The 51308-nt window shown below is 52.1% G+C and carries 43 protein-coding genes, 1 tRNA gene and 2 pseudogenes; 9 read left to right on the top strand and 37 right to left on the bottom strand.

Annotation, left to right across the window (positions count from 1 at the left end):
- Positions 1 to 311: pseudogene (locus B1757_RS09530) on the bottom strand (transporter); the annotation flags it as partial.
- A gap of 375 nt (positions 312 to 686) precedes the next feature.
- Here B1757_RS09530 and B1757_RS09525 point away from each other — a divergent pair.
- The gene (locus B1757_RS09525) at positions 687 to 1358 is read left to right on the top strand and encodes a hypothetical protein (protein WP_101538088.1); all 672 of its coding nucleotides are present in this window, start codon (positions 687 to 689) and stop codon (positions 1356 to 1358) included.
- Between the two features lie 17 nt (positions 1359 to 1375).
- On the opposite strand, the gene B1757_RS09520 is transcribed toward B1757_RS09525, so the two are convergent.
- From B1757_RS09520 to B1757_RS09405, 24 genes are all read right to left on the bottom strand, one after another.
- Complete coding sequence (locus B1757_RS09520) at positions 1376 to 2806, bottom strand: glycosyltransferase family 2 protein (protein ID WP_253253797.1); 1431 nt, start codon at positions 2804 to 2806, stop codon at positions 1376 to 1378.
- Positions 2796 to 3968: a HEAT repeat domain-containing protein gene (locus tag B1757_RS09515; protein ID WP_101538087.1), complete on the bottom strand. Its 1173-nt coding sequence runs from the start codon at positions 3966 to 3968 to the stop codon at positions 2796 to 2798. The genes B1757_RS09520 and B1757_RS09515 overlap by 11 nt, the downstream gene beginning before the upstream one ends.
- Before the next feature lie 2 nt (positions 3969 to 3970).
- On the bottom strand, positions 3971 to 5608 hold the full coding sequence (locus B1757_RS09510; RefSeq protein ID WP_101538086.1) for a tetratricopeptide repeat protein: 1638 nt from the start codon (positions 5606 to 5608) through the stop codon (positions 3971 to 3973).
- 483 nt (positions 5609 to 6091) lie between these two features.
- A tRNA-Ser gene (locus B1757_RS09505) sits at positions 6092 to 6183 on the bottom strand.
- Positions 6184 to 6302: 119 nt separating this feature from the next.
- Positions 6303 to 7253 carry a protein translocase subunit SecF gene (gene secF, locus B1757_RS09500; protein WP_101538085.1) on the bottom strand — a complete coding sequence of 317 codons (951 nt, stop codon included), beginning with the start codon at positions 7251 to 7253 and terminating at the stop codon, positions 6303 to 6305.
- A gap of 9 nt (positions 7254 to 7262) precedes the next feature.
- Positions 7263 to 9047: a protein translocase subunit SecD gene (gene secD, locus B1757_RS09495; RefSeq protein WP_101538084.1), complete on the bottom strand. Its 1785-nt coding sequence runs from the start codon at positions 9045 to 9047 to the stop codon at positions 7263 to 7265.
- A 9-nt stretch (positions 9048 to 9056) separates the two neighbouring features.
- On the bottom strand, positions 9057 to 9392 hold the full coding sequence (yajC, locus tag B1757_RS09490; RefSeq protein WP_101538083.1) for a preprotein translocase subunit YajC: 336 nt from the start codon (positions 9390 to 9392) through the stop codon (positions 9057 to 9059).
- A 48-nt stretch (positions 9393 to 9440) separates the two neighbouring features.
- Positions 9441 to 10550 (bottom strand): tRNA guanosine(34) transglycosylase Tgt, encoded by a 1110-nt coding sequence (gene tgt / locus B1757_RS09485; protein WP_101538082.1) that lies wholly within the window; start codon positions 10548 to 10550, stop codon positions 9441 to 9443.
- Positions 10551 to 10554: 4 nt separating this feature from the next.
- Positions 10555 to 11592 carry a tRNA preQ1(34) S-adenosylmethionine ribosyltransferase-isomerase QueA gene (gene queA, locus B1757_RS09480; protein WP_101538081.1) on the bottom strand — a complete coding sequence of 346 codons (1038 nt, stop codon included), beginning with the start codon at positions 11590 to 11592 and terminating at the stop codon, positions 10555 to 10557.
- Between the two features lie 11 nt (positions 11593 to 11603).
- Complete coding sequence (locus B1757_RS09475) at positions 11604 to 12929, bottom strand: hemolysin family protein (protein ID WP_101538080.1); 1326 nt, start codon at positions 12927 to 12929, stop codon at positions 11604 to 11606.
- A gap of 41 nt (positions 12930 to 12970) precedes the next feature.
- Complete coding sequence (locus B1757_RS09470; RefSeq protein WP_101538079.1) at positions 12971 to 13564, bottom strand: CBS domain-containing protein; 594 nt, start codon at positions 13562 to 13564, stop codon at positions 12971 to 12973.
- Positions 13565 to 13626: 62 nt separating this feature from the next.
- Positions 13627 to 14838 carry an O-succinylhomoserine sulfhydrylase gene (locus B1757_RS09465; protein WP_101538078.1) on the bottom strand — a complete coding sequence of 404 codons (1212 nt, stop codon included), beginning with the start codon at positions 14836 to 14838 and terminating at the stop codon, positions 13627 to 13629.
- A complete protein-coding gene (gene purF, locus B1757_RS09460) occupies positions 14835 to 16280 on the bottom strand; it encodes an amidophosphoribosyltransferase (protein WP_101538077.1) in 1446 nt (481 codons plus the stop codon). Before purF ends, B1757_RS09465 begins: the two co-directional genes overlap by 4 nt.
- Positions 16270 to 16767, bottom strand: coding sequence for a CvpA family protein (locus tag B1757_RS09455; RefSeq protein ID WP_101538076.1), 498 nt, complete (start codon positions 16765 to 16767; stop codon positions 16270 to 16272). Before B1757_RS09455 ends, purF begins: the two co-directional genes overlap by 11 nt.
- The gene (locus B1757_RS09450; RefSeq protein ID WP_253253796.1) at positions 16764 to 18050 is read right to left on the bottom strand and encodes a bifunctional folylpolyglutamate synthase/dihydrofolate synthase; all 1287 of its coding nucleotides are present in this window, start codon (positions 18048 to 18050) and stop codon (positions 16764 to 16766) included. The genes B1757_RS09455 and B1757_RS09450 overlap by 4 nt, the downstream gene beginning before the upstream one ends.
- A 32-nt stretch (positions 18051 to 18082) precedes the next feature.
- Positions 18083 to 18967 carry an acetyl-CoA carboxylase, carboxyltransferase subunit beta gene (accD, locus tag B1757_RS09445; protein WP_101538075.1) on the bottom strand — a complete coding sequence of 295 codons (885 nt, stop codon included), beginning with the start codon at positions 18965 to 18967 and terminating at the stop codon, positions 18083 to 18085.
- Positions 18964 to 19779: a tryptophan synthase subunit alpha gene (gene trpA / locus B1757_RS09440; protein ID WP_101538074.1), complete on the bottom strand. Its 816-nt coding sequence runs from the start codon at positions 19777 to 19779 to the stop codon at positions 18964 to 18966. The genes accD and trpA overlap by 4 nt, the downstream gene beginning before the upstream one ends.
- Complete coding sequence (gene trpB / locus B1757_RS09435; protein ID WP_101538073.1) at positions 19776 to 20975, bottom strand: tryptophan synthase subunit beta; 1200 nt, start codon at positions 20973 to 20975, stop codon at positions 19776 to 19778. The genes trpA and trpB overlap by 4 nt, the downstream gene beginning before the upstream one ends.
- A 9-nt stretch (positions 20976 to 20984) precedes the next feature.
- Positions 20985 to 21596: a phosphoribosylanthranilate isomerase gene (locus tag B1757_RS09430; protein WP_101538072.1), complete on the bottom strand. Its 612-nt coding sequence runs from the start codon at positions 21594 to 21596 to the stop codon at positions 20985 to 20987.
- A gap of 94 nt (positions 21597 to 21690) precedes the next feature.
- Positions 21691 to 22518, bottom strand: coding sequence for a tRNA pseudouridine(38-40) synthase TruA (gene truA / locus B1757_RS09425; RefSeq protein ID WP_101538071.1), 828 nt, complete (start codon positions 22516 to 22518; stop codon positions 21691 to 21693).
- A 2-nt stretch (positions 22519 to 22520) separates the two neighbouring features.
- Positions 22521 to 24965 carry a motility hub landmark protein FimV gene (locus B1757_RS09420; RefSeq protein ID WP_101538070.1) on the bottom strand — a complete coding sequence of 815 codons (2445 nt, stop codon included), beginning with the start codon at positions 24963 to 24965 and terminating at the stop codon, positions 22521 to 22523.
- A 65-nt stretch (positions 24966 to 25030) separates the two neighbouring features.
- Positions 25031 to 26053 carry an aspartate-semialdehyde dehydrogenase gene (locus B1757_RS09415; RefSeq protein WP_101538069.1) on the bottom strand — a complete coding sequence of 341 codons (1023 nt, stop codon included), beginning with the start codon at positions 26051 to 26053 and terminating at the stop codon, positions 25031 to 25033.
- 11 nt (positions 26054 to 26064) lie between these two features.
- The gene (gene leuB, locus B1757_RS09410; protein ID WP_101538068.1) at positions 26065 to 27135 is read right to left on the bottom strand and encodes a 3-isopropylmalate dehydrogenase; all 1071 of its coding nucleotides are present in this window, start codon (positions 27133 to 27135) and stop codon (positions 26065 to 26067) included.
- Complete coding sequence (locus B1757_RS09405; RefSeq protein ID WP_101538067.1) at positions 27132 to 27689, bottom strand: hypothetical protein; 558 nt, start codon at positions 27687 to 27689, stop codon at positions 27132 to 27134. The genes leuB and B1757_RS09405 overlap by 4 nt, the downstream gene beginning before the upstream one ends.
- 78 nt (positions 27690 to 27767) lie before the next feature.
- Between B1757_RS09405 and mobA the strand changes: the two genes are divergently transcribed.
- From mobA to moeA, 3 genes are read left to right on the top strand one after another with little or no spacing between them, the layout of a single operon-like run.
- The gene (gene mobA, locus B1757_RS09400; RefSeq protein ID WP_101538091.1) at positions 27768 to 28346 is read left to right on the top strand and encodes a molybdenum cofactor guanylyltransferase MobA; all 579 of its coding nucleotides are present in this window, start codon (positions 27768 to 27770) and stop codon (positions 28344 to 28346) included.
- On the top strand, positions 28343 to 28837 hold the full coding sequence (gene mobB / locus B1757_RS09395; RefSeq protein WP_101538066.1) for a molybdopterin-guanine dinucleotide biosynthesis protein B: 495 nt from the start codon (positions 28343 to 28345) through the stop codon (positions 28835 to 28837). Before mobA ends, mobB begins: the two co-directional genes overlap by 4 nt.
- A complete protein-coding gene (moeA, locus tag B1757_RS09390; RefSeq protein ID WP_101538065.1) occupies positions 28838 to 30076 on the top strand; it encodes a molybdopterin molybdotransferase MoeA in 1239 nt (412 codons plus the stop codon).
- A 49-nt stretch (positions 30077 to 30125) separates the two neighbouring features.
- Here the strand turns inward: moeA and B1757_RS09385 are convergent, their stop codons facing one another.
- Positions 30126 to 30767, bottom strand: a complete 642-nt coding sequence (locus B1757_RS09385; RefSeq protein ID WP_253253794.1) for a phospholipase D family nuclease — start codon at positions 30765 to 30767, stop codon at positions 30126 to 30128.
- A 150-nt stretch (positions 30768 to 30917) separates the two neighbouring features.
- Here B1757_RS09385 and B1757_RS09380 point away from each other — a divergent pair, with 150 nt between their 5' ends.
- The 5 genes from B1757_RS09380 (at position 30918) to B1757_RS09360 (ending at position 33697) form a co-directional block, all read left to right on the top strand.
- Entirely contained in the window at positions 30918 to 31658 is a 741-nt protein-coding gene (locus tag B1757_RS09380; RefSeq protein ID WP_101538064.1) for a HugZ family pyridoxamine 5'-phosphate oxidase, read from the top strand.
- A 110-nt stretch (positions 31659 to 31768) separates the two neighbouring features.
- The gene (locus tag B1757_RS09375) at positions 31769 to 32575 is read left to right on the top strand and encodes a copper resistance protein NlpE N-terminal domain-containing protein (protein WP_101538063.1); all 807 of its coding nucleotides are present in this window, start codon (positions 31769 to 31771) and stop codon (positions 32573 to 32575) included.
- Between the two features lie 290 nt (positions 32576 to 32865).
- Positions 32866 to 33120 (top strand): FitA-like ribbon-helix-helix domain-containing protein, encoded by a 255-nt coding sequence (locus tag B1757_RS09370; protein WP_101538062.1) that lies wholly within the window; start codon positions 32866 to 32868, stop codon positions 33118 to 33120.
- Positions 33121 to 33540, top strand: a complete 420-nt coding sequence (locus B1757_RS09365) for a type II toxin-antitoxin system VapC family toxin (RefSeq protein ID WP_101538061.1) — start codon at positions 33121 to 33123, stop codon at positions 33538 to 33540.
- A gap of 13 nt (positions 33541 to 33553) precedes the next feature.
- A complete protein-coding gene (locus B1757_RS09360; protein ID WP_253253793.1) occupies positions 33554 to 33697 on the top strand; it encodes a hypothetical protein in 144 nt (47 codons plus the stop codon).
- Positions 33698 to 34037: 340 nt separating this feature from the next.
- On the opposite strand, the gene B1757_RS09355 is transcribed toward B1757_RS09360, so the two are convergent.
- From B1757_RS09355 to B1757_RS09305, 11 genes and pseudogenes are all read right to left on the bottom strand, one after another.
- Positions 34038 to 34286: a CopG family antitoxin gene (locus tag B1757_RS09355; protein WP_101538060.1), complete on the bottom strand. Its 249-nt coding sequence runs from the start codon at positions 34284 to 34286 to the stop codon at positions 34038 to 34040.
- The gene (locus B1757_RS09350) at positions 34270 to 34551 is read right to left on the bottom strand and encodes a BrnT family toxin (RefSeq protein ID WP_101538059.1); all 282 of its coding nucleotides are present in this window, start codon (positions 34549 to 34551) and stop codon (positions 34270 to 34272) included. Before B1757_RS09350 ends, B1757_RS09355 begins: the two co-directional genes overlap by 17 nt.
- Before the next feature lie 185 nt (positions 34552 to 34736).
- Positions 34737 to 37193 carry a TOTE conflict system archaeo-eukaryotic primase domain-containing protein gene (locus B1757_RS09345; protein ID WP_101538058.1) on the bottom strand — a complete coding sequence of 819 codons (2457 nt, stop codon included), beginning with the start codon at positions 37191 to 37193 and terminating at the stop codon, positions 34737 to 34739.
- Positions 37174 to 37716 carry a hypothetical protein gene (locus tag B1757_RS15790; RefSeq protein WP_226860441.1) on the bottom strand — a complete coding sequence of 181 codons (543 nt, stop codon included), beginning with the start codon at positions 37714 to 37716 and terminating at the stop codon, positions 37174 to 37176. The genes B1757_RS09345 and B1757_RS15790 overlap by 20 nt, the downstream gene beginning before the upstream one ends.
- 185 nt (positions 37717 to 37901) lie before the next feature.
- Entirely contained in the window at positions 37902 to 41180 is a 3279-nt protein-coding gene (locus tag B1757_RS09335) for an AAA family ATPase (protein WP_101538056.1), read from the bottom strand.
- 11 nt (positions 41181 to 41191) lie between these two features.
- Positions 41192 to 42436: an exonuclease SbcCD subunit D C-terminal domain-containing protein gene (locus B1757_RS09330; RefSeq protein ID WP_101538055.1), complete on the bottom strand. Its 1245-nt coding sequence runs from the start codon at positions 42434 to 42436 to the stop codon at positions 41192 to 41194.
- The gene (locus tag B1757_RS09325) at positions 42433 to 44538 is read right to left on the bottom strand and encodes an AAA family ATPase (RefSeq protein ID WP_101538054.1); all 2106 of its coding nucleotides are present in this window, start codon (positions 44536 to 44538) and stop codon (positions 42433 to 42435) included. Before B1757_RS09325 ends, B1757_RS09330 begins: the two co-directional genes overlap by 4 nt.
- Complete coding sequence (brxL, locus tag B1757_RS09320; RefSeq protein WP_101538053.1) at positions 44528 to 46594, bottom strand: BREX system Lon protease-like protein BrxL; 2067 nt, start codon at positions 46592 to 46594, stop codon at positions 44528 to 44530. The genes B1757_RS09325 and brxL overlap by 11 nt, the downstream gene beginning before the upstream one ends.
- A gap of 14 nt (positions 46595 to 46608) precedes the next feature.
- Complete coding sequence (pglZ, locus tag B1757_RS09315; protein ID WP_172437662.1) at positions 46609 to 49104, bottom strand: BREX-1 system phosphatase PglZ type A; 2496 nt, start codon at positions 49102 to 49104, stop codon at positions 46609 to 46611.
- Positions 49091 to 50182 carry a PDDEXK nuclease domain-containing protein gene (locus B1757_RS09310; RefSeq protein ID WP_101538051.1) on the bottom strand — a complete coding sequence of 364 codons (1092 nt, stop codon included), beginning with the start codon at positions 50180 to 50182 and terminating at the stop codon, positions 49091 to 49093. Before B1757_RS09310 ends, pglZ begins: the two co-directional genes overlap by 14 nt.
- A 6-nt stretch (positions 50183 to 50188) precedes the next feature.
- Positions 50189 to 51308, bottom strand: a pseudogene (locus tag B1757_RS09305) (BREX-1 system adenine-specific DNA-methyltransferase PglX); the annotation flags it as partial.

Genomic DNA, 51308 nt, shown 5'->3' with positions numbered 1-51308 from the left:
GGGTAATATGCAGATTCAGTAAAAGTAAAAATACTTGACTTCACCTTTGAAACACTGATATTCCCAAGAAAAATAGCACCAAGAGCAAGAAACCCGTTGAGATTGATGGTGTTCTGATCTGAATACGCGTAGGAAACACTAGATTGTAAAGTGAGTTTAGGATAGAAAAAGTCCGAATTTTGTTGCAATATAGCTTTTTTGCTAGCAGACTCAGGAGGAGCTTTCATTATAGAATCTCCTGCATAGGCTTCGGCAGCAGGCAATATCGGCATACAGGCTATAAAAAAACAGATAATACGGCGACCACGCATAAATCGTCACTCCCTTGCTTATTTGAGATCCGCACAAACGGCTAATTGACAGCAGAGCCCACTGCGCTACATTCATATGGATAGTAACCCAAGGACAGACGAATGACCAGACCGACATGCATACACAACAAAATCCGAGAAGTATAAAACAACGAATCCAGAGAACATAAAGCATAACTACCGATATAGAATAACTCTAGAGGTAAACAAATTACAATGGACCGCAGAAGCTTTTTTAAATACAGCGTTTATACTTATTTAACGCCAAGAATGAAAAATAGGCGCCCGGATCTGACCACGGAAGATCGATTTAAAATGTTGTCAAAAAGTTTATGGATCTGGTGTACCCCAAAAACCAGATTGACGGACCTCTCCATGTTCGCGTTGAAGTTTGGCTTTAACCCCATATATCTTTCATTACCGGACGATATAGACTTGTATAGAACAAGAATGACAATCCTCCAAATGAAACGAGCTGGACAAACAGTTTATCTCGCTGGAGGATCTCCACAATGGATACATCAGGATGCTGCGGAGAATCAATTTGAAAATCTGATAGAAAAATCCAACCTCATTCATATGAGCGGCATAGCATTAGACATAGAACCACAAGCTACAACCGCGTGGAATAGCATTGATAAAATTTCAATAGCGAATAAATATAACGAGCTGATGCAAAAAATAGAGAAAATTTCAACATCAAAGAATATTCCATTAGTGGCCACAGCCATACCTGAATACAAAAACATCAAAATGAAAAATGGGTTGACCTTGCTTGAGTCCATTAGTGAAAAGGTTCAATTTTTAGTACTTATGGCATACAAAAGATCACTTACTGGTGTAAATCATAGCACGTGGGAATCGATTAAAGAGCTAGAAAAAAAGGCTGTCCCATTTTGGTTTGGGGTAAATATTTATAATAATGAAAAAAATTATCCTGATATAATGGAATCATCAGTAATGTTAAATGAAGCATTAAAACATAATAAAGGATTTATGGGAATTGCTTTTAATGACTATAGTTCAATAAGAAAGTATTTATCTTGAATAAAACATCCTCGCACTTAAATTTCATCTTCCGCTGATACAACAGTTTCAGCTATTGGTTTACGTTTAGGATGACCCCACTTACTTCGCCAGGCAAACAATGTTCCAATAGCTCTTTCAAAATCAACCACCTGTCTATATCCAAGAAATTCAATGGCACTAGTAAGTGCAACCTTAAAAATATCACCATTGGACTCATAGCGCTTACTAATTAAATTATCGAAAACTACGGCAGATACATTTAAAAGTGCGCCCCAGAAAACAGCCAAAACAAGAAAAAGAATAAGAAAATCAAGACTTATCCAGCCAAATAAAAAGAAAATAATAACACTGAAGTAACCAGTCAACTCAATAAATGGACCAAGCAACTCGATAAACAAGAAATAGGGGTAGGCAATAAAAGCAACTGCACCATAATGCGGATTGAGAAACATACCCCGACTGTACCAAAGTGCTGATACCAACCCTCTCTGCCAACGATTACGTTGCAAAAGAATGGACCTGAAATCAGAGGGAACCTGTGTCCAGCAAACTGGCTCCGGATCAAATGCCACATGATATTCAAGTTTATTTTTTACACAATAACGATGCAGACGAACAACAAGATCCATATCTTCACCAACAGTTCGCCGGTAACCACCTATAGAATGAATTAAATCTTTCCTAAAAACACCAAATGCACCTGATATAATCAACAAACTATGCATACGATCCCAAACAACACGACCCGCTAGAAATCCTCTCAGATACTCAGCAATTTGAATTCTCTCGATAATAGAACCAGGAGCTTTGACACGTGTGACCGAACCATTGACCACCTCACAGCCATTTAGAACCCTAACAGACCCGCCAGATGCTACAAGATTTTTATCATACAAAAAATGATTTGCCATACGCATCAAGGAATCTGATTCCAACAAAGAGTCTGCATCCATAGCACAGAATAAAGGGTATTGAGAAACATCAAGACCTGCATTTAAGGCATCAGCCTTTCCACCATTGACTTTATCAACAACATAAATGTTTGAAAAAAACTTAGAAGCATATAACACATTTATTTTTTTGTAATTTAGACGCTTCTGAATTGGCCGCTCGATGGCAAACAAAGAAAAATGATCTTTCAATATTTGCAATGTATCATCAGTAGAACCATCATTGACGATAACAATTTCAAATTCTGGATAAGAACATTTCTGGGCGGAAAGAATGGTTTCAATTATATTGATAGATTCATTATATGCCGGAATAATAATAGAAATAGGACGCGAATTTGATGTCTGTAGTAGGTTTTCTAAATCTTGATCATCCAGTCTATTAAAAGCAATTTTCCGAAGCTGATTAAAGGCATAGATAATAATGCCACTGTAAACCAATGCCAACAACAGGAAGTATATTAGGATAACATATTGATACACAATTAAATAGTAAGCCCAATCCCTAAGCATCATTTACTTCCTCATTTAACACATAATGACAAACAGATTTTCTGTAAGGATCTAATTCACTGTTATTATCGTTATTTTTATTCGTACTAGAGGCAACAATTTTTTCTAATTGAACCCTGGAGCCAATCTGCATAAGAGCACGTGCAGCATTCAACCTTACGTAATAAGCTTTGTCGCCAAGAAGTTCAGTAAGTTCTTCATTTAACGCTGTCAAATGGAGTAATCCTGCCGAAACACAAGATGTAGCACGCACTTTCCAATCATTATCTTTAAAGCCAGACTTCAGCGATTGCGTTGCTTGATTGGAAACACTGTCTAATCCTCCAAACGCCCGCAAACAAGATATCTTGATAATGCTTGCATCTTTACTTGTACTATTACAAGCTTTACTGTAAATATTGGCTAGCTGCACAGCCATCGAATCAAGACCTAATTTTCCAATTGTAGAAATTATTGATGTATATATTGAAGATTCGTGTTCATATTTTATCATTAATTTTAAAAAAATTTGAACAAGAGCATCATCACCATGAACGGCTTCCACAGCTTTGGCAGCTTGTACTATAAGACCTTCTTGCAGACCTCTGGCAAGTTTTCCATTCTTGTTTATATAATACACCAATTTGTTAATATCATTTTCATCTACGCTCAGTTTAGCAGCAGAAAGAAGGCAGGCAGCAATTAACTTTCCATCGTCATTCTTCTCTGCCTCTTTTTCTGCTGATTCAAAGAAAAAATCTTTTAACCCTGCTAGTCCAATACGATTTAGTTGAAGATAAGCGTGCAATCTCTGATCAGAATTTCTTTTCTTTGCTTTTTCTAGGTAAAATGGTATTGCATCTGATGATGAAACAATGGCTATTAACTTATCTTTAACTTCTTTAGAACTTTTAAGATAAAGCTCTCTATAGGCTGAAATCATACCATCCCTGTCAATTTTTGACAACGATGCAACCTCCCCGACCGCAACTGAAAAAGTATTATTTAGGAAAATATTCCTAAATTTTACAGTACTGTTACGCAGTGCTTTAGCGTGTTTTTCTGTTTTTGTTTTTGAAATCCAAAGAACCAACAAAATCATTAAAAAAAGGATTACTATAACTACAATAGCCCAGACTAAAATTTCTTTAATTTGTGTACCATTAGAGAAAACAAGTGTATTCATATTTACCACCAATAGCGCACGTAACCAAGCCCACCGACTCGATTATATAATGCTTTCCTATACTCTAAGAAGCCTTGTACTCCGACTTCTATGTGCGGAACCACTCTATAACTATCACCCACCAATAGATTTATACTTGGTGTATTTAGAATCCCAAGATTTACACCTAGATTTTCTCCTGCCATACCCCAGGAAATATTACCGTAAAGTCTATTTTTCGTATTAAAATTCCACTCTGGTGATAGCATAATACTATACGCAGTAGTTTTTGGAACATAATACAGAGTTAGCCCCAATGATACTGGTTCGACAAAATAATATCTCGCACCCAACGAAAGAACTGTTGCAGATAATGCTGTAAACTCTAATTGTCTTATGCCGCCATAGATATTGATATTTTTTATTGATTTAGACAATCCTGCTAAAAATCCATAGTGCGCAAGAAAATTATTTTCAGGGCTATATTCCCCGCCAACATAAGCATCATACCCATTTTTTAATTCAAAATAATATATTCCTTCAATCCTTGTTGCATCTTGATGGAATCTATTCCAACGACTTACTGATAAATACAATGCGCTTTTCTTAAAAGTCTTGTTAACGGCGATACCGACCTCATTATCGACGGGATAATTTTTCGTACTCGCGGCCGCCCCTCCATAAGTCATAATATAATTTGTGTAATAATGTGAAAGATTTTCTCCTAGGATATGAAACACCTTTGATTTACTTTTAACCGGTAATGCATTATAGAATTCTAGGGCTTGTTGATCATGATATTCTGTTAATAAGGCATTCATATAATCCAATGATATGTCAGCATCTTGTGGATATTTTTTTATTAAGTATGCATATATATCCATCGCCTTTTTTTCTTTTTTTCCCTGCATATAAGCTTTTGCCAGAATTAGTCCAATATTTTTATCTGGATTTTCACTGCGCTCAAAATATGGCGAGGCAATATCTACTGCCCTGATCCAATGACCTTCTTTGACTAACAATGAAGCTTGCGAAGCCACCATTTGCATTTCGATATTTTTCTTTTCTTTTATTAATGAATTATCTTCAGGATATTTTTTAATGAGTTCTTCATATATCTGAATAGACTTTTGATAATGTCCTAATCTGAATTCAGATTGTGCTACTATCATCCCCGAGCGGTAACTATCAACGCCCTGGTAAAATAAATTTTGACCTATATTAATTGATTTTTCATACTCTTTTTTTTCAAAAAAACTCTCTAGCTCTTTTATTTTTTTATAGTTTCCATACTTTAATATTAAAGACTCTATTTCCGAGTTTCCAGGGTACTTCTTTGATAGCTCTTGAAGTACCCCTATCGCCATTTCTAACTGCTGGTTTGCAAGTAACGCTCGCGAATAAAGTAAACCTGCAGCATAGGAATTTTGGTTTCTCTGGTACTTTTCCTTTGCTTCGGCTAAAGCTTCTTTATTTTTATGTTCATACAACATTGTATTTATTTTTTGTTTTATATTTCCATTTTCATTTGATTCAACATGGCCAGATGCAGAAATCGGTACCAGAGAGATCACAAGCATGGCTACACCAACAAGCATACGAACTTTAACCGATTCTATATATATCAAAAAAGAACCTATCGCCGGTTTTTTCGTAGCCATCAAGACTTCCTTTACTTATATTCTTCACAAAGAGATTGAATGTTTTCCATGTTTACATCTTTATAATTTACATTTGCGCATTATTTCATCTATAGCACAAATCGTGCCTATTTTTTTGTTGCACCATATCAGATAGTTAGCCTATCACAACTTATCCTATCAATTTTTTTGTACTAGATTTTATACTATAATACTCACCATGATAGACAAGTGCAATTGTAATCAATAGGTTACATATTGATCAATCTGTATTATAATTATTACATCTTGATTAACCAGTGTCTTCTTGAGCTATATTACTCTTTGATTTTTATAACCTATTCATTTTTTACTGCTTTTTATTTGAATATATGCTTACATCTCCGTTGTACTTATCCAGCGATGCCAACAATGATTCTGCTATGTTTATTTATGGTAGGCCGCAGGATAGCGGTCATAAGCTCGGTTCTATAAATTCTTTACCCCAAGCGATATTTTGTGTGGTGGCGGAGAGGGTGGGATTCGAACCCACGTGGGGCTATTAACCCCCATCCGATTTCGAGTCGGCGCCGTTATGGCCACTTCGGTACCTCTCCGTGGAGGCATACATTAAGCTTTCATGAGGGCTTCGGCAAGCCCTGTTTCTCATCAAAGCGTCCTGAAAATTCGCTTATACTAACAACTTCAACTCTGCTGTCAGGAATAATCCTGATCCTTACAAACGGGCGCCATCATTACGATCCTTGGAGCTAATGAACTGGCGTTTGAGCACATGTTCACGCTTCAGCCCCAACCACAGGGCAATGGGACTGGCGACAAATATGGAGGAGTAGGTGCCGACCACTACGCCAATGACCAGGGCTGTGGCGAAACCATGAATGACCGGTCCGCCAAACAAAAACAGGGAGAGCGCCACCATGAAGGTGATAAAGCTGGTGATGACGGTCCTGGACAGGGTTTCATTGATGGCTACATTGAAAATTCCCGCCACATCCCCGCTGCGTGAGGCGCGAAGATCTTCACGCATACGGTCAAACACCACCACGGTGTCGTTGAGCGAGTAACCCATAATGACCAGCAAGGCGGCGATAACCGTCAAAGAAAACTCTTCCTGACTGATGGCAAAAAAACCCACCACCAGAATAGGATCATGGAGCATGGCCAGCACCCCACCTACCGCAAAGCGCCATTCAAAGCGAAAACCTACATAAATCAGAATCCCCAGCGTCACAATAATCAAGGCCATGATACCCTTGTTGCGGAGCTCTTTGCCGACTTCCGGGCCCACATACTCAGTGCGCCGGAGCTGTACGTCAGGATAGGCGGCCTGGTTTTTCTGAAACACCTGCAAAATACGGGTGCCAACTGCACTACTCTCCCCCGGTTGCGTCCGTAAACGAATCAGCAGGTCATGATCCCCACCAAAGGTTTGTACGACTACATTGTGAAAACCAGCCTTGGTTAGAGTACCTCGCACTGCGCCCAGATCCGGAGTTTTGCTGAAAGCCAGCTCCACCAGCGTGCCACCCGTAAAATCGATGCTGTAATTGAGCCCACGCACCAGAAAAACCGCTACGGAGGCCACAATCAGCAGCGCCGATACACCGAGAAAGATCCAGCGTCTCGACATGAAATCCACATGGGTCCGTGCTTTAAATAATTCCATGGCTTGGCCTCAAATATAGAGCTTTTGAATGCGTCGCTTGCCGAGGACGCGTTCGATAATCCCGCGACTCATCATGGTCGCAGTAAACATGGAGGTGATCACGCCAATGGTCAGCACCAGTGCAAAGCCCTTGATGGCCCCAGTACCAAACTGAAAGAGCACCAGGGCAGCAATCAACACCGTAATATTCGAGTCCACAATAGTCGCAAAGGCTTTTTTGAATCCTGCATCAATGGCGGCCCGGACACTCATACCATGACGCAACTCCTCACGAATGCGTTCAAATACCAGCACATTGGCATCCACCGCCAAACCGATTTTCAACACAATCCCGGCAATACCCGGTAAGGTCAGGGTCCCGCCCATCAAGGACAGCACTGCTAGAATGGCAAGAATATTGACCAGAATAGCCATATCTGCGATCAAGCCAAAGGCCCGATAGTAAATAGTCATGAAAGCAACCACAAAAATCATCCCAAACAGCACCGCCATGACCCCGTCATGAATGGAATCCTGACCCAGGGTGGGACCTACCGTGCGTTCCTCGGAAATATGTACCGGCGCAGGTAATGCGCCTGCCCGCAGCTCGATGGCAGCATTACTGGCGGCCTTGAGATTGGCGAAGCCGGTAATCTGGGCTCTGCCGCCGGTGATGGCTTCGCGAATGACGGGCGCCGTCACCACTTTGTTATCCAGCAGAATCGCCATGCGCTTACCGACATTTTTACTGGTCAGATCACCAAAAATCCGGGTGCCGGCATTGTTAAAGCTGACGTTAATGATGGATTCGCCATTATTGTTATCCACCCCGGCGCTGGCATTACTCAAATAGCGGCCCGTCAATACCGTATCGGTATACAGCACATAAGGTGAACCATGCAGCCCGTAATACAAGGCAGTTCCTGGGGGAAGTTGACCCTTCAGGGCATCGGCCATGTTGGCCTGATCATCCACCATCTTGAATTCCAGTTGCGCGGTGGATCCAATAATAGACTTGGCGCGTTGGGTATCCTGCACCCCCGGCAACTGCACCGCAATATGCTCCATTCCCTGACGCTGAATGACCGGTTCCGAAACCCCCAGTTCATCAATACGATTACGAATGACGACAATTGCCTGCTGCAAGGCATCATCTTTCATTTTTTTGGCGGCATCGGGAGTGATGGTCACATCAATGATGCCTTTAGGCAGGACGCTGACCGCATAATCGGGGTACTGCTGGGCGATGGCTTTTTGTGCCTGCTGGGCCAGGGCCGGACTGGCCATTTCAATGGCCAGAGAACTGGGGTTCGTATTGTTGATGGCCAGATACTGGAGATCCTTGTGACGCAGAAAAGTCCGCAAACTACCACTATCCTGTTCCAGGGCGTGCTTGATGACCGCATCCGTATCGACCCGCAACAGCAAATACACCCCGCCCCGCAAATCCAGACCCAAATTGACCGGCTTACCGCCAATGGCTCTCAGCCAATCAGGCTCGGCAGACATTTGCGATAAAATAACCTGGGCATTGGCCGGCAGTTTTTCCTGAAGCAAAGTTTCTGCCAGCCCCTGGGCATTATCATTGGGAAAGAAAAAAGTGCTGCCTTTGGGATTGCTGCTGACCCGGGTCACCGGAATTTTGGCATCCTGCAGCCAGCCTTGCAGCGTCGCCACGGGTGGAATGATGGTGCCGATGGGTGCGCGTACTTCTACAGCGGCATACCAGCCATAAAAATTGGGTAGCGCATACAAAAAGGCAGGGATCACCACCAAAAGAATAATCAGATACTTCCACCACGGATAACGGGTCATGAACAGGCCTTAAAGTTTTTTCAGAGTCCCTTTGGGAAGCAACAGAGTGACCGCCGCTTTTTGGACTTTCACCGTAACCCCTTCAGCGACTTCAATATGCAGATATTCGTCGCCCATTTGCATGACGCGCCCGGCAAGTCCGCCCAGAGTAACCACCTCGTCACCCTTGGAAAGAGATGCCATGAGCTGACGCTGCTCTTTGGTTTTTTTCATCTGCGGGCGAATCATCATGAAATAGATGATGGCGCCAAAGACCAGGATGTACACTATCATGATCAGTCCAGAGTCTGATCCCCCACCGGCTGCAGTTCCGGCATAGGCATTGGCAATCGGTGAAAAACTCATGATCCACTCCTGATCAGGTTAGAGGGCGCCCATTGTAGCCTTAAGGCGTCATTGTGGGAACTGAGTCCCGCGCCGTTCATAAAATTCTCGACGGAACGCGTTCAAACGCCCTTGCATAATCGCCTCACGCAGACCGGCCATGAGATCCTGGTAATAATGGAGATTGTGCTGGGTGTTCAGCCTCGCGCCCAAGATCTCCTGACTGCGCTGCAAGTGCCGCAAGTAGGCACGACTGTAATTCTTGCAGGTATAACAGCTACATTCCGGATCCGGAGGCAGCGGGTCTTTCTCGTAGCGGGCATTACGCAGCTTGAGGATGCCGTCCCGGGTAAATAACCAGCCGTTCCGGGCATTCCGGGTGGGCATGACGCAATCGAACATATCCACACCGCGAAAGACACCTTCGACCAGATCTTCCGGCGTCCCCACCCCCATCAGATAGCGCGGCCGATCCTTGGGCATCCAGGGCATAAGATCTTCCAGAACCTGCATCATCTCGGCCTTGCTTTCGCCTACCGAAAGGCCGCCCACGGCGAGGCCCGGAAAATCCAGCTTTTGCAAGCCTTCAAGAGAACGGCGCCGTAAATCGGCAAACATCCCGCCCTGGACAATCCCAAACAACTGCCCAGGCCCCTGATAGGCCCGGCGCGAACGGGCTGCCCAGCGCATGGAAAGCTCCATACTCGTCCGCGCTTCGGCGTAGGTCGCCGGATGGGGCGTGCATTCATCAAAAACCATGGCAATATCCGAACCCAATACGGTCTGAATCTGCATGGATTCTTCCGGCCCCAGAAAGACCTTGTGGCCATCACTAGGGGCGCGAAATTCCACCCCGGCCTCGCGCAGCTTGCGCAAAGCACCGAGACTGAATACCTGAAAGCCCCCGGAATCCGTGAGTATGGGACGGTCCCAATGCATCATCTGGTGCAGGCCCCCCAGAGCGCTGATCACCTCAAGGCCCGGACGCAGAAACAAATGAAAGGTGTTGCCGAGAATGATGTCCGCGCCAAGAGCCTTGAGTTCTTCAGGCGCCATGGCTTTGACGGTGCCATAGGTGCCCACCGGCATGAAAGCCGGGGTTTGAATATCGCCACGTGGCAAATGGACGATACCGCGCCGGGCGGCACCGTCCTCACCGAGAAGTTCGTATATCCCCATCAGCTCACACGGGTTCCGGGTCTGCGGGGGTAATGAACATGGCATCTCCATAGCTGAAAAAACGATAGCGGGCAGCCACTGCATGGCGGTAGGCGGCAAGCATACATTCCGTACCCGCAAAAGCACAGACCAGCATCAGTAAAGTCGATTCGGGCAGATGAAAATTGGTCAGCAAGGCATCAATGACCTGAAATTTTTTACCCGGATACAAAAATAGCCGGGTTTCTCCCACGTAGGGCCGCAACACCCCATCTTTTCCGGCGGTTTCCAGTGCCCTGCAGGCGGTGGTACCCACCGCGATCACCCGGCCACCCCGCGCCTTGGTTGCGACAATGGCGTCCACGGCTTCCTGCGATACCATCAAGGTTTCAGCATGCATGACATGTTCTTGCACATGATCACTGCGCACCGGTAAAAAAGTCCCGGCACCGACGTGAAGGGTGACAAAACGCCGCTCGACTCCCCGCGCATCCAGCGCATCCAGCAAAGCCTCGTCAAAATGCAGGCCAGCCGTGGGGGCGGCGACCGCCCCGGGCTTATCGGCATAAATCGTCTGGTAACGCTCCTGGTCAGAGGCTTCGGGAGCACGGTGAATGTAAGGTGGAAGCGGCATACTGCCCTCGGATTCGAGGATGTCCAGCCAGGAGCCCTGCTGCAGATGCAGGCGTACATCCATGCCTTCTTTTTCCAGCACTTCCGCTTCATCACCATGGGCCAAACGTAAGCGCATACCGGGCCGCAAGGCTTTGGAAGACTTGGCCAGAAACCAGCCGTCCTGTTCACCCAGCAGCCGATCCAGCAATAATTCCACCGCCCCGCCTGTTTCCTTGTAGGCATGGAGCCGGGCGGGCAGCACCCGGGTATCGTTGAGAATCAGCAAATCACCGGGATGCAGCCATTCGGGCAATTGGCGAATCCAGCTATCCTGCCACTGGCCGCTCTGGCCATCGACCACCAGCATCCGTGAGGCGCTGCGTTGGGCGAGAGGCTCCTGGGCAATCAACTCCGGGGGCAATTCGTAAGTAAAGTCACTTTTCAGCATATGGTCTCTGTTCAAGAAAATCCTTCCGTTTCATCCTCTAACGGATGGGGAATCACTTGCACCTGGGTAATGCGCGGACCTTTCTTGCGCAATACCAGCACATCAAAATCGGAAAAATGCACCCGCTCGCCCTCCTCCGGGACTCTGTCCAGTTGTCGCATGACCAGTCCACCGATGGTATCTGCCGCATCCTCGTCAATATCCCGATCCAGACAGCGCTCCAGAGAGTAGAGGGAAAGACTGCCCGAGCCCACCCAACTACCATCCAGGCGCCGCTGCCATTCCTTGCGCTGGTGCCGGAACTCATCGGGAATGACGCCGAGGAGACTCTCCAGAACGTGGTCCAGGGTCACAAAGCCGGTGATAGTACCCAGATCATCCACCACTAGGGCAAAATGCGGGTGACCGGAACGGAAATGACTGAGCAGATCCATAGCCGGCAAAGCTCTATTCACCGCAGGCAGGGGGCGCAGTAGATTCTTGAGATCGCCCAATCCCCCGTGGCGCGCCAACCGCGCAAAAGCATCCTTGACATGCAGCAGGCCGATGACATGCTGGCGGTCACCCTCGCAGACCGGATAGCGGGTGAAACGATGGCGCAACATCAGTGTCCGGGTTTCTGCGGGACTGTCTTCGCGCATCAGACAAATCATATCCGCAGCGGGGCGCATCAAATCGCCCGCGGTCAATTCGCTGAATTCTAGGGTCCGATCAAGAATATCGCCCGTGCGTTGCCCCAGCGTTCCCTGGGCCTGGCTGAGGGCCAGAATCATGGCCAGTTCATCCCGGGAATGGGGCGCATCGCCGGCATGTTGATCAAGACGCAGAGCAAACACCCGCAAGACAATGCGCGTGGCCCCGTTGAGTATCCAGATGGCCGGGTACATCAGCCAATAAAAAGCGTAAAGCGGCGCCCCCGTCCACAGGGACACCGCCTCCACTTTGCGGATGGCCAGGGATTTGGGTACCAGTTCGCCAATGACGATGACGACAAAGGACACCAATGCAAAACCCAGGGCCAGCGCGACAGACTGAAGAATAGCAGGATTGCTGACGCCGAAAAAACCCAGTATGGGTTCCAGCAAACGGGCCATGGCCGGCTCACCAATCCAGCCAATACCCAGAGAAGCAAAAGTAATGCCCAACTGGGTAGCCGACAGGTAGGCATCGAGCCGACCATGCATCCGCACCAGAATGCGGCCCCGCAAGCCATGCTCCTGGGCTAGAGTGCGCGCATGGGTACTGCGCAAACGGACCAGAGCAAATTCTGCCGCCACAAAAAATCCATTCAGCAAAATCAAGAGGGCTGCAAGCAGCAGCCCATTGGCTTCAGTCACCGGAGTAAGTCCTCACATGCGGCAACCCGCTCCAGTCCACTTCATTCATCACTGGCAATGAGCTGCTCCAGCCCGGCAAAACTTTGGACCACATCATTACTGGGCAACGTAATGCCTAACTGCCGTGCGATCTGGCTGATAGAAAAAATACCGCGAATTTCAGTACCGTGGGGTGTTTCTTCGCGAACCAGGGCATGCTGACGACCGGCCTTGCGCAGGGTGAGGACAATATCCCCCACCGAGGAACGCTCCACTTCCGGCAAATCAAGTGCATCAATCTGCTCCAACGGCACCATCACATTCTGGACATGAATATTTTCACGGGCGATGTGTTCTTCGGCAGCCAGACGTACCGGTTTTTCGCCCATGATATCTCTTGCGGTAATCAGACCCACCAGAACACCCAATTCATCCAGAACAAAGAGCAGGCGGACTCCCATATGAATCATACGCAGCATGGCCTGATCAATACTGGCTTCGGGCTTGATGGACGCTGCCGGTACTCGCCGCAAATCGGTCATGCTTTTCAGTGCCGGAGCTTCCGGCGCAAGACTCAGGGGCAAGCCATCATCAAACAGACAGACACGGGTATCGGGCTGGAGGCCATGACGTTGTAAGGCACGGAATCTTGTCATCTCTTTATCTCCGTCGGTAAAGTAAAAGGAAACAGCGCACTATCCACTCAGCATAGCGCAAATCAGGTCGTGATAGTGGCAGCGGCAAAACCCCGGTGCAGATCATCCTGAAGATCATCCACATGCTCCAGCCCGACGCTGATGCGCAGTAAGCCATCGCCCAGACCGGCTGCGGCCCGGACTTCGGGGCTGACTCGGCTGTGCGTAGTGCTGGCGGGATGGGTAATGGTGGTTTTGGTGTCCCCCAGGTTCGCCGTCAGAGACAGCAGCCGCAGACCATTGACGAAGCGCCAGGCCGCGTCTTGTCCTCCCTTCAGGTCAAAGGACAGGATGGCCCCGGGACGACTTTGTTGCTGCGCCGCCAGCGCCTGTTGGGGATGACTGTTCAGACCCGGGAAATACACCCTTTCCACTTCCGGGCGGGCGGCCAGCCATTCGGCTATCTGCTGGGCATTCTGACAGTGCTTTTCCATGCGCAAAGCCAGGGTTTCCAGACCCTTGAGCTGCACCCAGGCATTAAAGGGGCTCAAGCTCGGTCCGGCAGTGCGGACAAAATTACGTGGGCCATTATTCAACAGGGCATTGCTGCCGCAAACAGCCCCCCCCAGGGTTCTCCCCTGCCCATCCAGATACTTGGTAGCAGAATGCAGTACCAGATCCGCGCCGAATTTCAGGGGTTGCTGCAAGGCCGGGGTACAAAAACAGTTATCTACCACCAGCCAGGCGTCATGGGCATGGGCCAGATCAGCCAAAGCTTTCAGATCACCAATTTCCGTCAAGGGATTGGACGGTGTTTCCAGAAACAATAGCCGGGTTTCGGGACGAATGGCGGCCTTCCAGGCATCCAGATCCGCCAGGGGCACATAGGTGGTCTCGACGCCAAAACGACTGAGAATGGTACTGAGCAGTTGCAGTGTCGTTCCGAAAATGGACCGCGAGGCGACAATATGATCGCCTGCTTTCAATAAGCCCATGAACGCAGTCATACAGGCAGCCATCCCCGATGCCGTAGCCACACAAGCCTCGGCACCTTCCAGAGCGGCCAGACGTTCTTCGAAAGTGCGTACTGTCGGATTGGTGAAACGCGCGTAGATGTTGCCCGGCGCCCTTCCGGCAAAGCGTTCTGCCGCCTCCTCTGCTGATCCAAATACAAAACTGGATGTCGGAAAAATCGCCTCGCTGTGCTCCTGCTCCTGGGTCCGGTGAATACCGGAACGAATGGCCAGGGTTTCGGGACGGAGTTGTGCGCTCCAGTCTGTTTCGTCTGAACTCATTTCGCCTCCTTGAGTAAGTGCAACTGACGGGAGCCATGCCCTTCAGGGGTAGGTAAAGGATAATCATCGCTGAAGCAGGCATCGCAAAAACCCTTGTCCTGCGATCCCACAGCCGCATAGAGCGCCTCCAGGCTGATGTACCCCAGGGTATCAGCACCGATGATTTTGCGCACTTCCTCAATGCTGTGCTGGGCGGCAATCAATTGGGAACGATCCGGTGTATCAATGCCGTAGTAACAGGGACCGGTGGTCGGTGGTGAACTCACCAGAAAATGTACTTCCCGGGCGCCTGCAGCACGGACCAGGTTGACGATTTTAGCACTGGTCGTACCCCGCACAATTGAATCATCCACCAGAATCACCCGCTTGCCATGCAATATATTGGGTTGGGCATTGAGTTTGACCTTGACGCCAAAATCCCGACCGCGCTGGGCGGGCTGAATAAACGTCCGGCCCACATAATGATTACGGATCAGGCCCAACTCAAAGGGCAGCCCGGAGGCTTCCGCATAACCCATGGCGGCTGCGACCCCGGAATCGGGGACGGGGACCACCACATCGGCTTCGCGGGGATGCAGACGGGCCAAGGCCTGACCAATGCGTTTACGGGCAGAATACACATGGGTGCCGTCCAGAACGCTATCCGGGCGGGCGAAATAAATATATTCAAAAACACACATCCGGCGCTCGGAAGCGGCAAAAGGCTTGCGACTTTCGATGCCTTCCCGGGAAATGATGATGAGTTCACCCGGTTCGATATCGCGCACAAATTCGGCGCCCATCAAGTCCAGCGCGCAGGTTTCTGAGGCCAACACGAAACCGCCGGAATCAATCAGCCGCCCAAGCACCAAGGGGCGGAAACCCATAGGGTCGCGCACGCCGATCAAACGGGTTTCGGTGAGACAGACCAGGGAGTAAGCTCCCGATACCTGTTTCAGCGCGGCCGCCAAGCGGGTACCGGGGTCATCTCCGGACACCCGGGCCAGCAGATGAACGATGACCTCGGTGTCCATATCGGTATGAAAAATGGCCCCTTCTTGCTCCAGGCGAACCCGCAGCTCATCGGCGTTGACCAGATTCCCATTATGCCCGACTGCAAAAGCGCCATGCCGGTAGTTGATAAAAATCGGTTGGGTATTGCGCAGTACCGAGCCACCCGCCGTGGAATAGCGGACGTGACCGATGGCCTGTTCGCCGGGTAACTTACTGATCTGCTCCAGTCCGAACACATCCGCTACCCGGCCCATACCGCGCTGGACAAAAAGCTTGCCCTGATCCTCCGAAACAATACCGGCGGACTCCTGACCGCGATGCTGCAGGGCATAAAGACCCAGGTAAGTCAGATTGGCAGCTTCCGGATGCCCGAAAACGCCGATCACTCCACATTCATCGTGAAAATGATCATCTTCTATGCATTGCTCTTCCCAACGTTCAATGTGCAATTTTCTGCGACTCCAAATAGGACAGGGCTGGCGCCGTCAATGATTGTGACCAGTGTTTTATGGGCTCCTGCGCCAGCCAGGAGTTTTTCCACCAGGACTCACGAGACAAATCGGAAGATTGTACCAAGGTGACCAGAATAGCGATCAGCACCAAACCCCGCAAAAACCCGAAAAAGGCCCCCAGAAACCGGTCGGTTGCTCCAAAGCCAATGCCGTATAATAACTTACGCACTACAAAAGCGCACAGGGTTCCGAGCACCAGACAGGCAAAAAACAAAATGAAGGAAGCCAACGGCGTCCGCCATCCTGCGGGGATATCATGGGACAACTGCGGAGCTAGCCAGCTACCGCCCCAGGTCCAGGCCACATAAAAACCGCCAACCCAGGCCGCCAGGGAAAAAAACTCGCGCAGCATGCCCCGAAAAAGCCCCCAGAGTGCAGAAAGCAGCACCAGGCCGACAACCACAATATCCAGCCAGTAACTCATGAACCCGGATTTTCCAGCCAGTGGCGGGGCAACTGATTAACCAGATGAAAGGATCCGAAACAGACGATGATATCCTCTGCCGATAACTGTCTCCCCAGCATCTGCATCAGTGTTTGCATATTATTCCCAAGCTCCACCTGCTTCGCCCCCAGTTCCTGCAAGCAATCGGCCAGATGCGCGGCGCGCGCGGCGCGGGGCGTGTCGGTAATTTCCAGAACATGCCAGATTTCTACCGGCTTGATCAAGGATTGCAAGGTACCGGGAATGTCCTTATCTGCCAGCATGGCCACAATAGCGTGGCAGCGGCCTTTGGAATGTTCCCGCCGCCCGGCCAGCAGCCCTGCCAGTTGTGCTACAGCCTGGGGATTGTGGGCGACATCTACAATCAGGCGAGGCCCATCCGCCCCCCAGGGCCGCAGCTCCTGGGTCCGGCCTGACAAAACAGGACGAAGCTGCCATTCACTCAAGGCACTCGCGGGCACCGCTAACTTTGGCTGCAAAACAGTGACGGCGGCCAGGGCCAGCGCCAGATTCTGCCACTGACCAGCGCCCGCCCAGACGGGCTCGGGCATGGGCAATATCTGCCCGAAACCTTGCCAGCGGCGCGGTTGCACCGAAAAATCAAAATCACGCCCGAGGAGATATAATGGTACATGCTGCTGTGCGGCGCTTTCCAGCACCGTGGCACAGGGATTTTCTCCATCGCCGTAGAGAGCGGGCACTTCAGGTCGAAATATGCCAGCCTTTTCCCGGCCAATGGACAGGCGATCCGGACCTAGCCAGTCCTGGTGATCCAAATCCACCGTGGTGATGATACTACAGTTGGGGGTGAATGCGTTTACGGCATCCAGGCGCCCACCCAGCCCCACTTCGAGAATCGCCAGATCGACCCGGGCTGCGCATAATATTTTCACCGCCGCCAGCGTAGTTATTTCAAAAAAAGTGAGGGCAACGCTGCCCGCCAAGGCAGCAATTTCATCCAGCGCCTCTGCCCAGACCCTGTTGGGGGCAACAAGGCCATTCAGCCGCAGGCGTTCGTTGAAAGTCCAGATATGTGGACTGGTATAGGCGGCGACGCCATAGCCCGCCTGACGATAAAAGCTCTCCAAGCAGGCGACCGTGGAGCCTTTGCCGTTGGTCCCGCCCACTATGATCACCGGCATGGGCAAACGTTCAGAGATATTCAGCAGCTGCATGGCGGCGCGCATGCGCTCCAGACCCAGGACCATATGCTCCGGGGGCCCGGCCATGCGGATCACTCGCTCACTGAGGACATCCGTCAAAGCACTATCCTGCTGCCTGAACGGCTCAAAGCTCAGGCATGGCTACTGGACTGGGTCAGCATACCAAGAATTTCACCAATGACCTTGCGTAACTGACGTCGATCGACAATCTGATCAATAGCGCCATGTTCCAGCAAATATTCGGAGCGCTGAAAACCTACCGGCAGTTTCTCGCGAATGGTCTGCTCAATGACTCTGGGTCCGGCAAAACCAATGAGGGCCTTGGGCTCGGCAATGAGCACATCACCGAGGGTCGCGAGACTCGCCGAAACTCCGCCCATGGTCGGATCGGTGAGCACCGATATGAAGGGCAGCCCCGCCTTGGCCAGACGCTCAACAGCTGCCGAGGTCTTGGCCATCTGCATCAGTGACAGCAAGCCTTCCTGCATTCGCGCTCCACCGCTGGCCGAAAAGCAGACCAGGGGGCAACGCTCCACCAGAGCCGTTTCCGCCGCCCGGGCAAAACGGGCGCCGACCACCGAACCCATGCTCCCGCCCATGAATTCAAAAGCAAAAGCCGCTGCAACAAGCGGTCGGCCATCGAGCAAGCCGCGCATCACCACCAAAGCATCTTTTTCGCCCGTCTTGCTTTGGGCTTCCTGCAAACGCTCCTTGTAGCGCTTCTGATCCTTGAAGCGTAGAGGATCGACAGGAATAAACTCCTTGGCGATTTCCAGACGTGGCTCGGCATCCAGAAAAAAATCCAGACGCTGCCGCGCGGTAATGCGCTGATGATGTCCACAATTGGGACAGACAAATAAATTTTCTTCGAGTTCAGTCCGATACAAAACTGCCTGGCAGGTTGAACACTTGGACCACAGCCCCTCTGGAACCGTGCGTTTGTTTTCCGCTGACTGGGGCTCCGGAGTGGGATTTTTTTTGATTTTGGGCGGTAATACCCGGTCAAACCAACTCATGAGGCACTCCGATTATTGGACGTGACCGCTGCCAGATCCTGCAAAAAACTATGCGCCACGCGCAGAGCTGCCTGATCATCCTGGCAATCTGCCAGTTTTTCCACTAAAGCGCTCCCTACCACGACCGCATCGGCACCTTGAGCGACCCGCGCTACAGTTTCGGCATCACGAATTCCAAAACCGATAGCGACTGGCATGGCCAACTCCTGGCGCAGGCCGCGCACGCGCTTCAGCACTTCCTCCCAGTTGGACTGGGCTGCCCCGGTAATACCGCGCAGGGACACGTAATAAACAAATCCGCTTCCCAGTTCTCTGACTGTTCGTACCCGCTCTGCCCCGCTGGTAGGGGCCAGCAGAAAAATGGGATCGATACCCCGCGCTTTGAGCAAAGCCGTCTCATCGTGTGCTTCTTCAGGAGTGAGATCCACAATAATGACTGCATCTACACCAGCCTCTGCGGCCAACTCCGCAAAAGTCGCCATGCCCATGGCTTCCAGGGGATTCAGATATCCCATGAGAATTACCGGAGTATGCGAATTACTGCAGCGAAACTCCCGCACCCATTCCAGCACCATGCGGAGTTTTACCCCACGGGCGAGCGCGCGTTCGCTGGCCCGCTGAATACTGGGACCATCGGCCATGGGGTCGGAAAAAGGCATACCCAACTCAATGGCATTGGCACCGGAAGCCACCAGGGTATGCATCAAGTCTACGGTAACCGTCAGGGATGGATCACCGGCGGTAATGAAAGGAATAAGGGCAGCCCTGTTTTCCTGCTGCAAATCGGCAAACATGGTGGCTAGACGGCTCATAAATGTATGCCCTCCAGCGCTGCTACGGTATGAATATCCTTGTCACCCCGACCCGATAAATTGACGATAATGCTCTGGTCCGAGCGCATGCTAGGTGCCAAAGCAAAAGCATGGGCCAGGGCGTGGGAAGTTTCCAGCGCCGGAATAATGCCTTCCGTACGACAGAGCTGGTGGAATGCCTGCAAGGCTTCCTGATCCGTAGCGGCTACATATTCGGCACGGCCAATATCCTTCAGGTAGGCATGCTCTGGTCCCACACCAGGATAATCCAGTCCTGCAGAGATCGAATGGGTCGGCAGAATCTGCCCATCTTCATCTTCCATCAAGTAGGTGCGGTTACCATGCAAAACACCCGGTTTTCCCGACGTCAACGGAGCAGCATGCTGTCCCGTACTCAGACCCAGCCCACCGGCTTCCACACCAATCAGGCGCACGGACTGGTCATTGATGAAAGGATAGAACAAACCGATGGCATTACTGCCACCGCCCACACAGGCCACGCATACATCGGGCAGACGTCCGGTCAGTTCCAGACACTGGGCCCGCGCCTCATCGCCAATCACTCGATGAAAATCCCGGACCATGGCCGGATAGGGATGGGGACCTGCCACGGTACCTATCACATAAAAGGTGTTATCCACATGGGTGACCCAGTCCCGCAACGCCTCATTCAGCGCATCTTTGAGGGTGCGGGTACCACTGGTGACAGCCGCCACCTGGGCACCCAGCAAGCGCATCCGGAAAACATTGCTGGACTGCCGCTGAATATCTTCTTCGCCCATGTAAACCAGACACTCCATCCCATAGCGGGTAGCCACTGTGGCTGTGGCAACCCCGTGCTGCCCCGCTCCGGTTTCAGCAATAATCCGTTTTTTCCCCATACGTCGCGCCAACAGCGCCTGGCCCACAGCATTATTGATTTTATGAGCCCCCGTATGATTGAGGTCTTCCCGTTTCAGGTAAATCTGGGCTCCACCCAGCATCCGGGAGATGCGTTCAGCGTGATACAAGGGATTCGGACGACCGACAAACTGACGTAATTCACTGTGTAATTCGGCCCTGAATTCGGGATCGGCCTGGGCTTCCTGATAAGCCTGGTTCAATTCATCCAGCGCTGGAATCAGCGTTTCCGCCACAAAGCGCCCGCCATAGGGACCATAATGTCCCGATGCATCCGGCAATGTATAGTTGTCCATATTTTCTCCTCAAAGCCCTTGCAATCGCGCCATAAACTCAGCCATTTTGTCATGATCTTTGCTCCCCGGCGACCGCTCCACACCGCTACTGACATCCACCCCATAGGGCTGTGCTATCCGCACCGCTTCCTGGACATTATCTGCCTGTAGCCCTCCCGCCAGAATCAGCGGCTTATCCAGTTCCGGCAATCTCCACCAGGCAAAACGCTGTCCCGAACCACCCCACTGCCCCGGTACTGCGCAATCCAGCAGCAGGCCCTGGGCATCATGATAATCGTCCAGCGGATGGCGCAAATCAGTTTCGCCAGTCACCCGCAACACTTTCAGGTAAGAACGCCCAAAGCGGCGACAGAACTCCGGGGTTTCATCGCCGTGAAACTGGAGGATATCCAGAGGACAATGTTCGAGAACCTGTTCTACCCGGGCTGGATCGGCGTTCACGAAAAGCCCTACCGAACTGACAAAGGGGGGTAATGCCTGAAGCATCTTCCGCGCCTGGGTAATGCTCACTGCGCGTGGACTTTTCTCATAAAAAACCAGACCAATGGCGTCCGCACCCGCCCGGGCTGCTGCCCGGACATCGTCTGCCTGCGTTAAACCACAAATTTTGACTCTTACCATCAGTGCATTCTAACACCGCCATGGGGATAAAGCATGAGTCTGAAAACGGCGCTCAGTTGGGATGATTTTTGCGACTTTGGCTCGCGCCGTTCGCTTATTCGCCCGTCAGAAATCCGGCATCTACCGCATCCACCGGCAGGGCAAATGCATCGGGATATCGGGGTGCGACAAAATAAAGTCCGCCTGGGGGAGCGGTTACGCCTGCCTGACAGCGGTCCCGGCTGGCCAGTACGGTAGCTGCCCACGATGGAGGCTGGTCACCACGTCCAACAACCATCAGCACACCCGCCAGATTGCGCACCATGTGATGCAAAAAACCATTGGCTTCTGCATCGATGGCAATCAACTCACCACGCTGACTGATCGACAGTTGCTGCAAATGGCGTACGGGATTTTTGGCCTGACAGGAAGAGGCCCGAAAGGCCGAAAAATCATGAGTGCCCAGTAATAAATTTGCAGCCGCCTGCATCGGCTCAATATCCAGGTGGCTGTATATCCAAGCGGTATGATGCCGCCATAGGGCGGATTTTTCCCGGCGATTCATCATCACGTAACGATAGCGCCTGGCTGTAGCCGAAAAACGGGCATGAAAATGGCTGGGAACCGGCTGCGCCCAGCGCACGGCGACACCATCAGGTAGGTAGGTATTGGTGGCGCGCACCCAGGATTCTGCAGAGCGTTGTACCGGGGCATCAAAATGCACCACCTGACAGAGGGCATGGACACCGGTATCCGTTCGCCCGGCCACGGTCACCGTAATGGGCACTTGCGCCAGCCGACTCAGTGCTTCTTCCAATGACTGTTGCACGCTGGGCTGCCCTGACTGACGCTGCCAACCACAAAAGCCATTTCCATCATACTCAATGCCCAAGGCCCAGCGATTGCCGGGCCTTGGGTCAGCGATCAGAACGTCTGCAGACAAGATTACAAGTCTTCGAGCATTTTCTGGGCTTCTTCGCGCTGGGTGCTACTGCCTTCCTTGCTCACCTCTTCGAGCAGATCCCGCGCGGATTCACTATCGCCCATTTCTACATAGGCTTTCGCGAGGTCCAACTTGGTACCAACGGCATCCCAATCATCGCTTCCAGCTGAACTGGATGCATCGGCAACAAAGGGTTTGGGTGTTTCGTGGAACACTTCGGGCTCTAGTTCGGGCTCTGCCTTTGCTTCGACATTGTGTTCCACAGAGGGTGTAGAAGCCGGCGCAGACTCTTCTTCAAAGGGTGTCAACCCAAAAGAAAACGGCAAGGTATCTTCCGCATGGGCATTTTCAGTTTCTTGCGCTGCGCCAGACACATGAGTAGTAGCTACTGTATCGATACTGGCCGGTTCTGCGTGCCCTTGTTCCTCATCAATCAGCCGGAATTGCTCGTTAATATCGTGCATCAGGCGGTCTTTTTCTTCTGAAGGGAAGGCATCATTGCCGGATACCGGCTCGGCCTTTTCCTCATCGTGCGAAAACTGAAAGTCCAGCTTGTCTCCGGCGTCCGCTTCGGCAGCAACCGGTGTTTCCCGGACTGCGTCCACAGAGTCTTTCACGGCAGAGGGTCTGGCCGTTTCAGTCACTTCAGCTTCAGGCTCCGAGACAAACAAGGCATTTCCCGGAAAAAGACGTGCGCCCTGGGCAGCCACTTCCTGCCAGGCGGCATTGTGTGGTCCGAATCGGCCACGCATGCGTTCTGCCAGATCCAGATAATCTGTATGGCGATCCAGGGTCGCGTACATATCCAGGAGCTTGACGTACAGCTCCTTACGGCGAGGGTTCTCATCCAAAGCCTCATTCATGACGGTAATGGCCTGTTCGGATTTGCCATAGGTCAGATAAAGATCGGCTTGTTCGATAGGATCAATTTCCATCACATCATCATGATCAGAGCCGGGCGACGTTACGGGGGCCTGATCGGCAGCCACAGCTGCCCGCTCCAGATCTTCGGGAGCTGTCGTAATCACCGGAGTCACTGCAGAGGAGACAGGAGGGGCACTCACTGCTGCAGGTTCAGGATCCGCGTGAAATGCTGCAACAGGGGCCGCAACAGGGGCTACAACGGGCGCAGGGGCAACCGTCGGTGCAGGCGTCACTGAAGCAGGTACAGGTGCAGCCTGAGGCTCTGCAGCCGACTTGGGTTTGGCATTATTCAAGGCAGACAGGCGCTGTGATACCTCGCGCTGACGCCGCTCGGACTCTTTCTGGCGGCGCAGCATCCAGATGAAGAGAATCAGAAGCAGCAAATTTCCACCCAGAGAAATCAACAGGGGAATATTGCTCAACAGGCTATTATTCGCACTATTGCGTGATAGCGTCGCCAGTTGCATACCCTGATTAGCCAGAAGACGTTCTTCGGCACTCAAGCGCTGGCCAAGACCGCTGACCTCCGTTTTGAGTTTCTGGTTTTCTGTTTGTAACGCCAGGGTATTTGCCGCCAGAGCTGCTGGGTTGGAAGAGCTGGTAGAAGCACTGACCGAAGCGGCACTGGCTGGCGCGCTGGACAAGACCAAATGGGTAGCACTTTCAGTAGGACTGGTCGTAGTTTTCACAGGCTGCAGCTTTTTATTGGCTACAGGGGTGGAAGCCTGCACGGCTTTATCGACGGCTGCCGGATTTACACTTCCACCACGACTTTGGGAAGCCAGCCATGCGGTGGCCTGAGCGGGTGCCATTGCCTGCACCTGCGTCAGACTTGGCAAGTTCAGCATACTTCCCGCATACAAATAGGTGGGGTTGGCATTTTTGAATGCTTGTGGATTAGCCTTGACCACTGCAGACATGACCTGATCCAGCGTCACCGCATGACTATCGGTAATGGATCGCGAGATATCATACAAAGAGCTGTTTAGCGGAACCGGGCCATAGCGACTGACGCGAGACCAGCCATGATATAGCCTGTCCGGAACAGAAGCCCGGGAAGCGGGTGCAGTTTCCGGCTCACTCGACGCAGTCACTGGCATGCTGGCAACCGGACTGGCCAAAGGCGAAGCTACAACAGCATTGGTATTACTGGCGGTGTACTCGCGCACCAGCTGACCGCCCGACCAATCCAGCTGGACCAGAAAGTGCAGATGCGGCTGGCTCACCGGCACAGGACTGGAAATCAGGATGGCCGGCTGGTCGCCTCGACGCACCGTAAATTGCCAATGTTCCAAGGACGCAGCCTGGGGTAAATTGATCATGGCAAAAGCACTGGCTGGTGCCAGGCTGGCATTCAGACTGGAAGCCGCCTGGGGAGTCACAGATTGTATGGCTATTTCCGCCCGAAAGGGCTCTCCAGGAGCAGAAAGAACCTGCAAAGATCCCAAACCCAGCGCCTGGGCCATACCTGGAAGTATCAAGCCCATCCCGGCCATGGCCCATAACCAATTCTTTCTCTCCATTGTTGTTTCCTCTTTTTCTATAGCGCAAGCGTACCGCGAAGAGCCAGCTTTGGCCCGTAATGTCCCTATAAATAGTCGCGAATCAATATCTCTGCAATCTGTACGCTGTTCAAGGCTGCGCCCTTGCGAATATTATCGGAAACCACCCAGAAATTAATGCCTTTATCGTGAGAACAATCCCCACGAATACGGCCCACATAGGTCGTATCTTGTCCGGCGGCATCCAGTGCCGAAGGCCATAAAGACTTCTCCTGATTATCCACCACCGTCACCCCCGGGGCTTTTTCCAGCAAAGCACGCACGGCCTCCGGGCTAATCCGGTCGCGGGTCACCACATTGACGGCCTCGGAGTGTCCATAAAATACTGGTACCCGCACACAGGTGGCGGTCAGGGCCACATCGGGAAGCTCCAGAATTTTTCGGGTTTCCCACAGCATTTTCATTTCTTCTTTGGTATACCCATTATCCTGAAACACATCGATTTGCGGCAGGCAGTTAAAGGCAATACGCTTGGGGAATACATCGCAAACTGCTTCTTCGTGACGAAACAGCGCCATGGCCTGCTGGCCGAGTTCTTCAATGGCACGCTTGCCTGCGCCACTGACCGCCTGATAAGTCGACACCACCACCCGCTCAATGCCTACCGCATCGGCAATGGGTTTCAAAGCCAGCAACATCTGGATGGTCGAACAATTGGGATTGGCTATAATGCCGCGATTGACATAATCCCCAATCCGCCGGGGGTTCACCTCCGGCACTACCAGGGGAATATCATCGTCATATCGATACTGAGAGGTGTTGTCGATGACCACACAGCCCGCGTCGGCGGCCTTGGGCGCAAATTGGGCACTGACCTTCGCACCCGCAGAAAACAAACCAATATCCACCTGGGACCAGTCAAAATCTGTGGCGTCCCGGACCAGTATCTGCTTGCCGCGAAATGGCAAACGCCCCCCCGCAGAGCGGCTACTGGCCAGCAGATAGAGATTATCGACGGGGAAGTTCCGCTGCTCCAGAATTTGCATCATGACTTCGCCGACGGCACCCGTTGCCCCCAGCACTGCCACGTTGTAATGGGATTTTTTCATAACCGACTTCCTCAGAGTTGCAAGGCTTGAACGACCGCCTGACCCATGGCGCGGGTGCCGATCACGGCTTCTCCCGGTGCGGCAATATCCGCCGTGCGCAAGCCGGCATCCAGCACTTTCTGTACCGCCATCTCCACCCGCTGTGCCCATTGTTCGGCACCCAGAGAATGACGCAGCATCATGGCGATAGACAAAATGGTCGCCAGCGGATTGGCTTTATCCTGGCCGGCAATGTCCGGGGCGGAACCATGAATGGGTTCATACATGCCCCGCCCCTCCCCCAGCGAGGCCGAGGGCAACATGCCGATAGAGCCAGTCAGTTGACTGGCTTCATCCGAGAGAATGTCGCCGAACATGTTCCCCGTCAGCAGCACATCAAACTGGGCAGGGGCACGAATCAGCTGCATTGCCGCATTATCCACGTACATATGAGTCAAACTGACATCGGGATATTCCGGGGCTAATTCCGTCACGACTTCCCGCCACAGGCGGGTAGTTTCCAGCACATTCGCCTTGTCCACTGAACACAGCTGTTTGCGGCGACCCTGGGCAGCCTTGAAGGCGACATGGGCAATCCGGCGGATTTCGTCCTCGTCATAAACCATGGTGTTGTGGCCGCGCCGCTTGCCATTGACGATCTCTACTCCCCGGGGCTGACCAAAGTAGATGTCACCGGTCAGTTCCCGCACCACCAGAATATCCACATCCTGCACCAGTTCCGGGCGCAAGGGCGAGGCACTCAACAGTTGCAGAAAAATCTGCGCAGGCCGTAAATTGGCGAAAAGATCCAGATGCTTGCGTAAACGCAGCAGACCCTGTTCGGGACGCTTGGCCGGGGGCAGATTATCCCAGCACGGCCCACCCACTGCACCGAGAATGACTGCATCAGCCGCCATGGCCAGCTGCAGGGAGGCTTCCGGCAGGGGATCATCGGCGGCATCCAGAGCTGCACCACCGACCAGTCCATCCGTACATTGCAGTTGCAAGCCAGCAGCCTGATCCACCGCATCCAGCACCAGCCGCGCGGCGTCGACAATCTCGGGACCAATCCCGTCACCCGGGAAAATCGCTATTTTTTTCATGCCAGATCCTTTTTCAAGACAATACGAATTATAAAGGGGTTTTCGGTTCCCGGATGCGGATTCTCGGGGATATGATTGAGAGGATAAACACCCGCGCCCAGAGCCGATGGATCCGCTTCGACAATAGCCAGCTGCTCGACATCGGCCTGGCCCGGATCGCGGAGAGTAAATTGCACTCCGGCTACGTCCTCGCGCTTGCGCGCCGCATCGATATACATGCGCCGGGTGATTTCACTATGGAGCACCTTGAAAAAGCGCACCACGTTTTCCAGCTCCACGCCAAAACGGGACTGCAGTCCGTGACTTTCTTCCAGACGCCGGGCACTGACCCGGGGAAGATCGCGCAGGAACTCTCCATTCCGGGCGGCATCCAGCAACAATTGCCGCAATTCACCATTTTCCGGGAGTTGCGCAAACCCATTATAATGCAGAACAAACAGGGCCTCAGGCAGCGGTAATTCTGCGACCCTTTCCTGATTGGGAATACCTGCATCCACGACCACCCCACGGGGGGGAACCGTCGGTCCCGACCTACCCCGCAACCAATCCCACATACCTGCTCCGGGTTTTACTTGTCAGATAATTGTGGAAGGATAGCATAGGCTTTTATGACAGGGCAGCCGCCAAAGCAAATGTGCAAACAGCAAAATAGTTTTTCCCTTCTGCCGGTAAGCGGCCTGATTCTGGCGGGCGGAGCAGGCCGACGGATGGGTGGAGTCGATAAAGGCTGGGTTCGCTGGCACGGCAGCACATTGATAAAACAAGCTATTCACATAATACAGGCGGACAGTACAGAGATTCTGATCAGTGCCAATCGTCATCTGGATCAATACCGGGCTTTGGGTCACAGGGTCATTACCGACGCCAACAACGGTTTTGAAGGTCCCCTCATGGGCTTGAGTGCTGGGCTTGCCGCCGCCCGCGAGGACTGGGTGGCCAGCATTCCGGTGGATAGCCCGCTCCTTCCCCCTGATCTGCTGCGCCAGCTGTGGCAGGCCAAAATGGACAAGGATCTGGTAGTGGTTAGCAGCGATACCGGCTTACATGCCGTAGTCACCTTATGTCATCGGCGTCTGCTGCCGCACCTGCAACACTATCTGGATCAAGGTGGCCGCAAGGCCCAGGGCTGGTTCCAGGACCTAAATTACGCAACCCTGTATCTGGATGAAGCCCTGCTGCGCAACTGCAACAGTCCCGAGGATCTGCCATGAAAACGATAGGAGTGGTAGGATATAGCGGCAGCGGAAAAACCAGTTTGCTCTGCGCATTGATACCCTTACTGCAAGCCAAAGGATTACGCATCGCCGTGGTCAAATCTACGCACCATGAGGTGGACTGGGATACTCCCGGTAAAGACAGTTACCGCCTTCGCGAGGCGGGTGCCGAAGCCGTTCTCTTACAAGGCCCCCAACGCTGGTTTACGACCTTTCGGGCGCCAGAAACTGCAGACCTGGAAAGTATGACTGCCGCTCTGCCCAGCTCTGCCGATTTGCTATTTCTGGAAGGAAACAAGGGATTACCCATACCCAAAATAGAGGTGCATCGCCCTTCTTTGCAAAAACCCTTGCTGGCTCTGGAAGATTCGCAGATCATCGCCGTCGCCAGCGATACGGCCTTATCCACCCATTGTCCGGTAGTGGACCTCAATAGTCCCCAAAAGATTGCCGAATTCATCTACAGCTGGATACACGAGGAACCCTGAATGGCGCACTGCTGCAGTGATAATGAACATGATCCCCTGGCGAAAAGCGTGGAAGAGGCCAGAGCCAGCATTCTTGCGGCCAGCCCCGCCCTGATGGATACGGAAATATTGCACCTGAGCGACGCTCTGGGCCGTGTGCTGGCGGAAGACCTGCGGGCGGCGCAACCGGTGCCCGCCTGGCCCAATTCCGCCATGGACGGTTACGCTCTGCGCAGCGCCGATGGCGAGGCCCCCAGACGACTGATCGGCCACTGTTTCGCCGGTCACCCCTTCACCAGCCCAGTCGGCCCCGGTGAGTGCGTACGAATCATGACTGGCGCCGTCGTCCCTGAAGGCGCTGATAGTGTGCTGATTCAGGAACTCGCCGAGGTCCACGATCAACAGATCATCCCCCAGCAACGCCCCCAGGCGGGCGCCAATATTCGTCAGGCTGGCGAAGATTTGCAGGCCGGTGCCCTGGCACTGCAGGCCGGCACCCTGTTGCGTCCTGCCCAGCTGGCTCTGCTGGCCAGCCTGGGTATTTCGGAAGTGAAGGTGTTGCGGCGCTTACGGGTCGCTTTTTTCTCCACTGGTGATGAACTGCGCCCCCTTGGAAGCACCCTCGCAGCCGGGCAGATTTATGATAGCAATCGCTATGCCCTGCGGGGCATGCTCCAGCGCCTAGGCTGCGAAATATATGATCTGGGCCGGATTGCCGATGATCCCGAACGTCTGGAGGCCGCCTTGCAACAGGCTGCCGGAATGGCTGATCTGGTCATCAGCACGGGCGGCGTTTCGGTCGGTGACGCCGATTATATTGCCGAACTGCTGGGTCGTATGGGCAGCATTCATTTCTGGAAAATGAACATGAAACCCGGTCGGCCACTGGCCTTCGGCAAGCTGGGAGAGGCGACCTTTTTTGGCCTGCCCGGCAATCCAGTGTCCACCATGGTGACTTTTTACCAGTTCGTACGGCCCTGTATCCTCAAGCGCATGGGCAGCAATGGACCCTGGACAGCCCCTGTCCTTAAACTGCCTTTGGCCCATACCCTCAAGAAAAAGCCGGGAAGAACCGACTTTCAGCGCGGGGTGCTGGTCTCTGGAGAAAATGGTCTTGAAGTCGCTGGAGTTGGCCAGCAGGCTTCGCATATCATGAGCGGCCTCGCCCATGCCGACTGCCTGATCATCCTCGCCGCTGAGGCCGAAGACGCCCCGGCCGGGAGCCTCGTGGATGTGCAGTTGCTGGAAGGACTCGTTTAAGTTTCTGGGCCCTTCAAGTGTCTTTCCGGTCTATTATGGTCAATCATAATCAATCCCGGCCATGACGCGGCTCGTATCGGGTGGAATGGCTCAGATGAAAACGAAAATTGTCGGCATACAACTTCTGTAACGCAGGATTTCCTCTGAAAATCAGCATATTTTCGGCATTAGCCTGCTCCGCCGCCTTACTGAAATTGAAACTGCCGGTAACCAGCGTGTCAGAGTCGATGACCATGACCTTGTTATGGGCAATGGCATGCTGGTCATCAATAAATACCGGCACGCCCTGATTCGCAAAAAAATCTGCGACAGAATACTTCTGGGTACGCTGACTCTTATCCAGCATCACCTGCACATCCAGCCCCCGGCGCGCCGCCTGCAATACCGCCTTGGCGATGGGCGCGCTGGTAAAACTGTAAGCCTGCACCCAGATCCGCTGCCGGGCTGCGCCCAGGGCTGCGACGATGGCCGCCGTCGCTCCGCCCGGTGGCGAAAAAGCCACTTCTATTGTCCCTTGCGCCGGGACCGTGACTGGCGAACGGGGCATGGTGGCTGTGGCCATGGACCACTGCGCCTCACCCCAATGCACAACCTGTTGCCATAAGGAATCATCTGCCGGAGCCTGCAACGGAATACAAATAATGGTGCAGAACAATATCACGCGCTGGATTAGGCCAGGGATGGACATCATGGAATTTACGCTCAGTCAATTTTTAGGGAAAGATAAAACGAAGTGGGCTGTTCGCCAAGAGGGTCACCATAAACACGTTTATCGACAGGTCCGGTATCACTGTTTAGACTGCAGATATTGATTTCAATGTCGACAAGCCCGGATGCCTCCATGCCCCCTGAAGATCAAGCCCTAGCCACCGGTAGCGAAGCACGACGTTTTGTGCGCGCCTATCATAATGGATCCCTGTGCACCCTCTCCAAAAAACTGGAAGGCTATCCCTTCGCTTCAGTCAGTCCTTTTGTGCTGGATGACAGAGGCAATCCCCTGATTCTCATATCCAACCTGGCAGAACATACCAAAAATATCGATGCCGACTCCCGAGTGAGCCTGCTGGTACAACCCTGCTCCCCAGACATGCAGGCTGCCGGCAGGGTCACACTGACCGGTCGCGCCACCCGGCTACCCGACAAAAACGCTTTTGCTGATCGTTATCTGCGCTATCTCCCCCAAGCCCGGGATTACTTTGCTGCCCATGATTTCTATTTTTACCGGATCGCCGTTGAATACATCCGCTACATTGGCGGCTTCGGCAAAATTCACTGGGTTCGACCTGAACATTATGCGCCGCCACCCAGCGATGCGCTGGTGGCGGCAGAAGCGGGCATTATCGCCCATATGAATGCTGACCATCGTGATAACCTACGCGACTATTGTCGGCATCAGTATGCCCTGGATGTTTTCGAGGTGGAAATGGTGGGCATGGATTATGATGGCTTTGATCTGCGCGCCGACGGTACACTGCTGCGCTTTGATCTGCCCGACCCCGTCACCAATGCGCAGGAAGCCCGCAAGGCCCTGGTTTCACTGGCACAGCAGTGTCGTGAGAGTGTTGATAAAAATGCTCAGTAGATCCAGATCCCACACGGTGTTTCGCCCTTGAAAATCAGGTACTTTTGCCCACCTTGCCAATCCTATTGAAAAATACGTAGAATCAAAAAAAATTCAAACTCGGAGGGGACATGAAATACACGGCATTCACCTTTTCTTTGCCCATTATCAGCCTTTTGGCTGCCTGTGCGCCGGTTACTCCGCCCATAAATCCTGCCACCCCTCCAGACCAACATACCAGCCAAAGTGCTTTAGACTGGCAGGGTAGTTATGCGGGCGACTTACCTTGTGCGGATTGCCCAGGAATCCGCAGCACCCTCGCCCTTAAAGCCAATGGGCAATATCTCTTCACCACCCAGTATGCTGACCGTAGCCAGAACATCACTGAGACTACCGGACGGTTTCACTGGCAGACGGACAAGGTGATTGAACTGCTGGGAGCCCATCAGCAAAAAATCGGGGCCTACCAAGTACTGGAAAATGCGCTGGCGCCGCTGACAGGTGCCGGTAAGGCGCTCTCCACTGGCGATGGCAAGCTCTGGCTGCTGCACAAGGTCAGCGATCATAGTGCTGCCCAGGATCTCTACGCCAGTTACGCGTGGCGACTCAGTAGCCTGGCAGGACAAACCATCGCAAAAGGTTCCGAGGCAAAAGCGCCTTACCTCAGTTTTATCCCGGCAGAACAACGTGTTGCCGGTTGGGATGGCTGCAACCGGGTTGCCGGCGGACTGGTACTGGGAGCCAATCAGCAACTGAAATTCCCTGCCCTCATCTCCACCCGCATGGCCTGCGTGGGAGTCAGCATTGACGGCCCTTTCTCCAAAGCACTGGAACAAACCCGCAGCTATGCCATGCAGGGCTCCACACTCCAGTTCAAAGATGCCGAAGGTAAGGTTCTGGCCACTTTTCAGGCGGTAGCCACCCCACCTAAAAAGTAGGCGCAAGCCCTCATCCTGAAGCAGCGGTGGTGTACTGCTACTGTAGCGAAATTGCCTGAAGAATAGTCGTGCGGAGTCGAGTGCCACTATCCAGTGTTCATATGCCAAAGACCTTGTAGGTTTCTGATCAGAGACAGTCCCGACAACCATTTCGTAAATGACCAAGATGTAAAAAAGCTCAACGACCTATGCAAGCAAAACATCAGGACCTGAAGGGATATGACGCTTGCGCCAGTGACTGCATTATTACATCATTGACTTCATAGAAAGCAAATGGGGAATCTTGAATTATGGCAATTCTGACGGTAAGGAATGTGTCGGATGAGGTGCATCGCGCTCTGCGCGTGCGGGCGGCTCAGCACGGCCGCAGCATGGAAGCGGAGGTGCGGGAGATTCTGGCGGCGGCGGTCAAACCGGAGAAACGGGTGCGCGTAGGGGACGCCCTGACCGCCATCGGCCGCAAGATCGGTCTGAGCAATGAAGATTTCGCTGTCTTCGAGAATGCGCGCAACAAGACGCCGGCCGAACCGCTGCGCTTCGACTGAATGATCGTCCTTGATACCAACGTCGTCTCCGAGGCGATGAAGCCCGAGCCGGACCAGACCGTGAGAGCGTGGCTGAATGACCAGGCGGCCGAAACCTTGTATCTTTCGAGCGTCTCGCTGGCGGAGTTATTGTTCGGTGTACGGGCGCTGCCCGCAGGCAAGCGCAAGAACATGCTCGACCACGCTCTGAGCGAACTGCTGGAACTGTTCCAGAATCGGATGCTGCCCTTCGATACGGATGCGGCGCGCCATTACGCCGACCTGGCCGTAACAGCCCGCGACTGTGGGCGCGGCTTCCCGACGCCAGACGGCTACATCGCCGCCGTTGCCGCATCGCGCGGCTTCATCGTGGCATCACGCGACACAGCACCCTTTGATGCGGCCGGCGTGACGGTCATCAACCCCTGGAAGGGCGCATGACGCGCTTTCGCTCATGAACGCCGTTGAAATCGAAAAAGCCCTCGCCGACCTTACGCAGCAACCGTTTGACGCCGCGAGTTTTCCGTATGCCTTCTTCAAAGCCTTCGGCAACAAGGCCAAGATCATTCAGCGACTTACGCAGTGGCGCGACCAATAAGTCCGGCCTTGGCGGCGTCCTTCAGTCCACCAACAGCCACAAGACAAAACTCCTCTGTCCAGAACTGTATAAAATCCGAACCCGAGGAGCAGAGGATTGTCATCCGCAATTTATTAACTGCTTGTTTTATATGGTGGGCCCGCACGGACTCGAACCGTGGACCAAGGGATTATGAGTCCGCGTCATGATTTTATAGTTCTTTAATTTTCATTAAGTTGCGCCGCTTGCCAAAGTCTGCAACCAACGTGAAACGACCACAATAACAGCCTTCCCTATTTGAGCCATGGTACAAATCTGTCACAGCTATTGCCCCTACCCTCGTTATTATTCCCCGCTTCTTTCAACGGCTGCGCTGCAAGTCAGCTTCCAACACCATCCGCACATAGCGGGCGTAAGGAATGCCCTTGGCCTTGGCCTTAGCGCGTACCGCGTCCATCAGGGCGGCAGGCAGACGCACATTCAGGGCGGCTTCTTTCCTCGCCACCTCAAAGTGCATCGGCGTGAACTGCTTGAAGTCAAGGCCGGAAAGGTCTTGCTCCAAGAACGCTTCGGCTTCAGCATCGGTCTTGAATTCAGGGACTCGTTTCATAGTTGCTCACCTCCTTTGCGTGCATGTAGCGGGCGCTGACTGGGCGGATGAAGTCGCCCCGAAAAGCAAACGCTACGAACATTGCCCGGCCATCGACCCAGCCTGCCGCAATGTGACGGCTCTCTGACGGCGTGGTGTGTTTCAGGTCTGGCGCCACACGCGCCTGACCGTCGAGAAACAGCCGTTCGATGTCGTCACGGGAAACCCCATGCTTCCCGCATTTAGGCCAGTTTCCACTATCCCAATCGAACCCAGCTATTTTCATGGTCTTATTGTAGATCAAAAACTACACAAATGCGATACATTAACGATGCGGCGCCGATACGCTGTCGTGCTCAATTTTCTTCACCTGGATCTGCTTTTGGTGGTGTATAGTCATCGCGAAGCTTGTACGAGCTTGGCCTGATAGTCCCAATACACTTGCCAATACGCAGGGGTAGATCGCCCAGATTATCCAGTCGCAGTGGTTACCCGTTGTGGTGATTCCTGCTCTGACCCAACCTTAACTACTGTTTTAAGGATGGCGGCGTCTACTACTGGCTTTATTTCGTAGCCCATGGCCCGATAGCCGCGCTGGCGTTTGTCCCACATTCTGGCCAGTTGCGGCTGATTGATTTCAGCATAATCATAAATACGGACATCCTGTTTGTCCGCGTGTGTTCGGTGTAGGCGCCCAGCATATTGTTGCAGAGTCCCCTTCCAGGAAATCGGCATAGCCAGCACCAGGGTATCCAATGGCGGATGATCGAAGCCCTCCCCAATTAAGCGGCCCGTGGCTAGCAAAACCCTCGGCAAGGAATCACCCAAGGCATTCAGTTCAGCAAGCACAGCCGCGCGGATTTTCTTCGATAAACGGCCGTGCAGAACAAAGCAGTTTTCGACCTCATTCCCTAGCGCCTCACGTAACCATTGCAGATGATCCGCTCGCTCGGTAAGTACCAATACCTTTCTCTTTTCCCGATAGGCGGCTAATACATCCTCAACAATATGCTGATTACGCACTGAATCGTTGGTGAGGGTGCGAAAAACCTCCTGTATCGGCGATTCTGGTGGAATTGCCGATGCAGATAATACTTTCGACCAGACCTCCAGTCGCTTCGGGGCGGTTTCTGATCTCGCAGCACTATGGCGGATCGGTCCACATTGCATGAAGACAATCGGTTGATGTCCATCGCGCCGTATGGGTGTAGCTGTTAGTCCTAACACAAATTTCGCCTTAGACCGCTTCAGGACAGCCTCGAAGGAAAAGGCCGATAAATGATGACATTCGTCGACGATAATCTGACTGTAATGATCGAGCAATTCGCCCAAATCTTCCCGCTTGGTCAAAGATTGCATTATGGCAATATCGATCTTGCCGGAAGGGCGATTCCTGCCCCCACCGATTACACCAAAATCGTCCTTGAGAATGTCCAGAAATTCGGTCAACCGCTCCTGCCATTGGCGCAGCAGTTCGGCACGATGTACCAAAATTAAGGTAGTTACTTTGCGGCGACTGATCATGGCGGCGGCGGCAACTGTCTTCCCAAAAGCGGTAGGCGCACATAGCACGCCGAATTCATGTTTGAGCATCTCTCGTACCGCTATTTTTTGATCTTTGCGCAAAGTACCCGTAAATTTGGCCATCACCTTCCGCCCTGGCAGACGCGCGTCTTGAATATCCGGGAGGATGTCATGTTCCTTGAGCAGTTCAATCACCACATCCAAACAGCCGCGCGGTAAACCGATATGGCGTGGATGGTTTTCGGCGCAACCAATAATACGTGGCTTATTCCACACGGGCATCCGCATAGCCTGGGCCTTATAAAATTCAGGATTCTGGAAGGCGGCAAGACGGATCAAGCGGTTGGCCAGTGAATGTGGCAAATCCGCTTTAGCAATATAAATCTGATTGGCAAGCACTAATCGCAGCGATTGCGGTAGAACCTCTGCAATTCGAGCAGGTGTAGAGGATTTCCGCTGCCATGGATCCATTTCATTATCGGTAACAAAGGCTACATCCAACGGATGGCGACCATCACTAGCGCGCAATATTGCACCATTCAAATCTTGGTGTGACATTGGACGAATGGATGCCAGAAAACCCCACTGATCCGGGAATGGGCGCAGAGATTCATCAACGAACACGCTACGACCTTGTTCCCTTGGCCATTTCTGCAGAGGAAGGGCAATCAAATTGCCAAATCCACCCTGAGGCATGGTGTCCTGATTAGGAAACAACCGATCATAGCTGGTCAGGGACAGTTGCCGCGTACGATCACATGTGTGGCTGATCAATGCAACACCCAGCATCCGGGCTTCGCGGGCTGGGACGGCTTCAGAAAAAAAGATCCAGACGTGGGCGCCATTGCCAGAACGTGAAATTTCCAATGCCGCCGGTATGGCGAGTTCCCTGCAGGATTCCATGAAAGATTTGGCATCCTCCGACCAGTCCGCTTCATCAAAATCTGCTGCAAGAAAATAACAACTGTCGTCATCAAGAAGCGGATAGGTTCCTACAGTCTGTTTCCCCGACAAATGGTCATAGATAACCTGATCAGACAATGGCAATAGCTGCCGTTGCTTACATTCACCACATTTGATTCGTGGCTTATGGCAAATCCCAGGTTTCCACTCATTACCACAAGCCGGTGCGTAACCGGAATGACCTTTGTTGGATTCCCAGCGTTGCGGATAAGTGTCCTCCCGCCCATGGAATAAGCGACGAAACAGGGTTATTTTGTCTTTGGCAGAAAAGGTGCTGGAAGCGGATTTCGATACTAAAGGAATGGATACAGATTGAATGGATTCATCCCAAGCAATCCCATGGCGGGTTAACACTTCCGCAAGCCGTGCATTCTCTTCACGCAGTCGACGTAGCTCCTCCTGTATATCCAAATTCAGTGCATCACCTTTCAGCAAATCCATATTCTGCCATCAGATCATTCAAATCGTCATCCACGCTCCACCCCCATTTGGAACTTTCATCAAAAACACGTTCAAGTCGTTCTAAAAAATGGTCCCGCTGGCCTGTTTCCAACATGACTATGGCCTTCAGAGACTGCTCAATCATCCGTACCAGAGCACTGAAGTAGTTTTCGTCCTCCATCCCACAATAATCCAGCAACTTCAGACAGGATTCACAATAAAAGACCGTTAGATCTGCCACTCCCTCTGGCCTGCCGACTGCTTTTTTGTAATCAGCAATTGCCTTCTTCGCCTTGGCAATGGAATAATTTTGATTGCGGGTTACATCCGGACAAACCCAACGTTCAATAGTCGCTTTATAGGGTTGCAGCACATCATCGCCCAAATTGAAACGTGCATGCATGAAAACCTGATTCTCTTTACTCGCGGCATAGAGATCCTGAATCAAGGTCAGCAAAGCCGAACGGTCAAACTCGGTGAGCTGGCGCTTGATGTCTGTCCAGGTTGGCTTTTTCTTGGTCAATTTAATATCTCCTGCTGCTCAGCATATCCCTCTCGATAGCGAGCCATGAATGGTGCGAATCCGATTGATACGCCGTAGACGCAAGTCTTATCCCAATTGAAGCACGGACAGTCGACCAAGACTCTCACCAATCGCGGCAATTCGGCTCAGAATCTCAGAGGTAATAGAATAGGGAGGCTGATATTTCATGTCACACTTTTCTGCTGTGATGAGCTGACCGCAGCCCGGCCACATCCAGGACCACTTATTTCACTTCTACCGCCAGTTTGCGGTGTTACCTGGATCTGTGTACTGATCCGCTCCTTCAAGGTGAGCACGTGCGAAATGACGCCGATCAGTTTGCCGTCCTGTTGCAGGCCCGCCAAGGTTTCCAGGGCGGTGTCGAGGGCTTCCTCGTCCAGGGTGCCGAAGCCTTCATCCAGGAACAGCGAATCCACCCGGACATTTTTGCTGGCCATATGGGACAACCCCAGTGCCAGAGACAGGCTGACGATAAAGCTCTCACCGCCGGAAAGGTTCTTCGTGGACCGAATCTCCCCGGCCTGGTAGTTGTCGACCACGTTGAGCTCCAGAGGCTGAACATCGTCCCGTGCCAGCAAGTAGCGGTCCGTCATTTTCTGCAGTTGCCGGTTGGCGTGACCAATCATCATTTCGAAGGTCAGTCCCTGAGCAAAATTGCGGTACTTCTTTCCGTCTGCAGAGCCGATCAATTCATGCAGGTTTTCCCACCTGCGGCACTCTTTTTTCTGGGCCTCGATAGCTGCCTGCTTTTCCTTGATCCGCTCTTTTGCAACTATATTCTCTCTGAGCTTGATTTTGAGTCCAGCAATGGTTTCCCGCAGATCTTTAAGCGCTTCCTCCTGTTCCTTGAATTGGGGCTCAAGCTCTTCCAGCAACTTTTCTGTAACTTTTCTCTCCATCTCTGTAGCCAAGCGCGTTTCCCGATCTTTCTGGCGGGCAAATAAATTTGTTTGCCGCGCATCAATAGCCTTGGCAGTGGCCGTCAACGCTGCCCGAGTTTCAGGAGGCAAAATAGCCTCCAAAAACTGTTCTTCACTTGCGAACCGCACAGGCGTGAGTGCTGTGGAGAATTCGGTTTCCAGCCTTCTCAGTTCCGGCGCTCGTTGGTCGATGCGTTTCTTCAGAGATTCGACCTGGGCCTTCGCCGTATTCCATTTTTGTTGGAGCGCATTGTGCCGTTCTCTGACCTGCTTTTCGGTCCCTTCGGCATCAGAAATCGCCTTGTTTAAACGGCGCTCCTCAGCGTCGGGATTCTTGTCGCCGTACAGTGCATTGCGCTCATCCCTTCCGGCGGCGAGTTCCTTTTTCAAGATGCTCAGGCGCTCCAGTTTTTCATTCAGGATGGTGCTTTGAGTTTCGATAACCGCATCCAGCCGCTTCACCTCGCTATCGATATCGGCAATCTGTTTATCAATATCCGCCTTTTTCTTGATCCTGGCCTGCCACGCCTTCAGCCGTGATCTGAGTGATTCGATCAGTGAGGCAATATCCGTTTCAGGGATGTCAGCAATGCCAAGCGGCTGAAGTTTGATAGAGACGGCCTGCCTGCGTTCAGCAAAATCAGCCCGAAGTTTCACCAGGCCCTCCCTGATCTCAGCCAGAGCTTTTTCGGCAGCCTTTTTGTCATTGGCCGCTGCTGATTCCAGCTTTTCAGCCTCCGTCAGGTTTTTGCTGGCCAGGCTTTCAGCATCGATGAGTTTCTTGATGGCGGTTTCATGACCCTCGGCTTTGTTAATCAGCCTGGTCAGGGCGTCGACCTTCTGTTCAGTTTCATCGGGGACCGGGACATTCCCTTCCGCGAAGGGATGATCAGTGGCACCACAAAGTGGACAGGGCTTGCCGTCTTCCAGTTTTGCCCGGTGATCTTCGAGCTCCGCAATTTTGGCCAGGAAGGCCATTTCACGCAGCAGAGTTTCCTTTTCGGTGCGATATTCCCGCAACAAGCGGCCTTCCAGTAATTGGCGCAAAGCATCCTTGCCCTGCTGAAGCTGCTTTGAGACATCCTCCAGGTCTTGCTTCCGAGTGCCAGATTGCTTCTTACAGTCGTCGAGTGACTTTGTCGCCAGATCCAGAGCTGTTGTGGCGGTTTCTTGAGCGGCCAGCTTTTGAATGATTTCATTTTGTTTGGAGAGCAGGCCGCTCAACTGTTCTTCAACACCAGCCAGACCGCCAATCAGCCATTCATCCTGTGCATGCTCCTTGAGGTAGCAGCCTATAATCTCCAGCGACTCATGAGCCTTGGATCGTTTTTCCTGTTCTTCAAGCCTGGTTTTATTGTCTGCGGCAATCTTGGCCGCATCTTTCTTACAGTCCTCATCACCTTCCGAGACAGCTTTTTTCTGATCGGCAAGTTTTTGATCTAGGGAGCGAACCTTCTGCAATGTAGGCGTGGCCACTTTCAGATCTTCTTTTGCCTGAGCGGTTTGTTGCTCAGCCGATTTCAGTAATTCGGCCTGTTCCTTGGCGGAAGATTCCAGTCCAGGAAGAGCCTCTTCCTCCGCTTTCAAGCCTGCTCTGTCAACCTCCTGTTGCTTACGGGTGGCAGTGAGCGTTGCGTATGCGCCGGAAAGTTCGGCGGCACTCAACGCCCGGCCCAACTTTTCACGATCTGGTTTGAACGCCTCAATATCGCCCTGCAGTTTACTCGTTTCATCCGCCAGGCTGCTGATTTCCTTCTTCAGCCCGTCGATGGTGGTGAGCCATGCAATGGCTTTCCCTGTATCAGCGGATTTGGCGGCAAGGTCTGCCTCTTCCTTCTGCTTTGTCTCGAGTGCCTGCTCAATCTCTTGTTCCTGCTCCGGCTCAATAATCACGATGCCAGCCGTTTCGGCCTGGAGCAGGTTCAGTGTTTCCCGCTCCTGCTGCTTTCGCTCATGGACACGGATGGATATCTGGCTGTAGATCTCCGTGCCTGTTATCTGCTCCAGGATCGGAGCCCGATCATCCGGTGCCGCCTGAAGGAACGCGGCGAAGCCGCCCTGGGCCAGCAACATGGATCGGGTGAAACGATCAAAGTCCATGCCGGCAGCCAACTCAATCTGGTCGGCTACACCTCTGATCTTGGATTCGAATATCTCGCCGGAATCGGCATTGGCAATTTCGTGTTTCGGGGCCTGGAGTTCGCCATCCGGTTTTTTGCGTGCCCGGTGTTGACTCCAGTGGCAACGATAACGTCCAGACTGGGTTTCGAAGGTCACCTCGGCGAAGCATTCGCCGGTCTGGCGGGACATGATTTCATTTCCGCTTTTGGTGACCTTGTTAAGGCGCGGTGTCCGTCCGTAAAGAGCGAGGCAAATAGCATCGAGGATAGTGGTCTTACCCGCACCGGTGGGGCCGGTGATGGCGAAAATTCCGTCAGATGCGAAGGCCGGGTGCATCAGGTCGATTTGCCATTCACCGACCAGTGAGTTCAGATTCCTGAAGCGTATCTGTAGTATTCTCATCAATAGCCTCCCTATTCCGCCTGGACATCGTCTTCGTAGAGAGACAAAACTATTTCCTGGTAAGTCCGAAGCAGCTCCAGCCGCTGCTCTTCGGGCACATCATGAACGGCGAGGCAGCGTTCGAACACGTCGTTCACGTTCAGATCGTCGAGTGTTTCCTCTTCATGGATTTGTCCAAGCACGCGGTCGATAATGCGGTTGTTCTTTATGCGGAGAATTTCCATTTGGGTGCCGGAAATCGCAGCCTCCAGCCGTTCACGCAGGTCGCCAATAACCTCAGCGCCGTCGTAGATGACTTCGAGCCAGCCTTGATAGTTCGTTGCCGACAATTCATGGATGCGGCTTGAGATGCCGTCCCAGTCACCCTTGACGCGCTCGAGTTTCTGAAATACTGGCACGTCAATCAGTTGCACGGATGCCGTTGTGCTATGCCCCTCAATCTGACCAAAGGCAACCTGGCAAACACTCTTCTGTTGTTTTGCCTCTCCAAACCCCATGGGTAATGGAGAGCCACTGTACCGTATGATTTCGGACCCGTTCACTTTCTGCGGGACGTGGAGGTGCCCAAGCGCCAGATAATCAAAGCTCGCAGGAAAAATCCCCGCCGTCACATGAGCCAGGGAACCGACATAAAGTTCGCGCACGCCATCACCGTCGATGGTTTGCCCCCCAGCGGTAAACAGATGCCCCGTGCCGATGATAGGGACATCGGCCCCGAGTTCTTTGCGCTTTTGTTCAGCCAAGGCGGCAACGGCGGCGTAATGGTTGTGGATGCCTTCTATCAGTTTCCGCTCCTTATCCTCGACGCTCTCCCCCACCTCCGCCACGCGGAGATCCCTGTCGCGGAGATAGGGCACGGCGCAGACAATCAATTCCGGAGCATCCTGCTCATTACGGAGCACCAGCACTTCGTCTTCCGGGAATTCCGTGCTATGACCGACCACGTGGACATCCAGGGCTTTGAGCAGATCCTTGGGAGCATTGAGAAAGGACGGTGAATCATGATTGCCCGCGACGACAACAACATGCCGACAGCGTGAGGCGGCTACCCGGCATAAAAAACGGTAATAGAGCTCTTGAGCGCGATTGCTCGGAGCGCTAGTGTCAAAGACATCACCTGCCACCAGCAGTGCATCAATTTCATTCTGCTGAATCGTCTCTGCCAGCCAGGTCAGAAAAGCCTCGAACTCCTCGTAGCGTTTTCTGCCATAAAGAGTGCGCCCAATGTGCCAGTCGGATGTATGGAGGATTTTCATTGAGTCTTGAGTAGCCGATCGCATTCAAACACGACGTATTCGGGAATGGTGTCAAATTTTGCAGGGTCAAGTTGGCTGATGAATTCGTTTTCAATATGGTAAGTTTCGTTAATAAACTTCTGAATCACAGAATTATGCACATCCAGCCCAAGCAACCTAAAAATCTGAAGCTTTTCATATCCATTTTTAGCCGCATTGTATAGTGACATCAAAGCATTTGGGTCAACGACACGACTCAATAGCAGTGAGTATGAAAAGCCCGTTAAATTATTTAATATTTCGGCACATCCATTGTCAAACTTATCTTGCTCCATTTCCGGATGATTGCCTTCAGCATCTTTTTGCTCACGGGTATCAACGCCACGCGCTTTACCGTTTCCTTTGTGAAAAAGGTTTGACAGCACCTGATAGGCATCACTCTTATTATCAGCGATCTCAAAGTGGCGCCTCAAGTAGATCAATTTGACGATATCGTCTTTTTCTGATGAGAGGGAGTTTTTACAAATTTGGGAAAAAGTCTGTATATCATCCTTGCCAATGACACATTCACTGATTTGGCCGTCGGTTAGCTTGAGAAACGATGCCGAAGTCTGATTGCTGAACTTTTGTGCAAGAGACTTAACGGTATCGATGATTGGCTCGACATCATGGGTAAGCATCAGCACAGTTTTGTTCTTAAAACATGAGTCGGCTTCCCGGCGGAAGAGCATTTGTAGGATGGCGTACTTTTTGTTTTTATCGAACGAGGAAATAGGATCGTCCAGAATGATCAGGTCCGGCTTCTTGGAGAGGCATTCATACATGAAAAGGACGATAGCAAATGCGTTTCTTTCCCCAAAACTGAGGTGCTGATTGCCACCGCTGAGGTACTCTTCGTGATCGATATGACAAAGTTTCAACTGAGCCAATTCTCCATCCCCGGCAATCTCAACCGCATAGCGGTATCCGGCATAGGAGAGAAATTCATTGATATCATTCTGATGACGCTCAATAGTTTTCTTCATTTCGCTTCGCTGCTGATTAATCTTCCCTTGCAGCTGACCCGCTTGTTTGATGACCTCGTCGATGGAATCGTTTATAGGGGCGATGGCTTCCAGCATCTTATTTGAGTTAAGTTCCGAGAAAAACTGCAAATCCAGCTTGTATGCGGATAGTTTTTCACCAACCTTTTCCCCGTCTTTGAACTGAAATGCGGAAAGCGTTTTGAGCTTTTCCACCTTTTCGGTGAAATTGTCTATTTGCTTTTTTACTGTGGTGAGAGCGTCCTCATGTTCTTTTTTTAGTCCTTCCTTCAATGTCGTAATGGTTGTGAGCCTTTCTCTTGTTTCATCAGAAAAGTACTCGCCCAGCTTTTTAATTACGTCAATGATGGCGATCAGGTTCTTGATAGTGTTCTTGTCGTATTCCTCGCCAACCTTTTTGATCTGGTCCTTTTTGTCAGCCGCAGGTGATGTGCAGAATGGACAATTCTCCGACAGGTCAGTAAAGTCACAACCTTTGGTTTGCCATTCAATCCAACTCACACTGTTTTGGCTCTGAATAAACGGGGTATAGGATTCCAATCCGGCAGGAACATGCTCGATTTTGTTACCGACTGACAGTCCCTTCATGCCGGTGGACTTTTTGTCCAAGCCCGTCTTACTCAATTTGAAGGCGTTTCCCATTTCCTTGAGTGTGTTGATCAACGCTTCCAGTTCCTGATTCCCGGAAAACAGTTGCTTGATATTACTTACCAATCCCTCTATTTCATGCTCTCTCTGCTTGTAGGCATCAGTTCTAATGAAGATATCAAAGCTGTTGCTGATTAATTCGTTCGGCTTGAAAACAAACTGACTGACATACTCTTCGTTGAAGCACATGATATTATTCAGTACTTCTATCCCCATTACCTTCGGCTGCTTTTTATCCGGGTTTTCTTTTCGGAGTTTGAACGGCATGAGTTCGTTCAGCAGGTCTTGATCCCCTTTCGCGCCGAGCAGTAACGCCCGTGCAATTGTACTTTTCCCTGTACCATTTGGCGCGAATTTAATGTTCAGCTTGTTCTCGGTCAGAGTAATTATTGTGGAATCAATGTTATTACAGTTTTGTATTTCAATGTTCATTTGACATTCCTTCAGTTGCAATAAATGTCACCTCGAATGCCTTGCACGGGCGGTATTGCTGCAGGCGATTGGCGAAGGTAAATGCATCGTTCATGTCGTAGTGCTGGAAGATGTCGAGACCACGATCCAGGGATATTTTCCAACCGTGATTGGTCACGATGTGGCGAGCGTGAATAGTGCCGGTATCGTCGAACTCCCATGTGAAGTTCACGCCCACACTGTCTGCGGACTCCTTCATCCTCTCCAAGTTATCCTTCTGCTGTTCACCTTTGAACTCGTCTTCCGTCGTTATCAGATGTACGGACACTTCCTCATCCGGGGCCTTGTGCTTGACCACTGTCTCCAAAAATTCCATGAAGTTACGCATCTGGTAAAATAGGCGGATGTAAGGATCGGTGACGGTGATCGCAGTCGCGTCCCTGAGATAAGGGCCGAGCAGCGTATCGAAGGAAAGACCCTTCTGGTTCTCCTGAAAGGTAAGGTGTTTTTCCTTGAGGACGGGCTCGGCCGGAGCCAGAGGTTCGGACGGAACTTGGGGCGAGTCCGGTGCAGCTTCCAAGATTTCCCCGGCTTCACCCTCCGCGATGGATTTGTGGTAGTAGCCGGGGTATTCCTCTTCTTCGAGCGTAGTGACAGGCTTGGCTTGACCATCCGCGCCCAGATAGGCAAAGCGGACGTTGCCGTAGGTGGAGTCCATGCGCATCAGTTGGTCTTTAACACGCTTTCGGCCCTCAATGGCGAACCGTAGCAATTCCTCAATCTCTTCCTTAGAGGCTCCACCTTGCGGAAAAATAATCTTCATCAGGCCGGAGAAGGTCTTGTTGATGCCATCGCGGTCTCGCGTAGAAATATCGGAAGAGAGGGTGAAGTGCTCCTTGTAGCGGTCCGAGTAATCGTGATTGCGTAGCGAGCGAAGGATCTCGGCCAGGTAGTCCACCACGAATCCATAACCACTGGAGAACATCTCGCCCCGGATGATGTCGACCTCCCAGCCAGGGATGTAGAAATGGATGCGGTCCAAAAATGCGGAGTCATAGAATTTATTGGGCAGCTCGAAAAACAGATCAGAGTTCTTCAGCATGTAGGGTACGGTGTGCTGAGTGTTGCCCACGAACACCATAGAGGCCTCCGCGCCCAGCGTCTCGACGCCTCGCGAGAAGGACTTATTGGCCATGTAGTTTTTCATAATATCGACGAGGGCCTTGTCCACGCGTTTTTGCTTTCCGGCAAACTCGTCGAAGGCCACGCAATCCCAGTAACCGACCAGGCCGATCTTTCCGGAAGCGTTATTCACGAACAGCTTGGGAACCGTCACTTCGCCGCCAGAAATCAGGATGCCGTGTGGCGAGAATTCTGAGTAGATATGCGATTTACCGGTCCCCTTGGGACCCAGCTCGATCAGGTTGTAGTTGCGCTCGCAAAACGGAATCAGGCGGACCAGTTGGGTCAGTTTGCTGCGCTTGCCGAACATCTCCGGGTTGAAGCCGATGCTTTGCACCAAGAGGTCGATCCATTCGTCGGTGGTGAATTGTTTACGGGCCTCAACATAGCCGTCAAAATCAAAATGGGATAGCTGGATTGGCTTGAGGGTCGACAATATCCAGGGGCTCGCGCTTTTGTCTTCGCTGAACTCATATTCCAGATCAGCAATACACCACACCCCGCCAACTAGGAGCTTGGGGTGCTTTTTCACTGTACCGGAATCAACCAGAACGTCTTTGAGTCCTAAATTCGAAAACTGCGCTTCATAGACATCCTTCTTGTCGTTCAGGTCAACGCTGATTTTATCGATAACCTTGTAGCGCCCTTTCTCTTTGATGTTCGAGCGCACCAGCCCGGCTTCATTACGATGTACGTAATGCTTGGCAAGAATTTCTTTGACCGTCTCAATACCGGTCTGAATGGTCGGCTCATCGCTGGTGGCGCAATACTGACCTAGCAGGTATTCCAGCACATAAGAAGGAACGATAGCGTTGCCCTTGACCGCCTTGACGAGATCCTTGCGGACAACGAGGCCTGGGAAGTGTGTGTTAATTTTCTGGTCAAGTTCATTCATCGGACACCCGCCCTTTAAAAGTCGAAGTCGCTGGTAAATGAGCGTCGCACCAGGTAGCGGAGCGACTTATATTCCTTGTAATGTGAAGTTCCGGCGTGTTTTTCCTCCAGCCGTAAAATGACCTCTTGGCCATTGGCCTCGTCGGCCTTGCGGGTTAGGACGAAGCGCACTTGCAGCTCCCGCTCCCGGGGATTGTCCGAGCCCAGATCAAAGGTCAGCTCAAAGCTGTCTGATATCAGGTCGCCCGACTCGGTGTAGATGCCAGCCCGCAGCACACGCGGCTGGATCTTGTCTGTTACCGGTCCAGCCTGGTACAGGATCACCGCCAGTTGCCCGGAGGTAATCACCGAGCTGGCTCCACGCAGGATGTCCACCTCAACGGCGGTGACATCGCTCTGACGCTTCTTGTTGATCTTGAGCACCGGAATCACCACCTCCTGCAACGTCGCGCCGCCATGCACAAAGCGGCTGCCGGAGCCTTTCAAACGCAGGCGATTAATCGATTTGGGAATCTGCACCTCCACATCACCGGACAGGCCAAGTTGCTCTGAGGTGAACTTACGCAAACTTTGTGCGTTTTTTAACCCTTTGCCCAACACAAAGCGTCGATCTCGATACAGGATTGCATCACCTTCAACATCAAGACTTGAATAGTCACTCTCTTCCAAGGCGCGGTTCTGGTAAATGAAACCGTGGTCAGCCGTAACCAGAATATTACTTGCGTTGGCAGCCGTCAGTTTTTTGACCAGTTTGACGATTTCATCCAGGGTGAGTTGGGCAGCCTCGAAGGCTTGACCTTCTGAGTGCATCTTGTCGCCCGTATGGTCAATTCGGTTGTGATAAATGTACAGCACATCATTGGCTTTTAGCAGTTCGCGACATCCATCCCGATCGAGCTGCATGAAATCTTCAGCCTGAATAGCCTCACCTTTACCATTCAATGCCGCCTGGAGAACTTTTGTGCGATTCGCTGTTCCCTGAGAGCTTTGTCCATCCACCAGCACGGTGCCGCTTTCGTTGTCGGCAATCGCCAGTGTCTTGTTGGGCAATAGCGCCGCCATGCCAAGCTGGGTGTAGCTGGGCAGCATCGAAAGTGCTGGTTCCAGTTCGGCGCTGTAACGATCTTCCTGACGAATCAGACTCAGCAACTCATCGCCGATTTCGTAGCGCATAGCGTCGGAAATGATCACACAGACCTTGTTATCCTTGCGCAGGAATGGTCGAACCCAGTGCTCGAAAAATTCATTCTGCTTACGCACTGGTAAGGCTTCCCACTTTGATGCTGCATCCACAAAGGCTTGGAAGCGGTCTCCTAGCTTCAATAGGTAGTTGTTGGAGTAAAGATTCTCGACCTGCTCAGTCAGGCCACCCATAAGAGACGCCTGTCCCGACATGCGCACATGGTAAGTGAATTTGCGGTAGAGCTGATCAAGTAGATACCAGAAGCGGCTGTAGCGCTGCACGCCTTCGGTCAGACTGTTCATTTCGAGCTTGGCCTCACCCAGTGCGTGAGTGAACTGGGCAGCGTAATCGACTGCCTCGTATAAGTCGCGATATTCACGATACCAGTGGCTCTGCCGCCGCTGGCGCACCCAGATCGCCACGTCACCGATGGAGACCGTGCGGTCTGCCACCGCCCGTACCAGGTCGCTGATGATCTTCTGGTCAATCAGGCGAAAGTAATCCAACTCAATCAACTCGCGAAAATCGCGTTTCGCCAGATCCTGCTCAATGCCGAGGATCCCTGAGTACTGTCCCGAGAGAGTCTCGAAACCGTCTTCAAACTGACGACTGTCTTTCCAACGCTTGAGAAACACCAGGGCGTCGCCGGTCAGCTTCACCGGACCGTCGGTACCCATGGCGTAGCAGGACTTGAACAGCTCGATGGCAAAATCGCTAATACCCGGCTCGTCAGACTTGTAGCCATAGCTGCGAGTCATCTGCTCCCAGAGAAAACCATCCAGGCTGCATCGGCCGATCAGATTGATCTTCTCGTCCCGACCCTCGGCCAGCTCTTGCAGCAGATTTTCCACCACCGCATCCATGCGTGGCTCGCTGCCAGTGCATATCCCCAGCATTTTCAGACGAATCAAAACTGCGGAATCGTCCGTGTTCAGCAGCTTCTTGAGGGCGTCCTTACGCTTGCTGGTCTGAAAGAACCCCGCATGAGCCTGCACCACCTCCGTGAACTCCGGGCCAAGCTCCAGTTCGGACAGCCAGATGGCCACCTGATCGGTACGGAACTCACCGTGGGCTAGTTGCACGTCCAGCAGCCAGTTATCCAGATCATCGGGTTGAGGGCCTTCACGGTAGAGCAGAAACTTCTGCTCCGGTTGTTCGCGCAGGATCCTGTATTTGATGCCGTACTCATTGTTGGCAAGCTTAAGTTTTTCAACCCCGGGTAGCGCAAGCGCCTCGAAATCGTCGCGCAATTCCTGCTTGGCGTCATACCAGAAGACGATCCGGTGCCGGTCGAAAAGTTTGGTCAAGGCAGCTTCAATTCTGTTCATGACCGGCATCCTCCTGCAATTGCCACAAATCCTGTTCTATCTCTTCCACGGTTGGCAACGCGCCTTTCAGGTTATCGGGCAAAGTCTCCAGCAAGGTGTATTCGCTTACTCCCATGGGTTTGTTCATATCGCGCAGTGCAAATTCCACCTCGATATTGTTTTTGTCTCGGCACAGCAGCAGGCCAATGGTGGGCTGGTCATCATCGCGCTTGAGCAGGCTATCCACGGCGGACAAATAGAAATTGAGCTTACCGGCATACTCGGGAATGAATTTGCGGTTTTTGAGTTCCACCACCACATAGCACTTCAAGGTGACATGGTAGAAAAGCAGGTCGATGTAATAGTCGTTCCCGGCGATCTCCAGATGATATTGGCGACCAATAAAGGCGAACCCCTTGCCCAGCTCCAGCAAAAATTGGGTGATGTGCCGGGTAAGCTGCTGTTCCACATCCCGTTCGTTATACGGGGCGGTCATACTCATGAAGTCGAAGGTATAGGGGTCTTTCAGGGTCTGTTGAGCCAAGTCCGACTGGGGCGCGGGCAAGGTGCTGGCAAAGTTCGTTACTGCCTTGCCCGTCCGGTCATACAACTTGGATTTGAGTTGCAAGGCCAAAACGTCGCGGCTCCAGCCCTGCTCGATGGTCTGGGCAATGTAGAAAACCGCTTCAGCCACACTGGCGCACTTGGTGAAGATCAGAATGTTGTGCCCCCAAGGAATTTGGTCAACAGCCTGTTGACCAAATGGCATTAAGGCGATGTCTACGGGTAAGTCGTTATCCCCGCCGCCCGATGAGTAGAACTGAAAAAAACGCTGACAGTATTTCAGGTTGGACGCCGACAGCCCCCTGATCTCGGGAAATTCCCGTTGTAAATCCTTTGATAGCTGTGGGATGACCTTGTCGCCCCATTGGCTTTGCACCTGCTTGGCGGTAATCATGCCCCCCAAGTCCCAATAAAATCGAATCAACTCGCGGTTCGCCGCCAGCGCCATGCCCAGACGGGCAGAACTGATGCGGTTCTTGATCTGTTTCAACCATGCCTGATAGTCAGCACCAACGAATAAGGAAGAAATGGTCATCCTGACTTAATCCTCCACCACATCCAGTCCTGCAATCTTCTTCAAGGCCGCGCCGAATTTGGGGTAGTTGACCTTGACGCCGTCATCCAGATCAATCTCCACCTGCTCGGTGGCCAGAGGGTACAGCACCTCGCGCTCGTATTCCTCCAACTCGGCGATCATCTTGGTGATTTTCTCGATTTCCTTCAACGCCTTGGTTTTCTCGCCTTGGCTTGCACTTGCGCTGATGCTGACTGCTTCCAGATGGTGTTTGTGCGCAGTGAGCTTGGTGCGGAACTCGCGCAGGTAGTCGTTGAGCACCACGCTGACCGTATCCGGACGGTAGCGGTGTATGTAGATCAGCGCGTTGAAGCTGCCTTTGGGGCTGGAGAACAGCCAGTAGATCGGGCGCTTTTTGTAGCGTTTGACATGGTCACTGTAGAACTCGCCGAGGAAGTAATCTCGGATGCTGTAGTTGCGCTTGCCTTTGATGTTCAGCGACAGCTCGACGAATCTGAGGTTTTCCTCGTAATGTTCCTCGCCAAAGGCCACACGCAGAAACTTGCGGAAGCGCTCGGCGATGTCGTCAGGAAACCAACCGCCATCGAGCATGGGAATGACGTTGTCGTCATCAGCAGGAAAGCTCGGCTCCGGAACCTGCTTTAGGTAGTCCTCGATGGTCTCGCCCTGATTGGCCAGGATCAGCCCTGGCTTGTCCAGCGCGTAGCGGCCGAACATGCAGCCCACAGCATAGGAGACCAGCTCACGCATAGTGTCGGCCAGCAGCAGCGCCTCCAGCTCGTCCTCGCTCTTGTCGTTGCCGTAGCGGTAGTGTGGGTTGCAGGTCAGGGTGATTTCATTGAGCGGCACCTTGGGTGTCAGCTCATCTTGCATGCCGTAGGCCTCGATGAAGATGCGGTTGTTCTCTTCCTCTAACCTCTGCATCTCCTGTGTCATCTCTCGCCAGTGGGCGCGGAGCTTCTGGTAAGTGGCCTTCAGGGTTGGCTGGCGGTAGTCGGGATTCAGTAGTGGGAGGATATTGAAGTCCCAGGAGGTTTCGTAGGTATTCCAATCGTCCTTGTGGGTTTGTATAAGCCGCTTACAATTATCATCATTAAAAAAAGCGCGTTGATTTGTAGGGTTCCTC

Source organism: Acidithiobacillus marinus (assembly GCF_002847505.1).
In the GTDB taxonomy this organism is placed as follows: Bacteria; Pseudomonadota; Gammaproteobacteria; order Acidithiobacillales; family Acidithiobacillaceae; genus Acidithiobacillus; species Acidithiobacillus marinus.
Note: the sequence above shows the minus strand (reverse complement) of the source record. Positions and strands in the feature narration are given on the sequence as shown.

Bases quoted from the DNA above. Each gene is read 5' to 3' on its own strand.
- B1757_RS09370 (WP_101538062.1), top strand. From the start codon at position 32,866: ATGGCAATTCTGACGGTAAGGAATGTGTCGGATGAGGTGCATCGCGCT.
- B1757_RS09470 (WP_101538079.1), bottom strand. From the start codon at position 13,564: ATGACAAGATTCCGTGCCTTACAACGTCATGGCCTCCAGCCCGATACC.
- queA (WP_101538081.1), bottom strand. From the start codon at position 11,592: ATGCTGAAAAGTGACTTTACTTACGAATTGCCCCCGGAGTTGATTGCC.
- yajC (WP_101538083.1), bottom strand. From the start codon at position 9,392: ATGAGTTTTTCACCGATTGCCAATGCCTATGCCGGAACTGCAGCCGGT.
- B1757_RS09335 (WP_101538056.1), bottom strand. From the start codon at position 41,180: ATGAGAATACTACAGATACGCTTCAGGAATCTGAACTCACTGGTCGGT.
- B1757_RS09345 (WP_101538058.1), bottom strand. From the start codon at position 37,193: ATGGATTTGCTGAAAGGTGATGCACTGAATTTGGATATACAGGAGGAG.
- brxL (WP_101538053.1), bottom strand. From the start codon at position 46,594: ATGAATGAACTTGACCAGAAAATTAACACACACTTCCCAGGCCTCGTT.
- tgt (WP_101538082.1), bottom strand. From the start codon at position 10,550: ATGGGGATATACGAACTTCTCGGTGAGGACGGTGCCGCCCGGCGCGGT.
- moeA (WP_101538065.1), top strand. From the start codon at position 28,838: ATGGCGCACTGCTGCAGTGATAATGAACATGATCCCCTGGCGAAAAGC.
- mobB (WP_101538066.1), top strand. From the start codon at position 28,343: ATGAAAACGATAGGAGTGGTAGGATATAGCGGCAGCGGAAAAACCAGT.
- accD (WP_101538075.1), bottom strand. From the start codon at position 18,967: ATGAGTTGGTTTGACCGGGTATTACCGCCCAAAATCAAAAAAAATCCC.
- B1757_RS09465 (WP_101538078.1), bottom strand. From the start codon at position 14,838: ATGAGTTCAGACGAAACAGACTGGAGCGCACAACTCCGTCCCGAAACC.
- secD (WP_101538084.1), bottom strand. From the start codon at position 9,047: ATGACCCGTTATCCGTGGTGGAAGTATCTGATTATTCTTTTGGTGGTG.
- trpA (WP_101538074.1), bottom strand. From the start codon at position 19,779: ATGAGCCGTCTAGCCACCATGTTTGCCGATTTGCAGCAGGAAAACAGG.
- B1757_RS09375 (WP_101538063.1), top strand. From the start codon at position 31,769: ATGAAATACACGGCATTCACCTTTTCTTTGCCCATTATCAGCCTTTTG.
- mobA (WP_101538091.1), top strand. From the start codon at position 27,768: ATGTGCAAACAGCAAAATAGTTTTTCCCTTCTGCCGGTAAGCGGCCTG.
- B1757_RS09420 (WP_101538070.1), bottom strand. From the start codon at position 24,965: ATGGAGAGAAAGAATTGGTTATGGGCCATGGCCGGGATGGGCTTGATA.
- leuB (WP_101538068.1), bottom strand. From the start codon at position 27,135: ATGAAAAAAATAGCGATTTTCCCGGGTGACGGGATTGGTCCCGAGATT.
- B1757_RS09520 (WP_253253797.1), bottom strand. From the start codon at position 2,806: ATGATGCTTAGGGATTGGGCTTACTATTTAATTGTGTATCAATATGTT.
- B1757_RS09365 (WP_101538061.1), top strand. From the start codon at position 33,121: ATGATCGTCCTTGATACCAACGTCGTCTCCGAGGCGATGAAGCCCGAG.
- B1757_RS09405 (WP_101538067.1), bottom strand. From the start codon at position 27,689: ATGTGGGATTGGTTGCGGGGTAGGTCGGGACCGACGGTTCCCCCCCGT.
- B1757_RS09455 (WP_101538076.1), bottom strand. From the start codon at position 16,767: ATGAGTTACTGGCTGGATATTGTGGTTGTCGGCCTGGTGCTGCTTTCT.
- B1757_RS09325 (WP_101538054.1), bottom strand. From the start codon at position 44,538: ATGAACATTGAAATACAAAACTGTAATAACATTGATTCCACAATAATT.
- B1757_RS09415 (WP_101538069.1), bottom strand. From the start codon at position 26,053: ATGAAAAAATCCCATTACAACGTGGCAGTGCTGGGGGCAACGGGTGCC.
- B1757_RS09515 (WP_101538087.1), bottom strand. From the start codon at position 3,968: ATGAATACACTTGTTTTCTCTAATGGTACACAAATTAAAGAAATTTTA.
- pglZ (WP_172437662.1), bottom strand. From the start codon at position 49,104: ATGAACAGAATTGAAGCTGCCTTGACCAAACTTTTCGACCGGCACCGG.
- B1757_RS09355 (WP_101538060.1), bottom strand. From the start codon at position 34,286: ATGAAACGAGTCCCTGAATTCAAGACCGATGCTGAAGCCGAAGCGTTC.
- B1757_RS09360 (WP_253253793.1), top strand. From the start codon at position 33,554: ATGAACGCCGTTGAAATCGAAAAAGCCCTCGCCGACCTTACGCAGCAA.
- B1757_RS09310 (WP_101538051.1), bottom strand. From the start codon at position 50,182: ATGACCATTTCTTCCTTATTCGTTGGTGCTGACTATCAGGCATGGTTG.
- B1757_RS09350 (WP_101538059.1), bottom strand. From the start codon at position 34,551: ATGAAAATAGCTGGGTTCGATTGGGATAGTGGAAACTGGCCTAAATGC.
- secF (WP_101538085.1), bottom strand. From the start codon at position 7,253: ATGGAATTATTTAAAGCACGGACCCATGTGGATTTCATGTCGAGACGC.
- B1757_RS09430 (WP_101538072.1), bottom strand. From the start codon at position 21,596: ATGGTAAGAGTCAAAATTTGTGGTTTAACGCAGGCAGACGATGTCCGG.
- B1757_RS09525 (WP_101538088.1), top strand. From the start codon at position 687: ATGTTCGCGTTGAAGTTTGGCTTTAACCCCATATATCTTTCATTACCG.
- trpB (WP_101538073.1), bottom strand. From the start codon at position 20,975: ATGGACAACTATACATTGCCGGATGCATCGGGACATTATGGTCCCTAT.
- B1757_RS09385 (WP_253253794.1), bottom strand. From the start codon at position 30,767: ATGATGTCCATCCCTGGCCTAATCCAGCGCGTGATATTGTTCTGCACC.
- B1757_RS09510 (WP_101538086.1), bottom strand. From the start codon at position 5,608: ATGGCTACGAAAAAACCGGCGATAGGTTCTTTTTTGATATATATAGAA.
- B1757_RS09380 (WP_101538064.1), top strand. From the start codon at position 30,918: ATGCCCCCTGAAGATCAAGCCCTAGCCACCGGTAGCGAAGCACGACGT.
- B1757_RS09330 (WP_101538055.1), bottom strand. From the start codon at position 42,436: ATGAAAATCCTCCATACATCCGACTGGCACATTGGGCGCACTCTTTAT.